Origin of the sequence: Lacibacter sp. (assembly GCF_035299325.1) — a bacterium.
GTDB lineage: Bacteria > Bacteroidota > Bacteroidia > Chitinophagales > Chitinophagaceae > Lacibacter.
The window spans coordinates 57,672-115,342 of sequence record NZ_DATGWT010000026.1 but is presented as its reverse complement, the minus strand read 5'-3'; the positions used below and the strand labels follow the sequence as shown (position 1 = coordinate 115,342).

Here is a 57,671-nt window from a genome sequence, read left to right as displayed (position 1 = left end):
CCTGCCTCCCGATAAATCAAAATTCAGTGTTAAGTTAGAAGGATAAAAAAATTGCTCCCGTCTTATACAAGACGGGATTTTTAAACTCTGTTTATCATGAGGTTATTTCTACGCTCTGCTTTTGTTATAATCAGCTCCCTGTTTTTCATCAGTATTTCAAGCGCACAGGATTCCAGTTTTGTACAATGGGAAGTAAGCAGTAAAAAACTAAGCAGTACTGAATATGAATTAGTGTTCAAGGGTAAAGTAAAGCCCGGTAAATTTTTATACCTGTTTACAAAAGATGCTGAAGGACTCGATTCAATTGCCGTAAAGTTTACAGATAGCGCCATATTGAATAATGGTTCCATGCAGCTACAACAAGGCAGCAGTTCATTTGCTGATCCTGTTTTTGATAATAAGAATGTATTGATCGCAAAACAGGAAGTTACGCTTTCACAAAAAATAAAAATTGATGGTACAGTTCCGGCATTATTAAAAGGAACGCTTGTTTATGCAACAGGTGCTGTGGAAGAATTTTTACCTGCTCAGGAATTTACATTCGATGTAAAACTGGAAGGTGGTGTAGCACAAACAGCACGTATCAAGATCAACTCAATTGATTTGAATAATACCGCCAGTGATTGTGGCGATGAAGGAACAGAAGGTAAAAGTTTGTGGGGCATTTTTCTGTTGGGTTTAGTGGGAGGTTTTATTGCATTGTTAACACCATGTGTGTTTCCGTTAATTCCATTAACTGTATCCTTTTTTACGAAACGTAGCGGAAGCAGGGCAAAAGGTATTCGCAATGCATTGCTGTACGGCTTCTTTATTTTTATCATTTATATTTTATTAAGTCTGCCGTTTCATTTGCTCGATCAAACAGATCCGGAGATACTCAATAATATTTCAACCAACGTTTGGCTCAACATTATCTTCTTCGTCATTTTCGTGGTGTTTGCCATTTCGTTCTTTGGTTATTTTGAAATTACACTGCCCGGCAATTTTGCGAATAGAGCCGATTCAAAAGCAAGTGTTGGAAGTACGCTCGGTATTTTCTTTATGGCATTAACGCTGGCCATTGTTTCGTTTTCCTGTACAGGTCCAATACTTGGTTCATTGTTGGCAGGTGCGTTAACAAAAGATGGTGGTGCCATTCAATTAAGTTTCGGAATGGGTGGCTTTGGTTTAGGACTGGCTTTGCCATTTGCTTTGTTTGCGATGTTCCCTAACTGGTTACAATCATTGCCAAAGAGTGGTGGTTGGCTAAATACGGTGAAGGTTGTGTTGGGCTTTTTAGAACTGGCGATGGCTGTGAAATTCCTGAGCAATGCCGACCTGGTAAAACAATGGCATCTGTTACCACGTGAAGTGTTTATTGGTATTTGGGTGATCATTGGTATTTTATTGGTGATGTATCTGTTGGGACTTATCCGCTTTCCACATGATGATAAGAAGATCAAGATCGGCGGTATCCGCTGGACATTCATTGTACTGTTTGCTGCAGCAACCATCTATTTAATTCCCGGCGTTACCAATACAAAATGGGCCAACCTGAAACTGATCAGTGGGTTTCCTCCGCCATTGTGTTATAGTGTGTATTCGCATCCGGTGAATTGTGAAACTTCTCTTGAACCTTTGCGTGATTATGAAGAAGCATTGGTCTTGGCCAAACAACAGAATAAGCCATTGCTCATTGATTTTACGGGTTGGGCATGTGTAAACTGCCGACGTATGGAAGAGAACGTTTGGACAAATCCTGATGTGCTGGAACTGATGAAGAATAAGTTTGTGGTAGTATCGCTATATGTTGATGAACGTAAAGTTTTGCCTGCTGCACAACAGCAAACCTTCACCACAAAAACAGGTGCAAAGAAAGAAATTGTAACGGTAGGTGATAAGTGGGCAACTTTCCAAAGTGAAAACTTCAATGCGGTTGCTCAGCCACAATATGCAATACTTGGGTTAGATGAAACAGCCCTCACAAAAACAAAAGGCTATACACCAAGTGCGGAAGAGTTTAAGTTGTGGCTAGAGTGTGGGTTGGAAGCGTTTGCTAAAAAAGCAAAATAGATTTCCAAACCGTGAAAGGATTATTGATATGTTGGTTATTTCATCTTAATATCAATGAATTCATTTGCGACGAAACAGTGGTAGCTATGAAAATATACGGCTGGTATTAAAATAAAACCCTCCGCATAACGGAGGGTTTCTGGTTTTGTCAGGTTCTCTTAAAGGAAATGATTTTTACAGAGCGATTTGTTTTTCTGTCATCATCTTACGCATATTGATGAGCCCGTAACGCATACGACCCAAAGCAGTATTGATGCTGCAGTTGGTGAGCGATGCAATTTCTTTAAAGCTCAGGTCTGCATAATGACGCAGAATGATCACTTCACGTTGTTCTTCAGGTAACAGATCCAGCATCCGGCGGATGCGGTCATAACTCTGGTTTTTCATCATCTTTTCTTCAGCATTTTCACTGCTGAAATTCAGTACTTCGAAAATATCGTGATTATCACTTGTCTTAATTGTTGGTGTACGCTTTACCCTCCGGAAATGATCCACGCAAAGATTGTGTGCAATACGCATGGCCCATGGAAGGAATTTTCCTTCTTCGGTATACCGGTTACCCCGTATGGTATCAATTACTTTGATGAACATATCCTGAAAAAGATCTTCGGCCAGGTATTTGTCCTTTACAAGTAAGAATATGGAGGTGTAGAGCTTGTCTTTATGACGCAGCACTAAAGTTTCCATTGCCTCAGCCTCCCCATCTTTAAATAGGTGGACGAGTTGTTGATCGGTAAATTGTTGATACAGATGCATACACTTCTACGGTTGATGGTTTTCAAAAAAAGGGTGTCAGCTACTAATAAGCGATACTGAAATTGTTGTGTAGAAGTTTGATGCTATAGGCGAAGAAATTTGGGTTTCTGATTTGAATATTGAATTTCACAATAAAAATAACAGAAATACTTCAACTTTCCAACATTCAGAATTATTTAACGTATTACCCCGCAGCGTTCTAATAGTATTTTTCCCACACTGTAGTTAAAGGCAGGACAAACGGACTTTAAGTTTTTGTAGAAACATTCCCCGCTTTCCTGCACAACTTTCCTACATCTTTCTTCTTACGATTTGTTTATCAGTTAAATTTGTTTTTCTATGGCAACAGCGGTAAAAAAGAAACAGATCGATCTTTCGGCTCCATTAAAGAAAGATGATATTTATATAAAAGGCGCAAGGGTTCATAACCTGCGTAACGTATCAGTTCATATCCCACGTAACAAGCTAATTGTGGTAACAGGTGTGTCGGGTAGCGGAAAGTCTTCCTTAACTATTGATACACTTTATGCTGAAGGTCAGCGACGTTATGCGGAAAGCTTAAGTGCTTATGCCCGGCAGTTCCTCAACCGGATGAATAAACCTGATGTGGATTACATCAAAGGATTGTGCCCTGCCATTGCCATTGAGCAAAAAGTGATCACCCGCACACCAAGAAGTACGGTGGGGAGCATGACGGAGATCTATGATTATCTCCGCCTGTTGTTTGCAAGGGCAGGTAAAACAATTTCACCTGTTAGTGGCAGAGAAGTAAAGAAAGATGATGTAGCTGATGCGGTGAAGGCCGTTCAGAATTGTAAAGAAGGTGCAAAGATCCTGCTGCTGGTAAAATTTCCCATGCATGCAAAACGAAGCATAAAGGAAGAATTGAACATTCTCCTGCAAAAAGGCTTTACACGGGTATATAAGAAAAATGAAACAGGTAAAGCTAAAACTGAAACAGGCGAAACACTCAGCATTGAAGATTTGCTGGAGCAATCGGAAAAAGATTTGAATGCACAATTTGTAACAATAAAGGCCAAGACTGTTATTTATGTTTTGGTTGATCGTTTGATTGCAAAAGAGTTTGATGAAGATGAAATACACCGTATTGGTGACAGTGCCAATACTGCTTTTTTTGAAGGCGAAGGAGAAGTGTATGTTGAAATAGATGGGAAAGAGTTGTTGCATTTTTCAAACAGGTTTGAATTGGATGGAATTAAGTTTGAAGAACCTGTTCCGAATTTATTCTCCTTTAACAATCCATACGGGGCCTGTCCGGTGTGCGAAGGTTTCAGCCAGGTGTTGGGTATTGATGAAGACCTGGTGATACCTGATAAAAGTTTGAGTGTGTACGAAGGTGCCGTTGCTCCTTGGAAAGGAGAGAAGCTGGGTTGGTGGAGAGAGCAGTTCATTAAAGCCACAGCAAAAACAGGATTCCCTGTTCATAAACCAATTATCGACTTAACAAAGCAACAATACGATCAACTGTGGAAGGGTGTTGGTACGGCATTGGGTATTGATGATTTCTTTAAGGAAGTTGAACAGAATTTATACAAGGTACAATACCGTGTGTTATTGAGTCGCTATCGAGGACGAACACAATGCACTGATTGCGGTGGCTACCGTTTACGCAAAGAAGCATTGTATATTAAAGTAGGGGGAAAGCATATTGGTGAGTTGTGCGAAATGCCAACAAAAGAATTGAAAGTTTGGTTTGATGAATTGAAGTTGAGCGAGTATGATCAAAGCGTTGCAAAGCGAATTCTTATTGAAGTCAAAAATCGCATACAAACCTTATTGCAGGTTGGCCTTGGTTATCTTACATTAAATCGTTTAGCAAACAGTTTAAGTGGTGGCGAAAGTCAACGTATTCAATTGACCCGATCATTAGGAAGTAACCTCACTGATTCGTTGTATATACTTGATGAACCTTCTATTGGATTGCATCCAAGAGATACAGCAAATCTTATTACGGTGTTGAAAGAGTTACGCAACTTAGGTAATACTGTTGTAGTGGTGGAGCATGATGAAATGATGATGCGTGAAGCCGATCATATTATTGATATGGGGCCGTTTGCAAGTCATTTAGGTGGCGAAGTAATTGCTGAAGGCGATTATGATGCTGTCATCAGCAATAAAAAAAGCTTGACAGGCAAATACCTGAGCGGCGCATTGGAAATTCAGGATTTTGGTAAGCCACGCAAATGGAACCGCAGTATTAAAGTGGAAGGTGCAAGGCAACATAATCTAAAAAATATTACTGTCGAATTTCCATTGAATGTTTTGTGTGTGGTAAGTGGCGTGAGTGGTAGTGGTAAAACAACGTTGGTAAAAAATATTCTCTATCCTGCATTGAGTAAACTGAAAGGTGAATTTGGCGACAGACCTGGTATGCACAAACAATTGAGCGGTGACATTGATTCCATTGCACAGATTGAAATGGTTGATCAGAACCCAATTGGTAAAAGTAGCCGAAGCAATCCTGTTACTTACATTAAAGCATATGATGAAATAAGAGACTTGTATTCAAGTCAACCTTTGAGTAAGATCAGGGGTTTTCAACCAAAGCATTTTTCGTTTAACGTTGATGGCGGAAGATGCGATGCCTGTAAAGGGGAAGGCGAACAAGTTGTTGAAATGCAATTCCTGGCCGATGTGCATTTAACCTGCGAAGTATGCGGCGGTAAGCGTTTCAAGGAAGAAGTGCTTGATGTGAAATATAACGACAAAAATATTTACGATGTATTGGAGATGAGTGTAGACGAAGCAATTGATTTCTTCCGTGCAGAAAAAGATCTTGTACGCAAGTTGATGCCGTTAAGTGATGTTGGCTTAGGTTATGTAAAGCTTGGCCAGAGCAGTGATACATTGAGTGGCGGTGAAGCACAACGTGTAAAACTGGCTTCGTTCTTAGGCCGTGGTAACAGTCAGGGAAATATTCTTTTCATCTTTGATGAGCCAACAACCGGTTTGCATTTTCATGATATCAATAAACTACTCAAGAGTTTTCATGCATTGATCGAGAAAGGACATTCTGTTCTGGTGATTGAACACAATACCGATGTGATCAAACGTGCAGATTGGGTAATTGATCTTGGTCCTGAAGCAGGCGATGGTGGCGGCGAAGTAGTGTACACCGGTTTGCCATCAGGAATGAGCAAAGCAAAAAACAGCAGAACAGCAAAGTATATTGCTTAGTAAATAATCACTGTTTGATCTTGTCTTGTTCCTTTTTCATCTGTAAGTACAACCCTGTAGGTTCCTTTTGCTAGGTGACTGATATTCATTTCAAGATTACCCGATGTAGTTTTCTCAAAATGAAATTGCTCAGTGCGGATTGCATTTGAATTGTATAAAGTCACTGTAACAGCCCCGTGCAATTGGGTTGGGTCTACCTGCAAACGCAAGCGTGAAGAAACAGGGTTTGGATAAATCGTAAATCCTTTTGTTGAATGGTCTTCAATCTTTTCAGTATTCGAGTAGAATAGTTCTCCATTATTGCCCTCTGCTTTTACACGATAAAATGAAATGCCGTAGGTTAAAAAGCTATCTGTCTCGTAATAAGTATTCACCTGCTGTTGGGCAATTGCAGCAGGTTGCTTTCTGACTGCTTTCCAGCTGCGGTTGTCTGTACTTTTCTCTAACGTATAAGATGCTATCTGGCTCTCATCACTTACAGTCCAGTTGAATCTTACTTGTTTCTGATTGTTTGTTTTTGCGGTGAAGGATTGAAATTTTACCGGCAGAATACTTAAGGAGAATCCGGCTGGAGATGCTCCGGAATGTGTATCGGAATACGCCGGACCCACAATTGTTCCATCGGTATTGCCTTTGTACTTCGATACTCCATTTATTTTTATTACTTCAGAAGGGCCCGAACCCGAAATGGAACCTCCGATGTAAACAATGATTTTCGCAGCGATGCCTAGCTCTAGTTTACCACCCGAGTTAAAATCAAGTGTTCCATAAATCTTAATAATAATACCGGGCAGAGAGTTGTAGATGTTTGTTTTAACTGAAATTGTTACCCCTGCCGGAATTACCACAGTATCACCATTTTGCGGAACACCTGAAGGTGACCAGTTGCTGGCAACGTTCCATCCCTGACCGCTATTGTTAATGGCTGTTTTAGTTGTTGCATTTGCCCGCAGAAGGCATGCAAAAAACAGGAGAGTTATGAAAATGGGTTTCATAAGGATGTGGATTTGAAAAATCAAAATTAAGGGTAAGCACTTATTCAAACAATAGGGGATACCCTGTTTTTCAAATAAGGGTAATAGTGCTTTTGAATCAGTAGAAATACGATTTTTTACGCTGTAGTTTAAATTATATAAAATAAAAAGCCCAACTGTTTGCAGTTGGGCTTCGCTTATAGTAAGGGGAAAATGATTGGCCTACCGAAGTCGGTCCATGCTTTTAATGAGCTTTTCGTCTTTACGAATACCCAGCCATGCAAGTATGAAAAACAAGGGTATAACAAAACTAATGGCTGACGTTAATGTATAGCTTCCCTGTACAAATTGTTTCGTTTGCTGGAAATACATGGCAAGAACCGCCAATTGTAATAGCAGGCCCAACCATGTTAACCGCATTTGTAGCTTGCGATTTTTAAACAGGAAAATAGTAACCAACCCAGTTATGGCTACAGATACGGTAAGAATCAACAATAAAAAATTACTGCTTGCATTTACTGTTTCAAACAGGTTATTGTCTTTGTTGCCGCTATAAAACGAAAGCTCTATTGATACAAGTGCTGCCACAACTGCAAGCAAAAGCCAAATAGTTTGTATACGTTGAATCATATAAAATATTTTTCGATCGGTTAAATTAACCCAATTCAGGATATAACGGAAATTGTTCCATAAATGCATTTACTTCTTTGCGGATGCCGGCAAGGATTGCTTCGTCATCGGCATTCATCAAACTACGATCAATTACATCAACCACGAAATCCATGTGTTCTTCTTTCATACCACGTGATGTAATAGCAGCCACGCCCGTGCGGATACCGCTTGTTACAAACGCACTTTTATCATCAAACGGAACCATGTTTTTGTTTGTGGTGATCTCAGCTTTTCCCAATACAGCTTCAGCTTTTTTACCACTGATATTTTTATTACGCAGATCGATCAACATTAAATGGTTATCTGTGCCATTTGAGATCAATTGGTATTCTCTTTTTACAAACGATGCAGCCATCGCTTGTGCATTTACCTGCACCTGCTTTGCATATACTGTAAACTCATCGCTTAAAATTTCACCAAAAGCAACTGCTTTTGCAGCGATCACATGTTCCAATGGTCCGCCTTGCTGACCGGGGAATACGGCCATATCAAGCAGGTTACTCATCATGCGCACATTACCTTTCACATCCTTCAATCCAAATGGATTTTCAAAATCCTTGTGCATGAGAATGATACCGCCACGTGGGCCACGTAATGTTTTATGAGTAGTAGAAGTTACAAAGTGACAATGTTCAAACGGAGAACTCAATAAACCTTTCGCAATTAAACCGGCAGGGTGTGCCATATCGCACAGAACAAATGCGCCAACTTCATCGGCTACCTTGCGAATGCGTGCATAATCCCAATCACGGCTGTAAGCACTGGCGCCGCAATAAATTAATTTTGGTTTGAGCGTGCGTGCTTTTTCTTCCAGTGTTTCATAATCAATCAAACCTGTTTCTTTCACCACACCATAAGAATGTGCTTCGTATAATTTACCGCTGTAGTTAACTGGTGAACCATGGGTAAGGTGTCCGCCCATGCTTAGATCGAGTCCCAATGTAATATCGCCGGGTTTCAAAATAGCACTGGTAACCGCTGCGTTTGCCTGTGCACCACTATGCGGTTGCACATTGGCATATTCGCAATTGAAAATTTCTTTTAAACGATCGATGGCTAATTGTTCTGTTTGATCTACAATTTCGCAACCGCCATAGTAGCGGCGGCCAGGGTAACCTTCTGCATATTTATTGGTGAGCACGCTGCCCATTGCCTGCATTACCTGTAAAGAGGTAAAGTTTTCAGAGGCAATAAGTTCGATACCGTGACGCTGACGTTGTAATTCCTGGTTGATGAGATTGAAAATGACTGTGTCCCTTTGCATGAGTGGTTGTACTGTTTATTGATTGAATGCTGCAGAATAAACTGAAAATGCGATGCTGCATAATGCAGTGGCGTACAAGTGAGTGACACAACAGCAGTTGAAAGATGCACGGTTGCCGGCTACCCACCCTGTTTCCTGTTTTAATTTGCGTGGCAAAAATAAGCTTGTAACGGTTGTATATTGTACATACCTGCTACTTTTTATGAACAGAATTTAAAGATGTGCTGTGATCGATTAACTCAAAATGTGCTACTTTAGCCGCTTCGATTTGAGACCAGGCTTACAATAGTTTGCTTTCTCCAATGAGAAAAGCGGGCTTACTTGGCAAATGAGACAATAGAAACGAACAAATGAAAGCAATCATTCCGGTGGCAGGTGCAGGTACTAAACTGCGGCCACATACATATACGCAACCCAAAGCGCTCATACCCATTGCCGGCAAAACCGTTTTGAGCATTATTGTGGAGCAACTACAGGACGCCGGGGTAAACGAATTCATTTTTATTACCGGCTATCTTGGCGAAAAGATCCAGGATTACGTAAAAGAAACTTTTCCAACCATCAGCAGCACATTTGTAAACCAAAGCGAAAGACAGGGGCTTGGTCATGCTATTTTGCTCACAAAAGATGTGGTGCAGAATGATGAAGTGATCATTGTGTTGGGCGATACGATCTGCGAATACAATATTAAAGATGTATTGAGCAACGAACGATCAATGCTGGCGGTGAAGAAAGTGGATGATCCCCGCAACTTTGGTGTGGCAGAAGTTGATGAAGAAGGTAAGATCACGAAAGTGGTTGAAAAGCCGCAGATCCCGAAAAGCAATATGGCACTTGTTGGTATTTACAAGATCAGCAACTCTGCAATGATGTATGATTGCCTGGAAGTAAACTTTCGTGAAGGAGTAAAGAACAGGGATGAATACAGTTTAACTGATGCCTTGCAATGTATGATTGAAAAAGGAGAGCCTTTTCAATCGTTCAAAGTGTTGAACTGGTTCGATTGCGGACATAAAGATTCATTACTTGAATCGAATGCTACCTTGCTGAAGAAATTCGGTACTTCCATTTCACCTGATCATCGTTTTGAAAATGTGATTCTGGTAGAACCGGTGAGCATTGGCAAAAACTGTGAAGTGCGTAATTCGATAATTGGCCCCAATGTTTCTGTTGGCGATAATACAACCATCAATTATTCCATCATCAAAGAATCGATCATTGGTTCTTATGCCGACTTGTTTGATATTGTATTGGAAGAAAGCCTCATTGGCAGCGATACAGAAGTGAAAGGCGAAACAAGAAGCTTAAATATTGGTGATAATACAGAGATTGATCTGGGTTAGGACATTGAGCTGATTAGCTAATTATTTTTTTTCGCCATTTTGTTGGTTTTGATGCTCTGTGAAAAAGCCCTGCAACAATTACATCATTCCCATGAATTTTATAAACTAACAAATAAGGGAATTTGCCAAGCGTTATTCTTTTCAGCTTTTTGGTGATATTGAAGTAGTGATGAGGAGTAGCAGAAAGTTTTTCAATTGCAAGCAAGAACATTCTTGTAAAGTTGTCGGCGAGCGCAGGTGAAATGGATTCGTAATAAAGAAATGCTTCTTCAAAATCATCAAGCACTCTTTCTTCTAACTTTACCTCGTAAAGATTTGATTTTTGCATCCAGTGTTTTTTTGGCCTCTTCCCACGGAATAAGTGTTGCTTTGCCGGTCTCAATCTCCTTTATACGCCTGTTTAATTCTTTCCATTGGCTTTTAGTAAGGTCATCTTCTGACAGGTAATCATCTTCGAGATCAAGATCCTCTTGCAAAGCGTAGTATAACTTTACCTTCTCCTTTTTGGGAAGTTTCAGCACATCATCCAGTATCTTCGTTGGCATACACTAAGTTTCTTTAAAATTACTTTTTATTACTGAAACAGGAAAAGCATGGCTGTAAATTTTTCCAACCACATCACACAACTCTTCAATATCGAAAAGCCCATCATCCAGGCAGGTATGATCTGGGCAAGCGGCTGGCGTTTAGCCAGCGCCGTAAGCAATGCCGGCGGTTTGGGAATTATTGGTAGCGGCAGTATGTATCCTTATGTATTGCGTGAACATATTCAAAAATGCAAAGCAGCAACTGCCAAACCTTTTGCAGTAAATGTGCCCTTGCTTTATCCTGATATTGATCAACTCATCGGCATTATTATAGAAGAAGGCGTGAAGATCGTTTTCACGAGTGCAGGAAATCCTAAAACCTGGACATCAATTTTAAAAGAAAAAGGAATTACAGTTGTGCACGTGGTGAGCAGCAGCAAGTTTGCACTAAAAGCACAGGATGCAGGATGCGATGCAGTGGTAGCGGAAGGTTTTGAAGCAGGCGGACATAACGGTCGTGAAGAAACAACAAGTATGGTATTGATACCTGCGGTGAAGAAAGCTGTGCATATACCGGTAATTGCTGCAGGTGGTATTGCGACCGGCCGGCAAATGCTGGCGGCAATGGTATTAGGAGCAGAAGCAGTGCAGATAGGCAGCCGTTTTGTAGCGAGTGAAGAAGCAAGCAGTCATTTGAATTTTAAACAAGCAGTTATAAATACTAATGAAGGCGATACTGTTCTCACATTGAAACAACTGGCACCTGTTCGACTGATCAAGAATGATTTTTACAAACAAGTTCAGGAAGCTGAGCAAAGAGGTGCATCAAAAGAAGAACTCATTCAATTGCTTGGACGTGCAAGGGCGAAGAGAGGTATGTTTGAAGGTAACCTAAATGAAGGTGAACTTGAGATTGGACAGGTGAGTGCTTTACTTGATGATATTTTACCCGCCGCCACAATTACCGAGAACATCTGGATGGAATTCAATGAAGCCCTAACCAATCCACTTGGTTCAGCTTAATCGATTTTTATCCTGTCGGTTTTTTCCTGCAATTCTTTCATTAGCTTTTCCCGTAGTTCAAGATGTTGCTCCATCAACTCCTGCTGTTGCGGTAAGAACAATTCTTCTTCCTGAAGAAAATCAGGAATCTCCGGGATCTCTGGTATCATTGGCAATGGACCAAATTCAACAATAGCATCAGCGTTTGTGAAATTTGATGACCATGAATGTAACAGTAAGTCTTTTTTCGCCCAGAAAAAACAAGCGCCAAGGAAAAGCACAAGTGCAAATTTTTTGAAAGTGGAATGATGATAAGCCATAAGAAATATTTTTAGCTAAATTACGATTAAATTCGTAGATTTGAAATTGAAGGAAGATTTTCAGAACAATTTAACAGGCCTGATTGTCATAAAATAGATAAAAGAAATGTTATAAGTTCTGTAACTTTAAACTCTTATCATCGTAAAACTATTGTTATGAAGAAACTACTCCTCGCATCGATCCTCATGACAGGCGTTTCAATTAGTGCACAAGCATCTGCAGATAAAGGAAATGAAACTGGCTCTGTACAAGGCGTTGTTATTGATGCCGAAACAAAAAAACCTGTTGCGAATGCTTCGTTTACTGCTTCCATTCGTAAAGCTTCTTTCCAGAAAGAAGTTACAACAGATGCAAACGGTAAGTTTAATTTAAACAACGTACCTGTTGGTGAACATACCATCATAATCGATAAGGTTGGCTATCGTGCAACTAAGAAGGAGGCAATTCTTGTGAAGGAAGGATTGCTGTTGAAAATTGAATTTGAAGTGATACCTGCAGAAGAAGAAATACATCAGCCGTTTATGGCACCCATTACCATTCATTCTTTTTAAGATTAAATAAAAAATCCCCCGATGTTTATCGGGGGATTTTTATGTTCCCTCGGTTCCGATTTTATTAGGCTTTGCGGAAAGCCCATTTAGCCATTTCTTTCAGCGTTACTTTCTTTCCATACAACAGGATACCGGTGCGATAGATTTTTGCACTTAGCCATGTTGTGAATAAAAAGCCGAGTATGAGGGAGCCCATTGATATAGCCAATTGCCACCAGGGAACTCCAAATGGAATGCGTGCCATCATTACAATCGGTGATGTAAATGGAATAATGCTTCCCCAAACTGCTAATGAACCTGAAGGATTCTGAATGGCATTTACCATGATGAAGATGCCCAATACAATTGGCAAAGTAATAGGCAACATCAACGATTGAGCTTCCTGAGGATCTTCATTTACCACACTACCCACTGCAGCAAACAGTGAAGCATAGAATAAGTACCCAAATAAGAAGAAGAAAATAAAACAAGGAATAATTAATGCCCAGTTAGCACTTAATACCGTTGTTTTTGCTTCCAGTATTTTTAATGCCATTGTATTATTCTGCGCCATGGATGGCATCGACTCATTCATCTGTTTTGCCTGCTCTAACACTTCAGGTGAAATAAATAAACTGCTGAGCGATGAAAGCACAAAAACAAGGATGATCCATAGGAATAGCTGTGTTAAACCAACGGCAGCAATACCAATGATCTTTCCAAGCATCAGTTGAAATGGTTTTACACTGCTCACCATTACTTCTGCAATACGGTTTGTTTTCTCTTCCATTACGCCACGCATAACAGCCGTGCCGTAAATAAATAGTACAATATAAATGATGAAGCCGCTTGCATAACCAATGGCCAATGCAAGCATCTTGTTATCTTCTTTTATCTCTTCACCTTTCACCTGGTATGATCGATAGTTGAGTGATGATGCACTTTCGCTTTGCTGTTTAATAGAATCGAGAATGCTGCGTGTTACACCACGCTCCATCAACATCCTGTTCTCATTTATTTTCTGCAGCTGATTCTTGATAGCCTCATCCGTTGCAAGACCTAATTGTTTTTCTGTATACAAACGAACAGAATCAGCTTTTTGCGGAGTTGATGAATATACGACCAACAAACCCTCATAGCCTTTGTCTTGATAATTGCTTTTTGTAACAGCATCAGGATAACCATATGAAGCTGCCGAACCGTCTTTAAAATTATTCTTGTAAATGCCGCTTTGATCATCCACAGCTATTTTACGTTGTTCAGTACTGTTAGCACCAATGAATGCGCCACCGAAGATGAGTGCAAACATCAGTAAAGGAAACAGGAAAGTAGACAGTAAGAAGGTTTTGTTGCGTACCCTTGTAATGTACTCCCGTTTTATAATGATCCAGATCTTATTCATATAATAGTTTATTAAGCAGTAACAGTTTCAAATTGTCTTGCAGTTGGTGTGCCTTCAACCAGCCTGATGAAAATTTCATTCAGCGAAGGAAGTATTTCATGGTAAGCCACGATCACACTTTTCTGGTTAATAAAGTGCAACAGAATATCATTCGCCTGGTAACCTTCATTGATCTTGAGTGTAAGATTATTCCCATTCTGTTTTACAATGCTGAACGATGGATGCTGCAATGTTGCAGGTAACTGATCAAGTTCTGTATTGAAAATATGTTGCTTGAACTGTTGTTTGATTTGCTTTACAGTTCCATCAAGGATCTTTTGACCTTTATTCACCAGCACAATATGATCGCAGATCTCTTCCACCTGTTCCATACGATGTGTACTGAAGATGATAGTTGTTCCTTTTTTTGCAAGATTGAAGATCTCATCTTTTATCAGGTTGCTGTTCACTGGATCCAAACCACTGAACGGTTCATCGAGGATAACCAGTTTTGGTTCGTGAAGAACTGTGGTAACAAATTGTAATTTTTGGCCCATCCCTTTTGAAAGGTCTTCCACTTTTTTATTCCACCAGCTTTCCATTTCAAACTTTTCAAACCATTGTTTCACGTTTGCAAACGCCTCCTGCTTACTCATACCTTTCAGTTGAGCGAGATACATGGCTTGTTCGCCCACTTTCATTTTCTTATACAGACCTCGCTCTTCGGGCATGTAACCAATATTGATCACATCATTTACGGGATCAAATTTTTTACCGTTGAGCAGGATGTTGCCGGCGTCAGGATAAAAAATTCCTGTGATCATGCGGATCAGCGTTGTTTTACCGGCACCGTTTGGTCCGAGCAAACCAAAAATTGATCCTTGACTGATGGTGAAGCTGATATCGTCCACCGCCTTTTGAGAAGAAAAGTATTTCTTCAGGTTTTGAACTTCTAAGATGGTACTCATATTGCAGTATTAGAGTGCAGGTTGCACAATTTGTTACAAGGTAGGGTAGAAAAAATTGCAGAAACTTTTTAATCTGATGATTGGTTAATCTGCAAGGCGATCATATTGGCAATGCGCTCTCCATCCATTGCCGCACTTACAATTCCACCTGCATAACCGGCTCCTTCGCCACAAGGATAAAGTCCTTTGATCTGCGGATGTTGCAGAGTTTCATTATCTCTTGGAATACGAACAGGTGAAGAAGTTCTTGACTCAGTTGCCACCACCACAGCTTCGTTGGTAAAATAGCCACGCATTTTCTGTCCGAAAGCTTTAAAACCAAGCCGAAGATCATCAAACACAAACGGAGGTAGAACCTGACGAAGATCAGTACTATTCAAACCGGGTAAATAAGAACAGTCAGGGAGTGAAGATGATGTTTTCTTATCAAACATGTCAGCCATGCGTTGTGCAGGTGCCACAAACTTGCCTCCACCTGCAACAAATGCTTTTTGTTCGATGGCCTGTTGAAATTTCATCAGCAACAACGGATCATCCTCACTTATTTGGATTTTGTGTTTTGTGTTTTGGGGTTTAAAGTATTCCACAGCATCTTTCACCTCAATTGTTACAACCATACCGCTGTTGGCAAATGCATTATTTCGTTTTGACGGGCTCCATCCATTCACCACCAATTCGCCTGGCGAAGTTGCTGCCGGTGCAATAATGCCACCGGGGCACATACAAAAACTGAACACACCCTTGCCCTGAACCTGTTCAACCAAACTATACGAAGCAGGTGGAAGAAATTCATCACGAACAGAGCATCGGTATTGAATAGAATCGATCAACAATTGTGGATGTTCCACCCGCACTCCCAAAGCAAACGGTTTTGCCTCGATGAGAATGTTGTTTTGATGCAGGAGTTCGAAAATATCCCTTGCACTATGTCCTGTCGCAAGGATCACTGCATCTGCATATATCGTAGAACCATGATTGACCTCAATACCCTTCAATACATCACTTTCAAGTATGAAATTGGTCAGCTTGGTTTCAAAATGAATTTCACCACCACAATTAAGAATAAATTCCCGCATTGCCGTTATAATATGCGGCAGTTTATTGGTGCCGATATGCGGGTGACTTTGGTAAAGAATTTTTTCTTCGGCTCCAAAGCGCACAAAAAGTTGAAGAATGCGGTCAATACTTCCCCGTTTACTGCTGCGGGTATAAAGCTTACCGTCGCTGTAAGTACCTGCGCCACCTTCACCAAAACAATAATTGCTTTCGGGATTTACTTCGCCTTGTTTATTTAAAGCAGCAAGATCTCTTCTTCTGGCTCTTACGTCTTTCCCTCTTTCAATTACAATTGGTTTAATGCCCAGTTCAATTAAACGTAATGCGGCAAATAAACCTGCAGGCCCGGCACCAACAACAATTATATTTTTAGATGCACTGTTTACATTCCTAAAGGAGAAATCAAATTTATCCCTTTGTTGCACCGGCTCATTAATAAAAGCTTTTACAGTAAGATTTACCCAAGCTTGTTTACTTCTTGCATCAATCGATTGCTTGAGAATGTGAAACCCGTTTACGGATGCAGAATGAACATTTGCAGAAACCGCAATTTGTTCTTTTATAGAAGAAATATCAGCAGCCTGCGAAGGCAGTAAACGAAGCGAAATTTGTTGTTGCATGTGTGTCAGGCAGTTAACCTAAAAACAATAATTAAGGCAAAGATAACTGTATTTGTCAGGCATAAAAATTATGCATTTCATCAGTAAAAAACATTTTTTTTGTGCCTTTAAAAACAGTTACCTTTCATTAGTTACTGCAAATACATGAGAAAGTTTACGGCCCATTATAGTTTTATCATCTTATTGATTATTTCTTACTCCTGCAACCCAGTTTACAGGGCATCTTCTGTTCAGTATAAAGATTACCCGGTACAGAGTGAACGCAAAGATGCATCAGTACAAAATTTTCTTCAACCTTATGCTGATAGTGTCAACAACAGCATGAATCTGGTAATCGGTCAATTGGCTGTAGATCTTGACAAGAGACAACCTGAAAGTACACTTGGGAATTTTATGGCCGATGCGATGAAAGCGATGGCTGAAAAATATTATAAAACAACAATTGACGGCGCTTTTATAAATTATGGTGGAATTCGTTTAAATGGTATAAAGGCAGGAGCAATCACAAGAGGTAAGATATTTGAATTGATGCCGTTTGATAATGTTATTATCCTGCAGAAATTAAAAGGAACCGTATTACAGGAATTTCTTGATCATGTTATCGGCAGAGGAGGATGGCCTGTAGCGGGTATCACCATGCAAATGAAGGATAAGAAAGCAGTGAATGTGATGATTGGAGGAAAGCCAATTGATCCAAATATGATCTATACAATAGCGAATTCCGATTATGTAGCAAATGGTGGCGATAATTGTGTAATGCTTAAGGTTATACCACAGATCAATAACGGATCACTTTTAAGAGATGGTTTGATCGAGTATGTTCAATCGTTTACGCAAAAAGGACAACCCATTACTGCCACTATCCAAAACAGAGTTACCAATGCTCAGTAGAAGAAAATTTATACAGCAAACCTCCTTTACCACGGCAGCCTTGTTGGCAGGCAAATTTGCAGGCGCAGAAGAAGTAACAACGCATCGCCTGGTTATTCTTCATACAAACGATGTACACAGCAGGCTCGATCCTTTTCCTATGGATGGCAGCCGCAACCAGGGTCTTGGTGGTGTTGCAGCAAGAGCAAGCCTGATCAACGAGATCAGGGCAAAAGAAGAACATGTGCTGTTGCTTGATGCCGGTGATATTTTTCAGGGCACACCTTATTTTAATTTATACAAAGGCGAACCTGAAATAATTGCTATGCAGAAGATGGGTTATGATGCCTGCACAATGGGTAATCATGACTTTGATGCAGGGCTCGAAAATTTTGCATTGCAACTTCAGCATGCAAAATTTCCTGTTTTGTTATGCAACTATGATTTTACTGCAACGCCCATGGAAAATAAATCACTACCTTATAAAATATTTAAGAAAGGCAAATTGAAAATCGGCGTTACTGGCGTGGGAATTGAAATGAAAGGATTAGTGCCGGATAATTTAGCCGGTAACACCAAGTACCTCGATCCTGTGCAAAAGTTAAATGAAACAGCTGCCATGCTCAAGCGTGAAAAAGATTGCGATATGGTGATCTGTTTGTCGCATTTGGGTTATCAGTACCGTGAAAATGCAAATAAGATCTGTGATATGATTCTTGCAAAAGAAACAGAATATGTTGATCTGATCATTGGTGGTCATACACATACGTTCTTAAGTGAACCTGTGTTAGTAAAAAATAAAAAAGCAGAAGATGTTTTGGTGAACCAGGTAGGCTGGGGAGGCATTCAGTTAGGCAGATTGGATTATGAATTTTTTAAATATAAAAAGAAAAATATGACAGCAGCAAAATCATTGTTGATAGGTAAAAAAACAGGGGAATAAAAAATTTTTTTTTCCACAAAAAGTGTTGATATTCGCCTTCCCCCTTAAGTTTTTTCATAATACTTTCATTATGAAAAATTGCCAAAGAGAATAAACAGGAACATTATTAACTCATTATATAAACTGCTTTTGGAACAATGACGAAAACGGCTGATCAAGTTTGGAAAAGTTGTTTAACCATTATTAAGGATATAGTAGAGTGGCAACATTTCAAAACATGGTTTGAACCAATCAAACCGGTTGAATTAAAGAATAAGATCCTTACCATCCAGGTGCCCAGCCAGTTCTTTTTTGAATACCTGGAAGAGCATTATGTAACGTTACTTGCCAAAACATTGAAACGTGAATTAGGTAAAGATGCTAATCTTGAATATCGGATCATGATGGATAGTGGTAATAATAATAACCAACCCATCACAATGGATGTTCCCGGTCATGGTTATAAAACATATACAAATAACGAAATGGATTTTCCGCTAGTGATAAGTAACCCCGTCAAGAACCCGTTTGTAATACCGGGCTTGAAAAAGGTGCAGATCGATCCGCAGCTGAATCCTAACTATACGTTCGATTCATTTATTGAAGGCGATTGTAACCGTGTTGCACGTCGAGCCGGTAAAACAGTTGCTGATAAACCCGGCGCCACTTCATTTAATCCGTTGGTGATTTATGGTGGTGTAGGTTTGGGTAAAACTCACCTTGCACAAGCTGTAGGTAATGAAGTGAAACGTCAGCACCCAAATAAAGTGGTGTTGTATGTAAGCTCTGAGAAATTCATCAACCAGTTTGTTGATCACAGCCGCAACAATGCCATCAACGATTTCATCCATTTTTATCAATTGGTTGATGTGTTGATCATTGATGATGTGCAGTTCTTCAACCGTGCTGAAAAATCGCAGGATGCTTTCTTTGCAATCTTCAATCATCTTCATCAAAGTGGTAAGCAGTTAATCCTGTCATCAGACAAACCACCAAAAGACCTCGAAGGTGTGCAGGAACGTTTGCTTAGCCGTTTCCGTTGGGGCCTCAGTGCCGATCTTCAGATGCCCGATTACGAAACCCGTATCGAGATACTGGAGAAGAAAATGAAGAATGATGGCTTGGATATGCATAAAGATGTGGTAAAGTATATCGCTTATAACATCAATACCAATATTCGTGAGCTTGAAGGTGCACTTATTTCATTATTGGCACAATCCTCGCTGAATAAAAAGGAGATCGATCTTGATCTTGCTAAAAAAGTGCTGAAAAACTTCGTTAAAACATCCTCAAAAGAAATCACTATCGACGCCATTCAGAAAATGGTGTGCGATTACTTTGATGTGCCCTACGAAAAACTGTTACAAAAAACACGTAAACGTGAAATTGTACAGGCCCGTCAGATCACAATGTACCTGGCAAAGACATTTACAAAGAATTCACTCAAAACTATCGGAGAGCATTTTGGAGGTAGAGACCATACAACGGTTATCCACTCCTGCCAAACTGTAAAAGACCTGATGGATACAGATAGTATGTTTAAAGAAAGCGTACTTGAACTGCAGCAAAAAGTTCAGTTGGCTGCGATGTAATTAAACCCAAAACCAAACCCAACTCATTTGATCCCGGATTTCTTTAAGAATCCGGGATTTCTTTTTGGCACTTTAGCAGAGGACAACTATTTTTGCAACCCCTTAGGGGAGTTCATCCTCGATGAACACGGCGGGAGGTAGTTCAGCCCGGTAGAATACCTGGTTTGGGACCAGGGGGTCGCAGGTTCGAATCCTGTCCTCCCGACTTAAGAAAAAGGCAATCAAGAAATTGATTGCCTTTTTTGTTTACGATTCATTTTGTTTTATCATCACCATCAGCCTTGTTCGTATGCTTGTTTTTCTGGTATTCAGTAGGCGTCATCCCGAATTGCTTTAAAAAGATCCTGCCAAAATTGGTTTGAGAGCCGAAGCCTACCATATCAGACACTTCATAGATTTTGTATTCACCAAATGCAAGAAGTTCGGCTGCTTTTTTTAATCGTGTAATGTTGATCAGTTCGTTTGGCGTAAGATCAGTTACAGACTTGATTTTACGGAACAAACTGGTGCGCCCCATATTCATCAGCTTCGCAAGTTTGTCAACATCCAGAGCATGATCTTCAATATTGGTTTGAATAAGATGATTGAGTTTTTCAAAAAACAATTCATCTGATTTATTATGCGCTACTGACTTAAGATGAGCAAACGGAGTATTTACAAAATAGTCTTTTAGCTTTTTCCGGTTGTTGAGTAAGCTTGCAACATGCGCCTGCAGATACTCCGTTTCAAACGGTTTTTCAATATAGGCATCAGCTCCAAGGCTCAGACCTTCAATTTTTGCCTGCAGTGTATTTTTTGCAGTAAGTAAAATAACCGGTATATGACTGTACTCAAAGTTTGATTTGATCTCTTTACATAATTCAAATCCATCCATCACCGGCATCATTACATCACTGATCACCAGTTGAATCGCTTCAGTTGAAAGTAGTTTTAACGCCTGCAAACCATCAGTTGCTTTCAGCACTTCATAATGTTCATGTAGTTCTTCAGCAATTACTTCCAGTAGCTCTTTGTTATCTTCCACTAAAAGAATTCTTGGTTTCATTGTTATTGATTTGGTGATTGATTGATGAACTATTTACGCTGAAGTTTGTGAAGTGGTTACTTCATTATTGAGCGGTAAAGTGAGCGAAAAACAATTCATATTCTCTGTTTGCGAATCCAGGATAAGCGTGCCTCTGTGCAGCTGTGTAAGCGACAGAGCCAAAGCTAATCCTATTCCAGAACCTGTTTGTGCTTCTGTTTCACTGATACGGTAAAAAGGTTCAAATATTTTTTCTTTTAGTTCAACAGGGATCAAATAGCCATCGTTTTTAACCCTGATGCTGAATGATTGGTCATCCTTATAGAAGGGAAGTAGTTCGATCATCACTTTTTTATCCGCAAATTTTATAGCATTACCAATAAGATTGTTAATGATCTTATTGAACGCATCTACATCAATATTTGCAGATAATGCGTCTTCCGGTATGTTGGCTGAAAAAGAAAGACCGTACTCTTCTGCTAGATCAGAAAAATCGTTACATGCGTCTTCAACCAACTGTGTAACATTTGTATGAACAAATGAAAGATGGAATTTGTCAATTTCGGTTTGCCTGAAATCCAATAATTGATTGGTGAGTTCGATCAACCTGTTGGTATTGCGGTTCATTATTTTCAGGCTGCGTTCCAACTCAGGTAGCGCTTCCGCTTTCCTCGTAATTCTTGAAAGCGGTACCTTAATAAGTGTAAGCGGTGTTTTAATTTCATGTGCCACATTGGTGAAGAAATCAAGTTTTGCATCGAGCAATTCTTTGTTCTTTACCAATCTCATTTCCAACACTTCTTTTTCTTTGGCTACTTCCAGCTTTTCAAATTTCTGTTTGTTCTTTTCTTCCATCCGTTGATGATAATAACGAATGATGAAATAAATAAGTAACATAAGAAGAATGAAATAAGCCATATAGGCGTACGTGCTCAACCACCATGGGGGTAAAATGCGGATGATCAGTTTTTTTTCATTTGGGCTTGCAATGCCATAGCTGTTCATTGCTCTTAATCTGAAATGATAAGTTCCGGCACGCAGTTCTGTAAAATCAACTCTTCGGTTTTTTTTCAGATTCACCCAGTTGTTCGACAATTCTTCCATCTGGTAAGCATACTGTATGGTTTCTGTTGCAGTATAACCAAGTGCTGCAAAATCGATACTGAAGGTTGATTGATCATGTGTAAGTATAATCGTATCGGTATAAGTAATGGATGCTTTCAGCGGAGAACCTTTCTTGCCAATACCCGTCTCTTGATTTGCTATTTCAAAGTGAGTGATATAAACAGGAGGGGAGAACGCTGATTGTCTGAATTCTTTCGGATGAAAACTGATGAGCCCCTTTGTGCTGCCAAAGTACATGCGCCCGTCTTCATCTTTAAAGGCCGAGCTGTAGTTAAATTGATCACTGATCAATCCGTTAGCTGTGGTAAAAACATCTGCTTTCCCGATAGTTGGAACAAAACGTACAAGTCCTTTGGTAGTACTGATCCAAAGTTCACCAGCTGTTGATTCCAGTATGGAAAACATAAAGTTGCTGGGAAATCCGTTGGCTGTTCCATAGCGGGTGAAGTTGTTGGTTTGCTCATTCCATTTGCATAATCCTTCTTCAGTGGTAAACCACAAGTTGTTACGACTGTCTTTAAAAACAGAATTTACACGGTCGCTGCTTAAACTGTTTGGGTCACTTTCGTTGTGAAGAATAGTTCCTCCTTTACCAGTGGCAGGATTGTAAAAATGAATGCCCCTTCCGAATGTTGTTGCCCAGATAGTTCCATTATCATCCTTTACTATTCCGGTATACCAATCCCATTCGGGAAAACCTTCCACCCGTTTCAATCGATCATTTTTCCGATCGTATCTGTAAATGCCAAGTGTTGTTCCTATTAAAATATTCTCGTGATCGATGGCATAGATGCAATAAATAAAATTGCTTGATAAAACGCTTCCTTCACCTACCTGAAAATGTTTGATGACTTTACCCGTGCGGATATCCATTACATCTAGCCCGTGTTCAAATGTGCCGATCCATACTTCGTTGCGTGAAACTTCCAGTCCATGCAAATTGAAAAATGAAAGACTGCCCGGTTTGCCTGTTGCTTCATAATGTGTAAACGTTCCTGTAGTAGGGTTGTACCTGTTGAGTCCTGCATCTTCAGTGCCTATCCAGAAATTGCCATCACTATCTTTTTTTATTTCTCTTACAACATTTCCGCTGAGTGAATTTTCACTCTTTGCCGGGATGAATTTTGTAAAAGCAGTAATCTGCTTTGGAAAATAATTAATGCCGCCAAAATAAGTGCCCACCCAAATACCGCCTTCATTATCGCTGCACATTGTTTCAACGGCATTATCAGAAAGTGAGAAAGGGTTGCTGTAGTTTTTTTCTAACTGTGTGCCTTTACCTGTCTGTAAGTTGTAAACAAAAATTCCGGATGCTGTACCCAGCCAAAATTCATTTGGTGAAACCTGCAGGATCCGTTTTACATAAAAATTAGTTTCACGTTTTAAGGTGAGTGGTAAGTCGATGTATGTTTCTTTTGCAGGATCAATTAATTTAATATCGGCATTGTTCGTGCCTGCCAATAATTGTCCGGTATTGGTTTGCACGATGGTTTCAATGTATTTGTATTTCGTATCGTCGGTATTTTTAAACAGAGGAATGCTGGTAAATGAACGGTTGGCGGCCTGATATTTTTTTAGTTCACCATTTGCAGTGCCCACCCACACATTTCCATCAGATGTTGTGCAAACAGCACTTGCAATAAAGAAAGTTGGATGATCAAAATAATCAAGTGTGTTATTCGCCAATGAATATTTGCAAACAGCAAAACCTGATATAAACCATAGGTTACCCTTCGTATCACCGGTAAGTTTAAAAATGCTGTGTTCTTTCGTTGAGGGTAAAAGCCTGAACTCTTCTGTTTTATCAATGTATTGATACAAACCTTTGTCGGTACCTACATACATTGTTCCCTTTTTATCCTCGTATAGTGATTGAATAAAGTTGTTGCCAATGCTGTTACTGTCTGCGGCATCTTTTCTGAATGTTTTAAACGAATAACCATCGAAGCGGTTTAAACCATCTTTTGTTCCAAACCACATAAAGCCTCTTTTATCCTGCAATGCACAGATAACACTGTTGTGTGAGAGCCCGTTCTCAACCTGGTAACGTCTGAAATAATAGGACTGTCCATGTAAAGAACAATGAAGCATTAAAAGCATGCTTAAAACACATATGGCTCTTGAAAAACGCAATTGTTTGGTTTGTTGAATGTTATAGTTATATCAAGCGAACACCCGGGGTGCCTGTGTGAAAATTGGTACTTTTTGTTGAAATATCGGAATTTTTAGTCGAACTGAATAAATTAATATTTGTCAAATTTACACTTATTAATTCTTAACGACTAAAACGACTTGCTATGACCCCTACTATTCTCTCTTTTATTTCAACCTGATGTTCTGAACTGTCTGTATTATTTCTTTCCCGAAAAGTTTGCAAGGATGACATTTTCTGAAACTGCTCCTTTTCGTTGAACTAATACTTCGTTCAAAACTTCCTGTAACAATCTGTATGCTGCACAAAAAAATGTGAAGCAAATGGGTTATTGTCTAACTGTGTTCATACATATGCTGTGATACACCTGCTTATTAACCAAAACGTACAAGGTTCATTTATTTATTAATTAAACAAGTATTGATTGCTTATGAAAGAATTAGTAACCATTAAAGCCGGCAACAAAGCCATCGCTTTACTAGTAATGTTGCTCTGCCTTTCTGTTACACTCTTTGCGCAGGAAAATGAGATTACTGTAAAAGGTAATATCCGTTCAGATTCTGCGGTGCTGCAAGGTGTAACTGTTCAGTTGAAAGCTGATGCCAAAAGAGCTACACAAACAGATGAGAAAGGAAATTTCTCCATCCGTGTTCCTGCAAAAGGAGTCCTCGTTATTTCAAGTGTTGGTTTTGAAACGCAGGAAATTGCGGTGAATGGTCAAACAACCATTAATGCAGTGTTGAAAAATGCAAGTGGCAGTCTAGGAGATGTTGTCATTATTGGATTTGGCGGTACACAGAAAAAAGCAAGCATGGTAAGTTCCATTACTACTGTAGATGTTAAATCACTAAAAGGGCCAACAGGGAACCTTACCAATACACTTGCCGGTCGCATACCGGGTGTTATTTCCTTTCAACGTAGTGGCGAGCCAGGCTTGGGTACCGATAACTCTGCATTTTACATCAGGGGTCTTTCAACATTCGGTACAGGTAAACAAGATCCACTCATCTTAATTGATGGTGTTGAATCTTCACCTACTGATCTTGCACGTTTACAGCCCGATGATATTTCTGATTTCTCAGTATTGAAAGATGCAGCTGCTGCTTCTGTATATGGCGCTCGTGGTGCAAACGGGGTAGTGTTGGTAAACACACGTTCAGGTAAAGAAGGTGTTGCAAAGTTTTCGTTTCGTGCTGAGAATCGTGTGTCATCCAATACAAAGAATTTCAATATGGCTGATAACATTACTTATATGGAGTTGGCAAACGAAGCTGCACTTACACGTTCGCCACTCGCTGTTCAACCCTATTCGCAAAACAAAATTGAACATACAAAAGCCGGAGACGATCCTTATCTCTATCCCAATAATAACTGGATAGAACAGTTGATCAAAAAATATACGGTTAACCAGAGTTACAACCTCAACGTAAGTGGTGGAACTAACAGAACACGTTACTATGTTGCCGGTACGTATAACCAGGATAACGGCTTGTTGAAACTTGACCCCATCAATAATTTCAACAGTAACATTAAACTCAAAAACTATTCTATCCGTTCAAACATTAATCTCAATCTTTCCGAAAATACAGAATTGATAATTCGCATGTATGGTCAGTTTGATGATTATAACGGACCAATTGGCGGTGGTTCTGCAACATTCAACAATGCACTCTGGTCGAACCAGGTGATGTTTCCTGCTGTATATCCACAATCGAAATTACCATACATCACCCATCCATTATTTGGCTCTGCAAGAACAGTTGATGCAAATGGATTGACTTCTACATTATATGTAAATCCATATGCACAGATGGTACGTGGGTATTCAGTTTATAAAACATCGAACCTTCAACCGCAGGTAGAGTTGAAACAGGATCTTGGTTTTGTGACACCGGGCTTGAGCTTCCGTACAATGGGGTATTTGAGAAGATATTCTTTTTATTCTGTTGACAGAAGTTATAATCCTTTCTATTATTCAGCGATTGTTGACCCAACAACGCAAGACTATAATCTTACTGTGTTAAACGATGGTAGCGCAACTTCTATCGGAACTGTTGGTACAGAATACTTAGGCTATGCAGAAGGTAATAAAGTAGTTGACTCACGTTTTTGGCTTGAAGGATCAGTTACTTACAATCGCACATTTAAGAAGCATACTGTTGGTGGTAATGTAATTGCAGTGATCTCGAACTATGAAACCGGTAATGCAGGTAGTGTTACTGCGTCGTTGCCGCAACGTAACCAAACACTTTCAGGACGTTTTACTTATGGATTTGATAACCGTTATCTTGCTGAGTTCAACTTTGGTTATAACGGTTCTGAACGTTTTGCAAAAAATAATCGTTTTGGTTTCTTCCCGTCAGCAGGTGTTGCTTACCGCATTTCAAACGAGAAGTTTTTTAACCCGCTGAAAAAAGTAATTACTGATCTTAAATTCCGTGCTACGTATGGTTTGGTTGGGAATGATCAGATCGGTAATATCAATGATCGTTTTTTCTACTTGTCAAATGTAAACCTCAACGATGGTGGCTTTGGTGCATCATTTGGTCGCAACGATGGTGCAGGAACTTATGGCCGTAACGGTGTTTCTATCTCAAGATATGCCAATGAAGGAATCACCTGGGAACAATCACGTTCCATGAACCTTGGTATGGATATGAAATTGTTTTATGATCTCACACTAACAGTTGATGTTTACAAACAATGGCGTTCACAGATCTTACAAGCGAAATCTACAGTAGAATCTGCTGCAGGTTTCTCTGCTATTCCTTCCTCTAACTATGGTAAAGCAGAAACACAGGGTATCGACGTTGCTTTGAACTATCAACGTTCGTTGAATAAAAATATGTGGATCAATGTTAGAGGTACGTTTACATATGCAACAAGCAAAGTAAAAGTAACAGATGAAATTGTTTTCCCATCTAACATTGCTTATCTGTCAAGAGCTAATCATTCCATCAGTCAAACATGGGGATTGATTGCTGAGCGCTTATTCATCGATCAGAAAGAGGTAGCCAACTCACCTATACAATATGGTGATATTGGTTTGCTGGCAGGCGATATCAAATACAAAGATGTAAATGGTGATGGAGTGATCAATAACGATGATATGGTACCTATTGGTTTTCCACAACAACCGGAAATCATTTACGGCTTTGGTGCATCATTTGGCTATAAGCGTTTCGACTTTAGTTTTTATTTCCAGGGTGCAGCACGCAGTTCATTCTTTATTAATCCATGGAACATTCAACCGTTTTATTTAAATGGTGGTTATCAAAATAACCTGTTGAAAGTAATTGCAGACAATCATTGGTCTGAAGATAATCAGAATCCATATGCATTCTGGCCACGCCTCAGCACATGGAGAGTGAATTCAAATAATCAAACTTCAACATGGTGGTTACGTAATGGTGCTTTCTTACGCTTAAAGAGTGTAGACATGGGCTATACGTTACCTGATTTTAAAGCGCTGAAATTAAAAGGCACACGTGTTTATTTCTCTGCAACCAATCTCTTTATCCTCAGTGGCTTTAAGCTGTGGGATGTGGAAATGGGTGGTAACGGATTAAACTATCCAATTCAATCTGTTTACAGCATGGGTGTGCAGCTGAACTTTTAATTTAAAACATTCAACAGTTTTTAAACATGAATACAAGAATCAATTATAAAGTTGCAAACAAAAGCCTGCTCTTTGCAGCAGTGCTCTTTGTGTTTACAACTACGTTAAATTCCTGCCGCAAGTATCTCGATGTGGTACCGGATAATATTTCTACCATCGACAATGCATTTAAACTGCGTGTTGAAGCTGAGAAATTTTTGTTTACCTGTTATTCTTACTTGCCAAAGAATGGCGATGGCTGGTATAATGCAGCAATGGCATCTGCTGATGAGATATGGTTGCCGCAGGATGATCAAACACATTGGCATGCAGCGTTCCGTATTGCTCAAGGACAACAAAATGCGGCTGATCCTTATTTTAATGAATGGGCAGGATGGAGAAAAGGTGGCACCGGCAATACACGCTACGATCATCAAAAAATATGGAACGGTATCCGCAACTGTAATATCTTTTTAGAGAACATGGCTGATATGACGAAGGTGCCAGATATTAATCCGGCAGAACGTTCACGCTGGATAGGTGAAGTATTGTTTTTGAAAGCTTACTATCATTATTATATGTTACGCATGTATGGCCCTATTCCGCTCATCAAAGAAAATGTTGCGGTGGAAGCAGATCCTGCAAGTTCTTATGTAAAACGTGCACCGGTTGATGAGTGTGTGGAAACCATTACATCATGGCTTGATAGTTCAATTACATTACTTCCTGAACGTATTCAAAATGAAAATACAGAGTTGGGAAGAATTACACAACCAATTGCATTAGCAGTAAAAGCAAAGTTGTTGGTAATGGCTGCAAGCCCACTGTTTAATGGTAATCCTGATTTTGCAAACTTTAAAGATAAAGATGGTGTGGCTTTGTTCAACCCAACAGTTGACCCTGATAAATGGGAAGCAGCAAGAGATGCAGCAAAAGAAGCGATTGATGCAGCAGAAGCAAATGGGTTTACACTTTACTATTACAAGAATGATATTCATAATCTGAATACGGCAACAAAAACACAGTTGAATATCCGCAATGCTGTAACTGAAAGATGGGGTTCTGAAACTGTGTGGGGCAATGCTCAAATGTATTTCCCGAATGAGGCATTATGTATGCCGCCAATGACAAGAGGAAGCAATACAAACCGCTTTCAATTGCAAGGTGTATGGGCGCCGCCAATTAAAATTGCAAAAATGTTTTACAGTTCAAATGGTGTACCTATTGAAGAAGATAAAACATTCAATTTTGCAAACTATGACCAGTTGCGCACGGCAACAGCTGCTGAGAAATATTACATTGAACCTGGTTTTGTAACTGCACGTTTAAACTTCGACAGGGAACCACGTTTCTATGCCAACTTAGGATTTGATGGTGGTATCTGGTATATGAAAGATGGTAATGCAACAGGTAGTGATAACGGTACTTACTATGTAAAAGCAAAGAATGTTGAAAGCGCAGGCTTCGGTCACTTTACTAACTGGAGTGAAACAGGTTATTTCGTTAAGAAACTGGTTAGTTGGCAATCTACAACAGCAGGTACTGCAGCACCTGTATGGCGTTCGTATCCCTGGCCTGAAGTAAGACTTGCTGATCTTTATCTTCTTTATGCAGAGGCAGAAAATGAAGTAAATCCTGCATCAGCCACAGCAATCTTATACGTTGATAAAATACGTGAACGTGCAGGATTAAAAGGTGTAGTTGAATCATGGACAAATTATTCAAGTACTCCGAATAAATATGCTTCACAGGCAGGCTTGCGCTCGATCATTCATCGTGAACGTACACTTGAATTAATGTTTGAAGGACAACGTTTCTGGGATCTGCGTCGTTGGAAAGAAGCACCTGATGAATTGAACAAAGACATTACCGGCTGGAGTGTGCAGGGTAAAACAGACGGTACCTATTACAAAGAGAAATTTATTTTCAGTCAACGTTTTGTTGCACCACGTGATTATTTCTGGCCGATCGGCAATTATGATACACGTCGTAATCCATACCTGGTAGAAAACCCGGGCTGGTAATCTGATTCTAAAAATTCTGAAAAAATTTACAATGAAACTGATTAAAATAATATTTCCCTCTTTGCTTCTTACAGCATTCATCATTGCATCGTGCAGCAAAGAACTGGAAACACATACACCAATAAGTAACGACCCAACCGTACCGGCTCAAATCACTGATGTGACTGTTGTGAACGGCAGCGGTAAGGCAACCATCTCCTATAAATTGCCGAACGATCCTAATCTTCTTTATGTAAAAGCAGTGTATACCATCACTACCGGAAAGCAATACGAAACAAAGGCATCGTATTACAACAATTCATTGGTGGTGGAAGGTTTTGCAGATACGCTGGAACATGAAGTGAAGTTGTATTCAGTCAGTCGTTCCGAAAAACAGTCGCAGGCTGTAACGGTAAAAATAAAACCGCTTACTGCGCCTATTTGGGATGTATACCGCAGCTTGAAAATTGAAGATGCATTTGGTGGTTATAATCTTACAGGCGTAAATGCATCGAAAGCAAATATCTCTATTATTGTTACAAAGCCGAATGTGTTCAACGAATATGAAATTGATAACAATAAAAGCGTGTACACAAATGTTGACAGTATTCTGTCGAAAATTCGTGGACTTGATACAGGCAATTACCGGTTTGGATTTTTGGTTGCAGACAGATGGGGTAATAAAACCGATACCATGTACCAGGTTGTACATCCGATCTTTGAAACGCAATTAGATCCTTCTAAATTCTCCAGCTTGGTTTTGCCAGGCGATGCGCCGCAGGTAACCAATGGAGCTGCTCTGCAATATGCATGGGATGGCAAACTGGGCTGGCCTTTTACAAGTTTTACCAACCAGGTTCCCGGAGGAAGTGGTCCGCACATGATCACGTTTAATACAGGCGCACTCGCAAAACTCAGCCGTATCTGGATCAGACCTTTCCCTGAGGGAACACGCTATTATTATCTCACAACCATGAAGAGGTTTGAAATATGGGGTTCAGAGAATCCGAATTTAAATGGTGCGTTGGATAATACCTGGAAATTGCTGGGTTCCTATACAGTAAAAAAACCTTCTGGCTTGCCGTATGGTACAGATGATGCCAATGATCAAACTACAGCAGCTGCTGGTTTTAGTTGGGAAATTGATTTGTCTGCACCGAAAGTAAAATACATCCGTATCCGCTGCCTTGAAAATTTTGCAGGTGGTACGGCACAAAGTATTAATGAGTTGAAGGTGTATGGAGATCCTCGATAATAACAGAAGTTAATGTTTGATCAAAGCCACGCTGCAACAAAAAAACAGAAGCAGCTGCGGATAAAACTTAAACAAATGAAAAAAAATACAAGTAAACTTTCGTTGATCATCATGCTGATGTTTGTATTGGCAGCCTGCTCTAAGTGGGATGATTATAAAAAATATACAGAGGCTGGTGAAACAATCTATAGCGGGAAAATAGATTCGGTAAAAACTTATCCCGGTAATCAACGTATAAAAATTACAGGATTGTTGCCTGCTGATCCGAAGATCACAAAAGCCAAAATCAGTTGGAACGATGGAAAGGATTCCATTATTTATGCAATCACAAAAGGCCCCGGCATTGATACCTTTAGCAAAATCGTTGCTATACCGGAGGGGATTTACAATTTCACCATTCAAACATTTGATGCTGTAGGTAACAGTTCAATGAAGGTAAATGCATCCGGTACTGCATATGGACCTAAATATGAAAGTGGTTTGACCAACAGAGCGGTTAACCGTGCTGAGCTAATGACATCAGGAAAAGCAGAATTAGCATGGGATAACCTCGATGCAGCTTCTGGTGCATTAGGTACATGGGTTCGTTACACAAAAGTGGGTGATGCTGTTGATTCGGTTTTTGTTCCACTTACACAAAGTTTAACATCACTGGATAATTTCAAACCGGGAACATCAGTTGTATTGCGTACACAATATCTGCCGAAACCAAATTCTATTGATACATTCAGCAGTGCATCGCAAACTGTAGGTGTAATGTATGATGTAACGGCAATGTATATTTTAAATGCTGGTATCAACTTCGCAAATTCCGATGGCGGAACAGGCAGATGGCAAACACCTGCAGACTGGATCACTACTCCGGATGTACGAAATGGTGGTGGTGATGTTGGTGGTTTAGATAATGGGGGTTGGTTGCCATCGAAAGCACTTTCTCTTGAAGCATGGTGGGGTATGCCGGAAATACCAAATGGTAAGATCTATCAAAGCTTTACTTTACCTGCCGGTAAATACACATTGGTAGTGACAGCAGGCGATTGTTCGGATGGCGGTACAAAATACATTACCGTTGCAGCTGGTACTACATTGCCCGATATTGGTAATGTGCAAACCAGTTCAATTGTATTCAAGAATATTACAAAGTGGGCCGACAATAAACTCAACTTTAATCTTTCAAGTGCTACACAGGTGGCATTAGGCTTACAGGCAGGTATGAAAGCAGAAGGAAATTTTATGAAAGTGTTTAAGGTGCGTTTATACCTTACGCCATAAATCATTTGCTCAGATGTTTGCTAATGAATGATTCATTGCATCAGCACCCATCGGAACAATAAATTTTGTTTAGGGGCATATTTAAAACAAAGGCTCCCTCTGTATCAACAAGGGGCCTTGTTTTTTAAAGAGACTTTTATAAAATGCAGATGAAGGTTGAGTTGGAATTTGAAAACCTCCCTTCACAGTTCAACTAATCAAGTAAAATAATAAAGAAGATGAAGCTCAGGAGATTGATGCAGTTTAGTGCAACAATGTTGGTCATATGTGTAACGAACATTAATGTTTATGCGCAGAAGCAGATACCGGTAACGAGTGATTCTGTTCCGTTCAATCCAATCATTCGTGATAAGTTTACGGCCGATCCGGCAGCGCTGGTGCATAATGATACAGTGTATTTGTATACCGGTCGTGATGAAGCACCAAAAGGACAGGCACGTTATATAATGAATGAATGGCTTTGCTATTCATCAACCGATATGTTGAACTGGAAAGAACATCCATCACCGTTAAATGTAAAAGATTTCTCTTGGGCTAAGGCCGATGCATGGGCATCGCAGGTAATTCATAGCAATGGAAAATTTTATTGGTATGTGGCAGTTGAACATAAGACGATTGGCGGAAAAGCAATTGGTATTGCTGTATCAGATAAACCAACCGGACCATTTACTGATGCATTAGGTAAAGCACTTGTAACAAACGATATGACCAAAGCAACAGGTATATCCTGGGATGATATTGATCCATCAGTGATCATTGATGATGATGGACAAGCCTACTTGTTTTGGGGAAACACCAAATGTTATTACGCCAAGCTGAAAGAAAACATGATTGAATTCGATGGCCCCATTCAGGTTGTAGAAGGCTTGCAGAAATTTACAGAAGCACCATGGGTACACAAACGTAAGGATTGGTATTATCTTTCATATGCTTACCAGTTTCCTGAGAAGATCGCTTATGCCATGAGCAAAAACATAAACGGCCCCTGGCAATACAAAGGCATATTGAATGAAGTGGCAGGTAACAGCAATACCAATCACCAGGCCATTATTGAATTTAAAGGCAAATGGTATTTTATTTATCACACTGGTGTGTTGGCTGATCATGGTGGGTTTCACCGTTCGGTTTGTATTGATCGCTTGTATTACAACAAAGACGGAACAATGAAACGTATTGTGATGACGAGTGAAGGGTTGTTGAAAAAATAATTACTTTCAATCATCCTATTTGTCTGAAGTTAATCTGTCTGATGATAAGTCGATAGTAGGTAAGCGTTTTATTCCTTAAAAAATTTACGGTAGAAGAATGCCATTTCGAATTGTTACTATATTTTTTCTTTTGATAGCAAATACCTTTTTTGTAAAAAGCCAAACCGTAACATTTACCATTGATCTGAAACGTAAAGCTCAAACAATTGAGAACATTGGTGCCTCAGGTGCATGGTATACGGAGGCGATCGGCAAGTATTGGCCAGCAGAGAAGAAAGAACGAATGGCGGAGTTGCTCTTCAGCAAATCGTTTGATTCATCAGGCAATCCGTTGGGCATTGGTCTTTCTGCATGGCGTTTTAATATTGGCGGAGGAACATTTGAACAAGGCGACGGCAGCGGTATCCGCAATACATTTCGAAGGGTGGAAAGTTTTCTTTCGCCTTCCGGAGCCTACGATTGGACGAAACAACAAGGTTATGTGTGGTTTACGAAGAAAGCAGTATCGTATGGCGTAAAAGATCTCATCGCTTTTTCTAATACAGCACCGGTTCAATTCAATAAAAACGGATTGGGATTTAAAACAGCGAAAGATTTTGTTACCAATTTAAGAGACGATAAGTACAGCGACTATGCCGCTTTCTTAGCAACAGTACTCAAGCATTTTGATGAAGAAGGAATTCATTTCAACTACATCAGTCCGGTAAACGAACCGCAGTGGGATTGGTCGGCGAAATTTGGCAGCATGAACCAGGAAGGCTCGCCTTGGCATAATAAAGACATTTACAACATTGCTGTAAAACTCGACAGTGCTTTAACAGCTCAACAACTCAACACAAAAATTCTTGTTACAGAAGCTGGTGATCTTACATACCTGTACAGCCGTTATAATCATGCATCAAAACAACTCCAACAGTTTTATGCACAAGACAGTAAGTTCTATCTAGGCAATCTGTCGCATCTGCACAAAGTAATAGAGGGGCACAGTTACTTTACTGATCATGGCGACAGCATGATCATCAATGTGCGGAAGAGATTGAATGATACTGCAACGAAATACAATGTTCCTTTCTGGCAATCGGAGTACTGTATGCTGGGCGATGGTTACAAAGAAGGATCGAAGGAACGACGATCATCAATGGATTGCGCCTTGTTTCTTGCAAAAATCATTCATCACGATTTTACAGTAGCCAATGCAACTGCCTGGCATTTCTGGAACGCATGGGAGCCGGGTCGTGCTGATGCCGAAACACGCTACAACCTTATTGTCTTAAGAAATATTGCTGATCCACGCAACGCTGATTATATTGTTACAAAAAATTTGTGGGCACTTGGGCATTACAGCAGGTTTGTGCAGCCCGGTATGCAACGCATCATAACAGAGCGGAACGATGGATCAATCCTGATGCAACAGGCGCAGGATGTGATGCTGTCTGCATTTGCAAGCGAAAGTAAATTGACAGTGGTGATCATCAACTATACTAACGCAGCAACAACAATTGGTTTGAATATTCCGGGTGTTAAGAATATAAAGCAGGCAAAACGATATAATACATCTGCTCAAAATGGAGAAGATATGAAACCTTCTTTAATCGAATCGATCAACAAAGTTGATTTGCTGCCACGCTCAATAACAACGTTGGTAATTGATCTTTGACGATCAACAGAAAAGTAAGTTTTATCGCTCCCTACCCAGTTGCTTAACAACTGTCATTACCATTTTTCCTGCCTGTGGGAAAATAATCCATCAAATCAGTAAAACCTTCCATTGAACGCCCCGGCAGGCTGTTATACCTTGAACTTCAGTTTGAACAGGTCATTTTTGCTCTAAAGAACAACCTGTTCTCCGTAAAAACTGATTGCAGCCAGCTATGTTTATACAGAAGTATTTCGAGGAATTTAAACTCAATGATGTTCGCCAAACAAAAGGCAGAACCATCACCGAAGCGGATATTGTGATCCACGCCGGGCAGTCAGGCGATTTCTTTCCCCATCATATGGATGAAGAGTGGTGCAAAAGCCAGCCGTTTAAAAAACGTATTGCGCATGGTACACTCATCTTCACCGTGGCCATTGGTCTTACCGCCGATTTTGTAAACGAAGTAAGCATGACCTATGGTTATGAGCGTCTCCGTTTTATTAAACCGGTGTTTATTAACGACACCATAAAAGTAACAGTAACCATAAAAGAGTTGAAAGATCATAAGAAACCTGAATACGGTTTAGTAACTGAATTGGTGGAATGTTTTAATCAGCAAAACGAATTGGTGATGCTGTGCGAACATATTCTCATGGTTAAAAAATCAAACAGTTAAGCATGCAAAAGATTGTATTGAATGGTATAACGTGGGGGCATAGCCGTGGAATAACTCCTTTGCTTGCAGTTTCACAACGTTATTCTGAATTACATCCCAATGTAGAAATTCGTTGGAAAAAAAGAACACTCCAGGAGTTTGCTGATTTTCCGATTGAAGAACTCACAAAAGAATATGATCTGCTCATCATTGATCATCCATGGGTGGGTTGTGCAGATGCAACTAATTGTGTGTTGCCGTTGAATGAATATTTATCTGCTGATTATTTACGTGATCAGCAAACCAACTCTGTAGGGCTTTCGCATATCAGTTATAACTATAATAATAAGCAATGGGCATTAGCGATTGATGCAGCAACACCTGCAGCCAGCTATCGTAAAGATTTGCTCTGCAACGTGCCGCAAACATGGAATGATGTATTGGATCTGGCGAAAGAAGGAAAAGTTGCCGTTCCTGCTATTCCTATTGATCTGTTGATGAACTTTTATACATTCTGCATTGCAAATGGTGCCGAGCCTTTTCAAAACGAGGAAGAAGTAATTGATGAAGCAACAGGCATTAAAGCTATTGAAACAATGAAGCAGTTGTATAGTGTGGTTGATAAAAAAATGTTCAGCCGGAATCCTATTGCTGTGGCAGAGTTAATGAGCGCAACCAACGATTATCTCTACTGCCCGTTTGCATATGGTTATTCCAACTATGCACGCAAAGGATATGCACAGCATTTATTACACTATACCGATGTGGTTTCTTTCAACGGAAAGAAATTAAGAACAACCATTGGCGGAACAGGAATTTCTGTTTCTGCTTTCAGTAAGCATAAAGAAGTGGCAGTAGATTTTGCAGCGATGGTTGTATCGGGTGAATGTCAAAGTACAATGTATGTGCAACACGGTGGTCAGCCCGGCCATCGCAGTGCATGGACCGATCCAACAGCCAATCATTTAACCAATTATTTTTTTACGCAGGTGTTGCCTGTTATGGACAATGGATATATGCGTCCACGTTACAATGGTTACCTGCATTTCCAGGATCATGCAGGCGATCCGTTACAGGATTGTCTGGAGTTTGATGGTGATCCTTCAAAAGCATTACAGGAAATGAATAAACTATATCAGCAAAGTATTTCAAAACAAACAGCAGTTACAGCATGAGTGCATTGCCATTAAATGGAATTGTGGTGCTGGAGTTCAGCCAATATCTATCCGGCCCGTCGGCGGCTTTGCGTTTGGCCGATCTTGGTGCAAGGGTGATAAAAATTGAACGACCAAAAACAGGTGATGCAGGACGTAAGCTTGCCATTAAAGACCTGTGGGTTGATGACAACTCCTTGTTGTTTCATACCATCAATCGTAACAAAGAAAGTTTTACTGCTGATCTGAAAAATCCTGACGATATTTCTATTATCAAAAAACTCATTGCAAAGAGTGATGTGTTGATCCATAATTTCCGTCCCGATGTAATGGGCAAGAACGGACTTGATTACAACACTGTACAACAGATCAATCCACGATTGATCTATGCAGAAATTTCGGGCTACGGTAAGAAAGGTCCCTGGAAAAACAAACCAGGACAAGATCTGTTGTTACAATCGATAACAGGCCTAGCATATACAACAGGTAATGGTACAAACGGTCCGGTGCCATTTGGTATTTCGATTGCCGATATTCTTGCAGGCTCACAATTGGTGCAGGGGATTTTGGGTGGATTGATCCGTCGTTCAAAAACCGGAAAGGGTGCATTGATCGAAGTGAGTTTGATGGAATCACTACTCGATTTTCAATTTGAATTACTCACTACCTATTTTACAAATAAAGAACAACCGCAACGAAGCAAGGTTGCAAATGGTCAGCCTTTGTTGAGTGCGCCGTATGGAATTTATCAAACAAAAGACAGTTATATCGCATTAGCGATGATCGATATTCATGTGTTGGGCGATACAATTCATTGCGGTGCATTGAAATATTTTTCGAAAGAAGATGCGTTCGCTTTACGTGATGAAATAAAAACAGTGTTGGTTGAACATCTGCAAACTGAAACAACTGCTTACTGGTTGGCTGCATTGCAGGAAGCGGGGCTATGGGCAATGGAAGTATTGAATTGGGATGAGATGACAGACCACCCTGCATACAATGCATTGCAGATGGAACAAACCATTCATGTAGCTGATAAAACAATTGTTACCACGAGATGCCCTATCCGCATCAACGGACAACGATTAACAGCTGATAAACCTGCGCCGCAGTTGGGTGAGCAGAATGAAAAGATAAGGAAAGAGTTGTTAGCCGATAGTTGATAGTAGTTAGTTTATAGTTATGAGTTAAGTGTTATGGGTGACATTTCAATTCACCATTGGCAATTCACAATTGAAAAAATGAAACTTTTAGAAGACATATTAGTGATCGATTTCAGCCAGTTTTTGTCGGGGCCTTCTGCGGCTTTGCGATTGGCAGATATGGGTGCACAGGTGATCAAGATCGAACGACCGGGCAGCGGCGATATTTGTCGTGAGCTGTATGTAAGTGATGTGATGATCGAAGGCGAGTCAACGATTTTTCATGCCATCAACCGCAACAAGCAGAGTTATGCAGCCGATTTAAAGAACCCCAACGATCTCGAAAAAGTAAAACAACTCATTGCAAAGGCCGATGTGGTGATGCATAATTTTCGCCCCGGTGTAATGGAACGAATTGGTTTGGATTATGAAGCAGTAAAACAGATCAAACCTGATGTGGTGTATGCAGAGATCAGTGGTTATGGTGTTGAAGGTCCATGGAAAGATTTACCTGGACAGGATCTGTTGTTACAATCTGTTTCCGGTTTAACCTGGCTCAGCAATAATATTGATGAAAGCCCAACACCGATGGGTGTTGCCGTGGTGGATATCATGGCGGGCACACATATTGCACAGGGAATATTGGCGGCACTTTATCAAAAAGCAGTAACAGGCGAAGGCGCATTGGTACAGGTGAGTATGCTGGAAAGTATTCTGGATTTTCAGTTTGAAGTATTGACCTGTTATTACAACGATGGACGACAATTGCCGGTGCGAGGTGCAGTGAACAGTGCGCATGCATACATTGCGGCACCTTATGGTATTTATAAAACAAATGATGATTACATTGCATTGGCAATGACCAATATTCCAACGCTGGCAACGCTGCTGGAATGTGAGCCGTTGAAAGATTTCATTAACAGCAACGATTGGTTTGCAAAACGTGATGAAATTAAATTGATACTGGCGGGTCATTTAACAACAAGACCATCAGCTGAGTGGCTCAGTATTTTGGAGAATGCTGATATCTGGTGTGCACCGGTAATGGATTACGATGGGTTAGTGAAGCAGGAAGGCTACCGTTCACTCGAAATGGAAGTAACGGTGAAAACAAGTAACGGACTATCGGTAACCACTACACGCTGTCCAATAAAAGTGGATGGTGAAATACTGGGAGCAGGCAAAGGTGCACCATTGTTGGGTGAGCACAATAAGGAAATTGACTATCGATTCGGCATAACAGAACAATTGCAGACCGTTATTAAATGATCATTTGAAAAGAATGAGGCTTGCTGATACACATGTACATATCTGGGATTTTAACCGTGCAGAATATGCATGGTTAGAAGGCAACACATCCATACTCAATCGTACGTATAGTATTGAAGAACTGGAAACCGAACGGTTTGAAATTGGCATTAAGAAAGGTATTCTTGTACAGGCTGCTAATAATTTTGAAGATACAGATTGGATGTTGCATATGGCGGTAAACACAGATTGGATTGCCGGTATTGTTGGATGGTTACCGTTGATCAACCCCGATGCAACATTAAAAGCACTGCAAAAGAAATACGGCAAAGAAAATTATTTCAAAGGAGTTCGTCATTTGATACATGATGAGCGTGATCCGGAGTGGTTGTTGCAACCTGAAGTGATCAATAGTCTGCAGATATTAGCCGATCATAATATTCCTTACGATGTAGTAGGTGTTTTGCCCGAGCATATCGAAACTGCATTACAGGTGGCGTCAAAAGTTCCGGAGTTAAGAATGGTGTTCGATCATTTGAATCAACCGCCCATTGCTACTAAAGAAAAATTCGGCAGATGGGGTGAGTTGATGAAAGAAGCCGCACAGCATAAAAATTTTTATGCAAAAATTTCAGGGCTTGGATTAACTGCACAAAAAAATGATCAATGGACAGCCGATGATATCAAACCTTATGTTGGCTTTGCAATAGAACAGTTTGGAACCGATCGTTGTTTCATGGGCGGCGATTGGCCTGTTTCATTGTTGGCCGGCTCTTACAGCAACACCTGGAAAAACTTCAAAGAAGTCATTCACGATTTGGTTGATGATAAAGCAGCAGATAAAATATTTTATTCCAACGCTGCAAACTTTTATTCCTTTTAACCCATCTGCATAAGAATATGGAAGTAATTAACGGAGTTTTATTTCATGCTGTAGGCGCTTCAAGCGCATCGCTCTGTTATACACCGCAGCGAAAAGTAAAAGGGTGGAGCTGGCAAACTTATTGGCTGGCACAGGCAGCTGTGTGTTGGTTACTATTACCCTTGCTCGTTGCTTATATTACCATTCCGGAAATTGTTACTGTATTAAAAGAAGCACCTGCTTCTGCCATGCAACGTTCGTTCCTGTTGGGCATTGCTTATGGTGTTGGTGGAACTGCATTTGGTATTGCCATCCGTTATGTTGGTTTTTCATTGACCTATGCAATTTCTGTTGGTATCAGTTGTGTGTTAGGTACGTTGTTGCCACCATTGGTTGCCGGAACATTAGGTGACATTCTTTCTGGCACAGGTGCAGGTTATCTCATCAGTGGTGTTACCATGGGGGCCATTGGTATTGCAGTTTGTGGGCTGGCAGGCAGAAGCAAAGAAAAAGATATTGAAAAGCAGTTGAAGACAGAATCTGCTTTCTCCTTAGCGAAAGGATTGCCACTTTGTTTATTGGCGGGTGTGTTATCTGCATTGTATGGCTTCTCCTTAAATCAAGGTCAACCCATTGCAGATGTAGCAGCGAAATATGGGGCAGGAAATTTCCAGGGAAATGTGATCTATATTTTTTCTAATTCAGGTGCATTCATCAGCACCTTGTTATACTGCTTGTATCTGCACCGAAAAGAAAAAACATTTGGCGAGTATAAAACAACAGGCGAGAGTGGATTGGGAATGAATTATCTCATGTCGATCTTAACAGGCATGCTATGGTACGGACAATTTTTCTTTTATGGACTTGGTCATGTACGTATGGGCAAATATGAATTCAGCAGTTGGGCCATTCATATGATCTTGCTGGTGTTGTTAAGTGCAGTTACAGGCTTGATGTTGAAAGAATGGAAAAACAGCAGTGGCAAAACAATTCGTTTATTGGTAGTAGCCATTGTTATATTGATTGTTGCCGTTTTATTATTAACACAAGGAAACAAACTGGGAGCAGTCGAGTAAAAATTGAGAAGTTGAAATGACGAATCATCAAAGAGATATCGCTTCTGCACAATTGCCAATTTATATTATTGGTGCAGGTGGTATTGTGAATACGGCACATTTGCCAGCTTATATGTTAGCAGGTTTTTATGTGCAGGGTATTTGTGATATTGATCAGGACAAAGCGAGAGCAACCGCTGAACGTTTTGGTATAAAAGAAGTATTTGAAAGTCCGGAAGAGTTGTTGAAGCAATTACCATCGAATGCAATCATTGATATTGCTGTTCCTGGTCCGGCATTAATTCCTTTGTTAGAACAAATGCCGGATGGCTCTGCTGTTTTGTTGCAAAAACCAATGGGCGAAGATCTGGATGCTGCAAAGAAAATATTATCGATCTGCAAAGAGAAGAAGTTGAATGCTGCTGTTAATTTTCAATTGCGGTATGCACCGTACATTCTTGAAGTGAAGCAAATGATCAATGATGGTTTGCTTGGTGAGATCAACGATATTGAAGTAAACGTAAATGTTTACACACCCTGGCATTTGTGGGATTTTTTAATGGCATCACCACGAGTGGAGATATTATATCATAGTATTCATTACATTGATCTTGTTCGACATCTACTTGGCAATCCAAAATCTGTGTATGCAAAATCAACCAAGCATCCGAGCATGCCTGCGCTTGCATCGGTACGCAGCAATATCATTATGGATTATGGTGATATGACAAGAGCAAATATTCTCACCAATCATTGTCATAACTACGGCACACCCAAACAACAATCTTATATCAAGTTCGAAGGAACGAAAGGTGCAGTACTCATAAATTTTGGTGCACTCATCAATTATCCTCGTGGCGAAGCAGATAATTTTGAATATGTGTTTTTAGAAGATGGAAAAGAACCGCAATGGCAGGAAAAGAAAATTGAAGGCAGCTGGTTTCCGCATGCCTTTATTGGTAGCATGGAACAGTTGATGCTGGCCGCTGCAGGAAAAATTGAGAAGCCTGATAATGCGGTTGAAGATTGTATTCATACCATGGCATGTACAGAAGCTGCTTATATGAGTTGTGAGAGAGGCGGTATCAAGCCAAATGAATTGATTTAATTTTTAAGAACGAATCGTGATGAAGAAACAAACAGTGATAGCAGTAGTATTCTTATTTTTCAGTCAATATTTAATTGCCCAACAAATAGCATTTCCCGGTGCAGAAGGTTTCGGCAAATATGCAACAGGTGGAAGAGGAGGAAAAGTAGTTGCAGTAACCAATCTCAATGATAGTGGCGAAGGAAGCTTCCGTTGGGCATTGGAACAATTTCCCGGCGAACCGTTAACGGTGATCTTTCGTGTATCAGGTATCATCGAATTACAATCGAAGATCCAAATAAAACGTTCCAACTTAACTATTGCCGGACAAACAGCTCCCGGCGATGGCATCTGTTTAAAAAATCATTCACTCATTTTAAATGGTGCTTCTTCAAAAGGAAATCATGGTAATATCATTATCCGTTATATCCGTTCACGCCCCGGGGGTACATTAAAAACAGGATTGTATGGATTTGATATGGAGAACTGTCACGATGTAATTATTGATCATTGCAGTTTCAGTTGGGCCAATGAAGAATGTGCAGCGATGTACGATACAAAAAATACAACGGTGCAATGGTGCATTGTAAGCGAAGGTTTGTACGAAGCAGGTCATCAGAAAGGACATCGTTCATACGGCGGTGTGTGGGGTGGACAATACGCAAGCTATCATCATAATTTATTGGCGCATCTCAACAGCCGTGCAGTACGTTTCAACGGGGCAAGAGCGCATGATACGGTTGCTTTGATTGATTACCGTAACAATGTTATTTACAACTGGGGTAATGCCAATGCAGCTTATGGCGGCGAAGTAAATATTGCAGGTGGCGTTTCCCAAGTGAACATTGTGAACAATTATTACAAGCCCGGTCCTGCAACTTCATCCGAATTAAAACTTGTAAATACTTCCTATCAAAAAGAGAACAGCAAAGGAACAGGACAATGGTTTGTGGATGGCAATATCATGGAAGGCGATAAAGCATTGACCAAAAATAATAAAAACGGTGTTGACCTGCAGGCACAAAGTTATCCTTCAGGCGCAATTGCTGATAAAGCGTTTCCTGTAAGCATTGCATTACCTGTAGAAACAGCAAAAGAATCATACGAGAAGGTGTTGAAATATGCAGGCGCTATTTTTCCAAAACGTGATGCAACGGATGAACGTGTGGTGAACGAAACAAGAACAGGCACAGCAACCGGCAAGGGAGTATTTGGTAAGCCGGGAATTATTGATAGTCCGCTTGCAGTTGGTGGTTGGGCCAAATATAAATCTGCTCCTGCACCTGTTGATACAGACAATGATGGAATGCCTGATGCATGGGAAACTAAAAAGGGATTGAATCCAAACGATGCAAGCGACCGCAACAAAGTGGACGCAAGCGGTTATACCGTGCTGGAAATTTATTTAAACGAATTAGTGGAAGTGAAATAATATGAAGCAGATTTTCTTTGTAATATCATTAGTAATCTGTTCAGTTGTATCAGCACAGGTTAAAATTAAAAGTAAGGCTCCTTCAGCAAGGACAATTTTTGCAATTGAAAAATTACGAAATGTAATTAGAGAACTTAAGCTGGATAAAAATAAACATTCCATTCTGCTTACGTTAGAGCCTAATGAAAAAAAGGAAGGTTTTACAATTGAAACAAAAAATAGCAATACCTATATTACTGGAAATGATGCAACAGGCGTTTTGTATGGTTGTCTGGCGTTTGCAGATCATTTAAAAGCAACAAAGAAATTTCCTGTTACGTATTCGTTCAGTGATGCACCTGAAATGGTGTTACGTGGTGCATGCATCGGTGTACAGAAACCTTATTACCTCCCCGGCAGAAATGTGTATGAATATCCTTACACACCCGAAACCTTTCCCTGGTTCTACGATAAAAAATTATGGATACAGTACCTCGATTCGATGGTGGCCAATCGCATGAACTCACTGTACCTCTGGAATGGTCATCCGTTTGCATCATTGGTGAAGCTGAAAGATTATCCGTATGCGGTGGAAGTAGACGAGGCAACATTTAAAAAGAATGAAGAGATCTATCGCTTCTTAACAACAGAAGCCGACAAGCGTGGCATCTGGGTGATCCAGATGTTTTACAATATCATCGTCTCAAAACCATTCGCCGAACATCACAAGATCAAAACACAGGAACGTGAACGACCGATCATTCCGTTGATTGCTGATTATACAAGAAAATCTATTGCTGCATTTGTAGAAAAATATCCCAACGTTGGTTTAATGGTTTGTTTGGGTGAAGCAATGGAAGGAGTAGGTAAGGATGATATTGAATGGTTCACGCAAACCATTATTCCGGGTGTGAAAGATGGATTGAAAGCATTGAACAAAACAGAAGAGCCGCCGATTGTGTTGCGTGCACATGATACCGACGCACCGGCAGTGATGCGTGCATCACTACCATTCTATAAAAATTTATACACCGAAGCAAAGTTCAACGGTGAAGCATTGACCTATGCACGGCCCAGAGGAAGCTGGGCTGAATTACATCAGACATTAAGCAAACTCGGCAGTGTGCAGATTGAAAACGTACACATTCTTGCCAACCTCGAACCCTTCCGTTATGGTTCCCCCGATTTTATACAGCAGAGTGTAATTGGTATGCACGAAGTAATGGGTGGTAATGGTTTGCATTTATATCCGCAGGCGTCCTATTGGGATTGGCCTTACAGTGCAGACAGTGTAAAGGGCAAGCGTTTGTTACAAATTGAACGTGATTGGATCTGGTACAGTGCATGGAGCCGTTATGCATGGAAAGCAAAACGCAACCGTGAAGAAGAGATCGTTTACTGGAGTAAACAATTCGCAGCAAAATTCGGGTGCAGCGAAGCAGATGGAAGAAGAATCTTAACAGCGTATGAAGAAAGCGGAGAGATTGCTCCGAAACTCTTACGTCGTTTTGGAATAACAGATGGAAACAGGCAAACATTGACGTTAGGTATGCTGATGACACAACTCATCAATCCATTCCGTTATGGTTTGTTTACGTTGTTGTATGATGCAGAAGCTCCCGAAGGAGAAATGATTTTAGATTATGCAGATAAACAACAGAAAGGGATCAAGCATATTGGTGAAACACCACCACAGGTTGCAAAAGAAGTTGTTATACATGGTAACAATGCTGTAACCGCTATTATGGAAGTATCAAGAAGAGTGACGAAGAATAAAGATGAGTTCAGTCGTATTGTGAATGATATGTATTGTTACAAAGCAATGGCCGATCATTTCAGCAACAAAGTAAATGCTGCAGTGCAATTGCTGAAATACAAATACAGCGGCAATGTATCTGATCTTGAATTGGCGGTACCCATGCTGGAGAAAAGTGTAACGGATTATAAAGAATTGGCTGCTTTAACGGCGGGTTCTTATCTCTATGCCAACAGTATGCAGACTTCACAACGGAAAATACCCATGCGGGGAGTTGACGCCACTTTTAAACATTGGACGGAAATGGTGCCCGTATTTGAAACGGAATTAAAAACATTCAAGTATAAAATTGATTCGCTGAAGAGGAATTCAAACGCAAAAGCACAGGAACGAAAACCGTTTCAACAGGTGGATGCAAAGTTGAATCATGTGCCTGTTGTTTTGAATGAAGGCGCCGTGATCTTTCGTGATACTACCTTCCGCATTAAACAACTGGCTCCTGAGTTGAAAGGATTGAATGCTGTACAACTTTCTTTTCGACAGCAATTACATCAGCCAACGGAGATCAATTTTTATACAGATAAACCAGTGAAAGTATTAGTGGGTTATTTCAAAACACAACGTGCTGCCTTCACCACCGATACAGTGTTTGCAAAAGCGCCTGAACTTGAAACCAATGCCAGTGCCGATGATTACGGACAGGCAGAAATAAAAATTTCGAACGCCATTGCCATTGAAGGGATGCCTCCGGTGAATGTTCACAGCTATTCTTTTAAAGCAGGATCACACACATTAAAATTGCCAAAAGGAGTTTGCCTGATGCTGGGCTTTGTTGATGGGGCACAGATCATTCCGGTATACGATGCCATGCTGATGACTGATGCGAAGAATAAAAATATTGATTGGTTGTTTGAATAGTTGCTCACAGATTACACGGATGTGCACAAATTCGTTATGTGATAATCCATCAAATCTGTGAGAAAACATGATGATTAGAATTGTTGTAATAGAAGTGAGTGACACAACACAGGCATAATAGAAATTTAAATGATGACTTACAAAAAAATACTTTTCGTTTTTGCATTACTCTTTACGTGTAATGTATTTGTATATGCACAGGATTTAAAACTGTGGTACAAACAACCTGCGGTTAAATGGACAGAGGCATTACCGGTTGGTAACGGTCGAATTGGCGCCATGTTGTTTGGCGGTATTGAAAATGATCGTATCCAGTTTAATGAAGAAACACTGTGGACAGGTGAGCCAAGAGCTTATAGCAGGCCGGGGGCATTTAAATATTTAGACAGCATTCGTCAACTTTTGTTTGCTGGGAAACAGAAAGAAGCAGAAGCGTTGGCAGAGAAAGAGTTCATGGGTTTGAAAAGTTATGATGGTGAACGTAGCGGTTGGATTTCGAAAGCAACGACCGAAAAAAAATATGCTGCAGCAAATTTCGACGATAGCCAGTGGAAAACAATGACCGTTCCGCATTGGGATGGTTGGGAAACAGTGGGCCATGAAGGACTGGATGGTGCAGTGTGGTTGCGAAAAAGTTTTGTGTTGCCGGATGATTGGAAAGAAGAAGACATGGTTTTTGATTTCAATCGTATTCGTGATTGGGATTATACTTATGTGAATGGACAGTTGGTAGGCACGCAACAAAACACCGAGGGAAGAAAGTATACTGTTTCAAAAAATATTCTGCATAGAGGAAAAAATACCATTGCCATTTTAGTACTTAACTTTTCTGACAAGGGTGGCATTTATGGTTATAAGGATACGGTAAAGCATATTGGTGTTTACCCGGTAAATAATGAAGAAGCAAAAATTTCATTGAATGGTCAATGGAACTATTTTGTAGAGAATGATAATCCGCCACCAGTAGGTGTGTACCAGGCATCGTACCAGCCATTTGGTGATCTCAATTTAAAATTCAGCAATGCAAGCAGTGCAACCAATTACAGAAGAGAACTGGATATTGCCAATGCAATTGCTACCACGTTGTATAGATCAAAAGGTATAAATTATACAAGAGAATATTTTGTGAGTCAGCCAAACCAGGTAATTGTTATTCATCTCACCGCATCTCAAAAAGCAAGCATCAGTTTTATAGCTGAGTTAAGCAGTCCGCATAAAAACTATACAGTTACAAAAGTCAAGAATGATCTTGTGCTGTCGGTGAAAGTAAGAACAGGTGCATTGCGTGGCGAAACTTATTTGCGTGTTGTTGCAAAAGCAGGAACGGTTAAGATTGAGAATGGACAACTGACCGTTGCAAATGCTGATGAAGCAACCATTTATCTTACTGCAGGAACAAACTATAAGAACTACAATGACATTACGGCTGATCCGAAACTGCCATGCTTGAATGCATTGGCATCTGTTACAGGGAAAACCTATCAACAGATCAAAGCTGCACATATAGCGGAATATAAAAAATGGTTCAATAAATTCTCGATTGTGATCGGCGCTAGTAAAAAGGCTTCGTTGCCAACCGATGAACGTTTAAGCAATTTTGCAAATGGAGATGATCCATCGTTTGCTGCATTATACACACAATACGGAAGATATTTATTGATCTCATCTTCACGTCCGGGTACAAGACCAGCGAATCTGCAAGGTATCTGGAACGATCTTACGAATCCGCCATGGGGAAGTAAGTACACGACGAATATTAATGCAGAAATGAATTACTGGCCTGCTGAGTTGCTGAACTTGTCGCCCATGCATGAACCCTTGTTTGATATGATCGGTGAGTTGGCAGTTACTGGTAAGCAAACAGCGAAGGATCATTACAATGCACCGGGTTGGGTGTTGCATCACAACACTGATCTGTGGAGAGGTACAGCGCCGATCAATGCGGCGAATCATGGTATATGGCAAACAGGTGGTGCATGGTTATGTCAGCATTTGTGGGAACGTTATCTATTTACACAGGATAAAAACTTTTTGAAGAACAAAGCTTATCCGATCATGAAAGAAGCAGCATTGTTCTTTAACACTGTTCTCGTAAAAGATCCGGTAACAGGATATTTAATCAGCACACCATCTAACTCACCGGAACAGGGTGGGTTGGTGGCTGGTCCAACAATGGATCACCAGATCATCCGTGAATTACTGCAACATGTAATTGAAGCAAGTGAAATTTTAAATGTAGATGCAGCGTTGCGTGCAACATTAAAAGAAAAATACAAACAGATAGCACCGAACATGATCGGTAAACATGGCCAGTTGCAGGAATGGATGCAGGATAAAGATGATCCAAACAACAAGCATCGTCATATTTCGCATTTGTGGGGCATGTATCCCGGTAGTGAAATTAATTACGATGAATCACCTGCGATGATGAATGCTGCAAAACAATCCTTGCTTTTTCGTGGTGATGAAGCAACTGGATGGAGTTTGGGTTGGAAGATCAACTGCTGGGCACGTTTCAAAGATGGCGAACATGCATTCACAATGGTGAAGATGTTGCTAAGTCCGGTGAAAGGTGGCGCAGGCAGTTACCCGAATTTGTTTGATGCACATCCGCCATTCCAGATCGATGGAAATTTTGGTGGTGCTGCCGGTATTGGTGAAATGCTGGTGCAAAGTCATACAAAGTATGTTGACCTGTTGCCTGCATTACCTGCTGCATTTGCTGATGGTGAAGTAAAAGGTATTTGTGTGCGAGGCGGTTTTGTAATGGATATGAAATGGAGTGCAGGTAAGTTGATGAAACTGGCTGTGCGATCAAAAACAGGAAATGATTTGCTTCTTCGCTATAATGGAAAGATCATTAACGTAAAAACAAAAGCAAATACAGTTTATAATTTTGATGGAGCGCTTAAGCAATTATAGAAGGTTAATCTATGCGGTGTTGTTGATGGTCATGTCTTTGAGTTCTTTTTCTCAGCGACAGGATATTTCGCTCAACAATAACTGGCTTACCATTGCTACATCAAATGATCAAGTACTTCCTGTAAATACTTATCAAGCAACAATTACCAACAATTGGAAGAAAGTAAACATTCCTCATAACTGGGATCAATACGAAGGTTACAGAAGATTGTTGCATGGTAACCGTCATGGCGATTCATGGTATCGCAAAACATTTATAACAAAACAAACAACAACAGGCAAACGTTTCTTTTTGTTTTTTGAAGGCGTAGGATCGTACGCTACCGTTTATCTCAACAATAAGAAAGTGGGTGAGCACATTGGTGGGAGAACAACGTTTACATTGGATGTAACCGATGTGATTAAAACAGATGGAACAGTAAATCAACTGGCAGTAAGGGCTTATCATCCATCAAATATTCAAAACCTGCCCTGGGTTTGCGGTGGCTGCAGTGATGAACGTGGTTTCTCCGAAGGTTCGCAGCCGATGGGTATTTTTCGACCTGTGCATTTAATCGTTACGAATGATGTACGCATTGAACCGTTTGGTATGCATGCCTGGGCTGATATTTCAGCAGATAAGATTCAGTTAAATATTACTACTACTCTTAAAAACTATTCCCAGAAAAAACGAATTGTTGTTGTTGAACACAGATTGATAGACGCAAGTGGTAAAGAAGTAAGCAAAATAGCAGAGCAAGTTTTAAGAGTGGAGAGGGAAGCTGTTGTTGAACAAAAATCAGACATCATAAATCCGACATCAGCCATCAACCTTTGGTCTGTCGATAATCCTTACCTCTACAAAATCGTTTCAGTCATTAAAGAAAATAATGTTGTTCTTGATCAAGTTGTAACAGAATTTGGTTTTCGCACCATCAACTGGAAAAACCCAACCAATCAATTTTTCTTAAACGGCAAACCTGTTTTTATCAACGGTATTGCGGAATATGAACATTTGCTGGGGCAAAGTCATGCATTCAGTATGGAGCAAATTGTTTCCCGTTTCAAATGGATACAGTCAGCAGGCTTTAATGCTTTTCGTGATGGTCATCAACCGCATCATTTATTATACGGACAGTTGTGCGATGAGAAAGGAATTTTATGGTGGACACAATTGAGTGCACATGTCTGGTATGATTCGCCTGAATTCAGAACGAACTTCAAACAACTGTTGAAAGAATGGGTAATCGAACGACGCAATAGTCCGTCGATTGTATTGTGGGGATTACAGAATGAAAGTAAACTGCCGGAAGATTTTGCCAAAGAATGTACTGAGTTGATTCGTTCACTTGATCCAACTGCATCAACGCAGCGTTTGGTAACAACCTGTAACGGTGGCGCAGGAACTGATTGGAATGTGCCGCAAAACTGGACGGGTACATATGGTGGTAATCCTGCAACGTATGGTGATGATGTAAAGAAACAAGTGTTGATTGGTGAATACGGTGCATGGCGTACGATTGACTTGCACACCGAAGGTGGTTTTGTACAGAACGGAGTATTAAGTGAAGATCGCATGGTGCAGTTGATGGAACAGAAAGTGCATTTGGCAGAATCGGTGAAAGACAGCAGTGCAGGACAATTCTTCTGGTTGCTCACATCGCATGATAATCCCGGTCGTGTACAGGGTGGTGAAGGTTTGCGTGAGCTCGACCGCATTGGTCCTGTGAATTATAAAGGATTGCTTACACCGTGGGAAGAACCAACGGATGCTTATTATATGTTCCGCAGCAATTATGCGGATAAGAACAAAGAACCGATGGTTTATATTGTTTCGCATACCTGGCCGAACCGGTGGATGAAGTCCGGCATCAAGGATAGTATTTATGTATACAGCAATTGTGATGAAGTGGAATTGTTCAATGATATCAATGGTTCATCATTAGGCAAACGAAAGAAGAATGGCATTGGTACACATTTTCAGTGGGACAATGTCAACATTCAATACAATGTGTTGTACGCTGTTGGTTATGTAAAGGGTAAAGCAGTTGCAAGAGATACGATTGTGTTGCACCATTTGCCGCAGTCGCCCAACTTTCAACAGCTCTATGCAAATACAAAAGCGTTGACTAAGCCATTAGTAGGGTATAACTATATCTATCGCATCAATTGTGGTGGAGCTGAGTATAAAGATGAAAATGGGAACGCATGGCTTGCTGATAAAGGTTTCGCTACATCATGGACGAAAGAATTTCCGGAGGTGCCGATCAATTTTGCAAGTCAACGCAGAAGCTTTTCGCCGATAAAGCATACAAAAGACTGGAAGCTGTTTCAAACTTTCCGTTATGGGAAAGATAAACTCATGTATGAGTTTCCATTGCCTGATGGCGAGTATTTAGTAGAACTGTATTTTACTGAACCATGGTTAGGAATCGGGGACGGCATTAATGCAAAAGCTATGCGTTTGTTTGATGTAGCGATCAGTGGGAAAACTATCATTGATGATTTAGATATTTGGAGTGAAGCAGGTACGAGCACAGCGCTGAAGAAAACTGTGAAAGCAAAGATCAGCGGTGGAAAGATGATCATCTCATTTCCGGAAAGTAAATCGGGGCAGGCAGTTATTTCAGCAATTGCCATTGCTTCAGCAAAGATGGGTATTAAACACGCAGCAGCGTCTTCGCTTATCAGCAATCTTTCCTGCAGCAATTGCAAAGAGCAAAGCTGGTTGGATATCGGTGATAAAGTTTATGCAGATGCGAATATTCGTTTCAACTCACTGCCATCAAACTTATTTGGAGCAGATTGGATTCAATTCAAAGATCGTTCTTCTTCTGGGCTACTAAAATTTAAAGTGTTAGATACTGTGGATTTGTTTTTTGCTGCGAAGAAAAGCGAAGGCCCTATTCCAAACGGAGAGTTTACAAAGACAGAAATTATTACCGATGAAAATTCTGGTGAAGTCTACAACATATATCGAAGCCGTTTATTTAAGGGTAGTGAGGTTCGATTGTTTGGTAATCCATTAATATTTATTCTCCCCGTAAACAAAATGCAACCTGCTTATGACTTAAAATCTATTACTCCGTATCGTACAAATGTTGCAGTCGTTGGCGAAGGAGTAACAAAAGATTCTGTCAACGGAAGATGGTGTACCGTCATTCAATCAAATACTGAAGCAACCATTCAATGGCCGGTACAAACGGGTGTAGGCGATATTTATTCCATCACTGTAAAATATTATTACCCCAAAGAGCAAACCTTAAAAGCGAAATTGCAGTTGTTTGACGCAGGTGGCAACAGGATGATGGAAGAGGCTGTTCAGTTTACATTTACACGGGTAGGCAAATGGAACCAGTTTACGGTGAATACGGGTTCGCAGATCAATGCAGGAAATTATGTGGTGAAACTGGTAGCGGAAAACGGGACTGAACTGGCCATTTCAGGTATTGAAATACAATAGATGAACGATGAAGAAAACGATTCTCATTAATGCTTGTTTTTTACTTTGTACAATTTTTGTGCACGCTCAGCAATTAGCTGTTACCCATCTTCGTTGCGAAAGCCGCAACAATCCATTAGGGGTTGATGTAACGCAACCCAAACTCAGCTGGCAGTTGCAATCAACTCAGCAAAATGTATTACAAACTGCTTACCGTATTCTGGTTGCCGATGAAGAAGCGCTATTGAAAAAGAATATAGGTAATGTTTGGGATTCAAAGCAAATCAAATCTTCAGCTTCAATACAAGTTGCTTATTCCGGCAAGGAATTGCTATCCGCTAAAAAATATTACTGGAAAGTACAGGTGTGGGATAATAAGGGAAATACATCAACATGGAGCGTAGCAGCATATTGGCAAATGGGTTTACTGCAAACAAAAGACTGGAGCAATGCGAAATGGATCGGTTATGACGAGATCAACGATACTGCTATTATTGCTCCGCATGTGCATCTGAGTGGAAAAAAAGCATGGGGACCACGCAAAGATATTCTGCCTGTGCTGCGTAAAGAATTTGCAGTTGTAAAAAAGATCAAACAGGCAACAGTGTTCATCTGCGGTCTTGGTCATTTTGAAGTAAGTATCAACGGCAAAAAGATTGGTGATCATTTTCTTGCACCAGGCTGGACCAACTACAGCAAACATGCACAATATGTAACTTTTGATGTAACAAAGAATATACAACAGGGAAAGAATGCAATTGGTGTAATGCTCGGCAATGGTTTTTATTATATTCCTTCGGAACGTTACCGCAAGATGACGGGTGCTTATGGTTATCCCAAGCTCATTGCAAAAACATTGATCGAGTTTATGGATGGAACTACACAGCAGATCATCAGTGATGAAAGCTGGAAGACTGATCAGTCGCCCATTATTTATTCAAGCATCTTCGGTGGTGAAGATTATGATGCGAATCTTTTTCAGCAAGGATGGAACGAACCGGGTTTTCATGATGCGAAGTGGAAACAGGCAATCGTTACCCAAGGTCCGGCTTTGCTTGAATCGCAAATGAATGAGCCCGTGAAAGTGATGCAGCAATTACCTACACAAACAAAACGGGAATTAAAATCGGGTGTTACGTTGTATGATCTTGGACAAAATTTTTCCGGTGTTCCTTCGATTACAGTAAAAGGAAACAAAGGCGATACCGTGAAATTGATCTGTGGCGAATTGATTAATGCAGATGGTACTGCCAATCAAAAAGCAACCGGCAGTCCGTCTTTCTTTACATACATTTTAAAGGGGGATGGTGAGGAAAGCTGGCATCCTTTGTTTACATATACTGGTTTTCGTTATGTGGAAGTGCATTGCAAAGCGAAAGAAACGAATCAATCACTTCCGCAAGTAATCAAACTGGAAGGATTGCATATCCGCAATGCTGCTGCAACGGTTGGTTCATTCAGTTGTTCAAACGACCTGTTTAACCGCACACATACATTAATCGACTGGGCTATTAAAAGCAATATGGTGAGTGTGTTCACCGATTGTCCGCACCGGGAGAAACTTGGCTGGCTCGAAGAAACACATTTGGTGGGCACTTCTGTTCATTACAAGTATGATGTAGCCGCATTGAATAAGAAAGTGATCAACGACATGAAGAATGCGCAATATGCCAATGGAAAAATTCCGGAGATCGCTCCAGAGTTTACTGTGTTTACGCCGCCGTTTGATGAATCGCCGGAGTGGGGAAGTGCAGCCATTATTTATTCCTGGTATAATTATCAATGGTATGGCGATAAAGAAACCTTGCTGCAGTCGTACGACATGATGAAGGCGTATGTGCTGTATTTAAAAGGCAAAGCGAAAAATAATATTCTGTCGCATGGGTTGGGCGATTGGTTTGATATTGGTCCGAACAAATCAGGCTTTGCACAAATGACGAAGATGGGTATAACAGCAACGGCCACATTTTATTATGATCTCAACATCATGATCAAAATTGCAACGATGCTGAAGAAGAATGAAGATGTGAAATTTTATGAGCAATTGGCAGCAGATGTAAAAACAGCTTTCAATCAAACATTTTTTGATCCCATCAAACAGCAATACGATTCTTCCAGTCAAACTGCCAATGCCATGGCCTTGTACATGGGTTTGGTGGAAGAAAAAAATCGGCAGGCTGTTGTGGATGCGTTAATCCGTGAAATAAGAAGCAGGAACAATGCATTAACCGCCGGCGATATCGGTTACCGTTACGTATTACAAGCGTTGCAGCAGGCTGGTCGCAGTGATGTGATCTTTGATATGAATTACCGGGATGATGTGCCAGGCTACGGCTATCAGCTCAAACATGGAGCAACTGCACTTACCGAAAGCTGGCAGGCGTATGAATCAGTATCAAACAATCATTTTATGCTGGGGCATTTGATGGAATGGTTTTATGCCGGGCTCGCAGGTATTCAGCAAGCAGAAAGTTCTATCGCATACAAAGAAATTGTGATCAAACCTGAAGTAGTGGGTGATGTGACCAATGTCAAAGCAAGTTTTCAATCGCCGTATGGTTTGATTAAAAGTGAATGGGTAAAAACAACTTCATCATTTAACTTGCGGGTGGAAATACCTGCCAACAGTACTGCCGTTGTTTATCTTCCTGCAAAGAATGGTCAAATAGTTTTACAGAATGGAAAGAAAACAACGGTTGTTTATGAGAAAGGAAAAGCAGTGATGAAAGTTGGTTCAGGCAAATATGAGTTTAGTGTAGTAAGTAATTAGAACAGCCTGTTATGCCAATAGAAAAACCCCGTAGGGGTTAAATGTTAATAGAAAATAATCAATAGAGGAATCAGCTCCGTAGGAGCGACCTGTTTAAAAAGGATTTATATGAAAGCATTAGTGTGTCAGCAGCCGGGTTCATTTGAATACGTCGAAAAAGATCGGCCCGCAATTCAACCCGGCCGAGCAATATTAAAAGTAAAACGCATTGGCATCTGCGGAACCGATCTGCATGCTTTTGAAGGTACACAACCTTACTTTGCTTATCCACGCATACTCGGTCATGAGCTGGGTTGCGAAATTGTACAAGTAGATGCAGATGCAGGATTTGACGTAGGAGAGCGTGTTACACTCATCCCGTATTTTCATTGCGGCGAATGTATTGCCTGTCGCAACGGTTTACCCAACTGTTGTGCAGCCATCAATGTATTTGGTGTGCATGTGGATGGTGGTATGATGGAATATATTTCGGTGCCCACTTCCGCATTGCTGCATGGCGGTGATATGAGTTTTGATGAACTCGCACTCGTTGAACCATTGGCGATTGGTGCACATGGCATTCGCAGGGCAGGTGTTCGTGCAGGAGAGTTTGTAATAGTGATCGGCGCAGGACCGATCGGTTTGGGTATTATGGAATTTGGCCGCATTGCAGGTGGACAGGTGATTGCCATGGATGTGAATGATACACGTTTGAACTTCTGTAAAGACAAATTGAACGTAAAGCATACCATCAATCCATTGAACGAAGATGTACTACAACGTTTAAAAGAAATCACCAACGGCGATATGCCAACGGTGGTAATTGATGCAACCGGTAATCAAAAGGCCATCAACAGTGCATTCCTGTATATGGCACATGGAGCTCGTTATGTGTTGGTAGGGTTGCAGAAGGGAGAATTGATTGTGAGTCATCCTGAATTTCATAAACGGGAGGCAACACTCATGAGTAGCCGTAACGCTACGCAGGAAGATTTTGATCATGTAATGATGTGCATGCGCAACAAGTTGGTTGATCCTGCAACCTACATTACACATCGTGTACAGTTTCATGAGGTAAAAGACAATTTTAAAAGCTGGCTCGATCCGAAGAATGGAGTCATCAAAGCCATGATTGAGCTGTAACTTTGCAGCCTTTATTCATTCAGCACAACAACGATTATGCAATACAGAACATTAGGTAAAACAGGTTTCAATATTTCTGCTATCAGTCTTGGTACATGGCAGGTAGGCGGTAAATGGGGCAGTGCGTTTGATGAAAAGAATGCAGATGCCATTCTAAATACTGCCGTTGATAACGGCGTCAACTTTATTGATACTGCCGATGTATACAGCGATGGTGAAAGTGAAAAAGCCATTGGCCGTTTTCTCAAAACAAGAAAAGAAAAATTAATTGTCGCAACAAAATGCGGTCGCCAAATTCAGCCGCATGTAAACGAAGGCTACACGCCTGCGGTATTGCGGAAATATGTAGAAGACAGTTTGAAACGTTTGCAAATTGAAACACTCGATCTGATTCAGTTGCATTGTCCGCCCACGCCTGTATATTATCGTCCGGAAATCTTTGGCTTGTTTGATGACCTGAAAAAAGAAGGCAAGATTCAGCACTTGGGTGTGAGTGTGGAGAAAGTGGAAGAAGCATTAAAGGCGATTGAGTTTGATAATGTAACAACGGTGCAGATCATCTTCAACATGTTTCGTCAGCGACCTGCCGAATTATTTTTTGAACAGGCAAAAAAGAAAAATATTGGTGTGATTGTTCGTGTGCCGTTGGCAAGTGGATTGTTAACCGGCAACTATTCCGCACAAACTGTTTTTGAAAGTGGCGATCACCGCCAGTTTAACCGCAATGGTGAAGCGTTTGATAAGGGTGAAACATTCTCCGGTATCGATTATTCAACAGGTTTGCAGGCCGTGGAAGAATTAAAGCAAATTGTTCCTGCAGATAA

At 40.4% G+C, this 57,671-nt stretch carries 41 protein-coding genes and 1 tRNA gene (2 of these 42 cut by a window edge); 30 read left to right on the top strand and 12 right to left on the bottom strand.

Going from position 1 to position 57,671, the window contains the following annotated elements:
- Both VK159_RS15650 and VK159_RS15645 read left to right on the top strand, forming a co-directional pair.
- On the top strand, nt 1–46 hold the end of the coding sequence (locus VK159_RS15650; protein WP_324231098.1) for a protein-disulfide reductase DsbD domain-containing protein. Its footprint begins 413 nt before the window's first position; the window shows 46 of its 459 coding nt (coding positions 414–459); the start codon falls outside the window, past its left edge; its stop codon occupies nt 44–46.
- Nucleotides 47–96: 50 nt separating this feature from the next.
- On the top strand, nt 97–2,052 hold the full coding sequence (locus tag VK159_RS15645; protein WP_324231097.1) for a protein-disulfide reductase DsbD family protein: 1,956 nt from the start codon (nt 97–99) through the stop codon (nt 2,050–2,052).
- 174 nt (nt 2,053–2,226) lie between these two features.
- Here the strand turns inward: VK159_RS15645 and VK159_RS15640 are convergent, their stop codons facing one another.
- A complete protein-coding gene (locus VK159_RS15640) occupies nt 2,227–2,808 on the bottom strand; it encodes an RNA polymerase sigma factor (RefSeq protein WP_324231096.1) in 582 nt (193 codons plus the stop codon).
- A 339-nt stretch (nt 2,809–3,147) separates the two neighbouring features.
- Between VK159_RS15640 and uvrA the strand changes: the two genes are divergently transcribed.
- Complete coding sequence (gene uvrA, locus VK159_RS15635; protein WP_324231095.1) at nt 3,148–6,006, top strand: excinuclease ABC subunit UvrA; 2,859 nt, start codon at nt 3,148–3,150, stop codon at nt 6,004–6,006.
- On the opposite strand, the gene VK159_RS15630 is transcribed toward uvrA, so the two are convergent.
- From VK159_RS15630 to glyA, 3 genes are all read right to left on the bottom strand, one after another.
- A complete protein-coding gene (locus VK159_RS15630) occupies nt 6,003–7,001 on the bottom strand; it encodes a T9SS type A sorting domain-containing protein (RefSeq protein ID WP_324231094.1) in 999 nt (332 codons plus the stop codon). The two genes, uvrA and VK159_RS15630, sit on opposite strands and share 4 nt — an antisense overlap.
- 201 nt (nt 7,002–7,202) lie before the next feature.
- Nucleotides 7,203–7,610, bottom strand: coding sequence for a DUF4293 family protein (locus VK159_RS15625; protein ID WP_324231093.1), 408 nt, complete (start codon nt 7,608–7,610; stop codon nt 7,203–7,205).
- A gap of 25 nt (nt 7,611–7,635) precedes the next feature.
- Nucleotides 7,636–8,916, bottom strand: a complete 1,281-nt coding sequence (gene glyA, locus VK159_RS15620; RefSeq protein WP_324231092.1) for a serine hydroxymethyltransferase — start codon at nt 8,914–8,916, stop codon at nt 7,636–7,638.
- A 350-nt stretch (nt 8,917–9,266) separates the two neighbouring features.
- Here glyA and VK159_RS15615 point away from each other — a divergent pair, with 350 nt between their 5' ends.
- A complete protein-coding gene (locus VK159_RS15615) occupies nt 9,267–10,259 on the top strand; it encodes a sugar phosphate nucleotidyltransferase (protein WP_324231091.1) in 993 nt (330 codons plus the stop codon).
- A gap of 13 nt (nt 10,260–10,272) precedes the next feature.
- Here the strand turns inward: VK159_RS15615 and VK159_RS15610 are convergent, their stop codons facing one another.
- Nucleotides 10,273–10,587, bottom strand: a complete 315-nt coding sequence (locus tag VK159_RS15610) for a type II toxin-antitoxin system RelE/ParE family toxin (RefSeq protein WP_324231090.1) — start codon at nt 10,585–10,587, stop codon at nt 10,273–10,275.
- Nucleotides 10,538–10,804 (bottom strand): addiction module protein, encoded by a 267-nt coding sequence (locus tag VK159_RS15605; RefSeq protein WP_324231089.1) that lies wholly within the window; start codon nt 10,802–10,804, stop codon nt 10,538–10,540. Before VK159_RS15605 ends, VK159_RS15610 begins: the two co-directional genes overlap by 50 nt.
- Before the next feature lie 48 nt (nt 10,805–10,852).
- Here VK159_RS15605 and VK159_RS15600 point away from each other — a divergent pair, with 48 nt between their 5' ends.
- A complete protein-coding gene (locus VK159_RS15600; RefSeq protein ID WP_324231088.1) occupies nt 10,853–11,809 on the top strand; it encodes an NAD(P)H-dependent flavin oxidoreductase in 957 nt (318 codons plus the stop codon).
- Here the strand turns inward: VK159_RS15600 and VK159_RS15595 are convergent.
- Complete coding sequence (locus tag VK159_RS15595; protein ID WP_324231087.1) at nt 11,806–12,108, bottom strand: hypothetical protein; 303 nt, start codon at nt 12,106–12,108, stop codon at nt 11,806–11,808. The two genes, VK159_RS15600 and VK159_RS15595, sit on opposite strands and share 4 nt — an antisense overlap.
- Before the next feature lie 156 nt (nt 12,109–12,264).
- Between VK159_RS15595 and VK159_RS15590 the strand changes: the two genes are divergently transcribed.
- Nucleotides 12,265–12,660: a carboxypeptidase-like regulatory domain-containing protein gene (locus VK159_RS15590; protein ID WP_324231086.1), complete on the top strand. Its 396-nt coding sequence runs from the start codon at nt 12,265–12,267 to the stop codon at nt 12,658–12,660.
- Nucleotides 12,661–12,724: 64 nt separating this feature from the next.
- On the opposite strand, the gene VK159_RS15585 is transcribed toward VK159_RS15590, so the two are convergent.
- The 3 genes from VK159_RS15585 to VK159_RS15575 form a co-directional block, all read right to left on the bottom strand.
- Nucleotides 12,725–14,041: an ABC transporter permease gene (locus VK159_RS15585; protein ID WP_324231085.1), complete on the bottom strand. Its 1,317-nt coding sequence runs from the start codon at nt 14,039–14,041 to the stop codon at nt 12,725–12,727.
- 11 nt (nt 14,042–14,052) lie between these two features.
- Nucleotides 14,053–14,988, bottom strand: coding sequence for an ABC transporter ATP-binding protein (locus VK159_RS15580; RefSeq protein ID WP_324231084.1), 936 nt, complete (start codon nt 14,986–14,988; stop codon nt 14,053–14,055).
- 68 nt (nt 14,989–15,056) lie between these two features.
- On the bottom strand, nt 15,057–16,664 hold the full coding sequence (locus VK159_RS15575; RefSeq protein ID WP_324231083.1) for an NAD(P)/FAD-dependent oxidoreductase: 1,608 nt from the start codon (nt 16,662–16,664) through the stop codon (nt 15,057–15,059).
- 144 nt (nt 16,665–16,808) lie between these two features.
- On the opposite strand from VK159_RS15575, the gene VK159_RS15570 reads away from it, so the two are divergent.
- The 4 genes from VK159_RS15570 (at nt 16,809) to VK159_RS15555 (ending at nt 20,253) form a co-directional block, all read left to right on the top strand.
- Nucleotides 16,809–17,555, top strand: a complete 747-nt coding sequence (locus VK159_RS15570) for a 5'-nucleotidase C-terminal domain-containing protein (protein ID WP_324231082.1) — start codon at nt 16,809–16,811, stop codon at nt 17,553–17,555.
- Nucleotides 17,545–18,477: a metallophosphatase gene (locus VK159_RS15565; protein ID WP_324231081.1), complete on the top strand. Its 933-nt coding sequence runs from the start codon at nt 17,545–17,547 to the stop codon at nt 18,475–18,477. Before VK159_RS15570 ends, VK159_RS15565 begins: the two co-directional genes overlap by 11 nt.
- Nucleotides 18,478–18,614: 137 nt before the next feature.
- Nucleotides 18,615–20,048 carry a chromosomal replication initiator protein DnaA gene (gene dnaA, locus VK159_RS15560; RefSeq protein WP_324231080.1) on the top strand — a complete coding sequence of 478 codons (1,434 nt, stop codon included), beginning with the start codon at nt 18,615–18,617 and terminating at the stop codon, nt 20,046–20,048.
- 131 nt (nt 20,049–20,179) lie between these two features.
- Nucleotides 20,180–20,253: transfer RNA gene (locus VK159_RS15555), tRNA-Pro, on the top strand.
- A 48-nt stretch (nt 20,254–20,301) separates the two neighbouring features.
- Here VK159_RS15555 and VK159_RS15550 read toward each other — a convergent pair.
- Together VK159_RS15550 and VK159_RS15545 are read right to left on the bottom strand one after the other, a co-directional pair.
- Nucleotides 20,302–21,093: a response regulator transcription factor gene (locus tag VK159_RS15550; protein WP_324231079.1), complete on the bottom strand. Its 792-nt coding sequence runs from the start codon at nt 21,091–21,093 to the stop codon at nt 20,302–20,304.
- Between the two features lie 33 nt (nt 21,094–21,126).
- Nucleotides 21,127–24,288 (bottom strand): ligand-binding sensor domain-containing protein, encoded by a 3,162-nt coding sequence (locus VK159_RS15545; RefSeq protein ID WP_324231078.1) that lies wholly within the window; start codon nt 24,286–24,288, stop codon nt 21,127–21,129.
- A 491-nt stretch (nt 24,289–24,779) separates the two neighbouring features.
- Between VK159_RS15545 and VK159_RS15540 the strand changes: the two genes are divergently transcribed.
- The 20 genes from VK159_RS15540 to VK159_RS15445 form a co-directional block, all read left to right on the top strand.
- On the top strand, nt 24,780–27,968 hold the full coding sequence (locus VK159_RS15540) for a TonB-dependent receptor (protein WP_324231077.1): 3,189 nt from the start codon (nt 24,780–24,782) through the stop codon (nt 27,966–27,968).
- 26 nt (nt 27,969–27,994) lie between these two features.
- On the top strand, nt 27,995–29,971 hold the full coding sequence (locus VK159_RS15535; RefSeq protein WP_324231076.1) for a RagB/SusD family nutrient uptake outer membrane protein: 1,977 nt from the start codon (nt 27,995–27,997) through the stop codon (nt 29,969–29,971).
- Between the two features lie 31 nt (nt 29,972–30,002).
- A complete protein-coding gene (locus tag VK159_RS15530) occupies nt 30,003–31,205 on the top strand; it encodes a DUF4959 domain-containing protein (protein WP_324231075.1) in 1,203 nt (400 codons plus the stop codon).
- Nucleotides 31,206–31,280: 75 nt separating this feature from the next.
- A complete protein-coding gene (locus tag VK159_RS15525; RefSeq protein ID WP_324231074.1) occupies nt 31,281–32,477 on the top strand; it encodes a DUF4998 domain-containing protein in 1,197 nt (398 codons plus the stop codon).
- A 218-nt stretch (nt 32,478–32,695) separates the two neighbouring features.
- A complete protein-coding gene (locus VK159_RS15520) occupies nt 32,696–33,685 on the top strand; it encodes a glycoside hydrolase family 43 protein (RefSeq protein WP_324231073.1) in 990 nt (329 codons plus the stop codon).
- A 130-nt stretch (nt 33,686–33,815) separates the two neighbouring features.
- Complete coding sequence (locus VK159_RS15515; protein WP_324231072.1) at nt 33,816–35,342, top strand: glycoside hydrolase; 1,527 nt, start codon at nt 33,816–33,818, stop codon at nt 35,340–35,342.
- A gap of 214 nt (nt 35,343–35,556) precedes the next feature.
- Nucleotides 35,557–36,000: a MaoC family dehydratase gene (locus tag VK159_RS15510; RefSeq protein WP_324231071.1), complete on the top strand. Its 444-nt coding sequence runs from the start codon at nt 35,557–35,559 to the stop codon at nt 35,998–36,000.
- 2 nt (nt 36,001–36,002) lie between these two features.
- Nucleotides 36,003–37,154 carry an extracellular solute-binding protein gene (locus VK159_RS15505; protein WP_324231070.1) on the top strand — a complete coding sequence of 384 codons (1,152 nt, stop codon included), beginning with the start codon at nt 36,003–36,005 and terminating at the stop codon, nt 37,152–37,154.
- Nucleotides 37,151–38,296 carry a CaiB/BaiF CoA-transferase family protein gene (locus VK159_RS15500; protein WP_324231069.1) on the top strand — a complete coding sequence of 382 codons (1,146 nt, stop codon included), beginning with the start codon at nt 37,151–37,153 and terminating at the stop codon, nt 38,294–38,296. The genes VK159_RS15505 and VK159_RS15500 overlap by 4 nt, the downstream gene beginning before the upstream one ends.
- Nucleotides 38,297–38,374: 78 nt before the next feature.
- Entirely contained in the window at nt 38,375–39,544 is a 1,170-nt protein-coding gene (locus tag VK159_RS15495; RefSeq protein WP_324231068.1) for a CoA transferase, read from the top strand.
- 13 nt (nt 39,545–39,557) lie between these two features.
- On the top strand, nt 39,558–40,406 hold the full coding sequence (locus VK159_RS15490) for an amidohydrolase family protein (RefSeq protein ID WP_324231165.1): 849 nt from the start codon (nt 39,558–39,560) through the stop codon (nt 40,404–40,406).
- Nucleotides 40,407–40,423: 17 nt separating this feature from the next.
- Complete coding sequence (locus VK159_RS15485; protein ID WP_324231067.1) at nt 40,424–41,461, top strand: L-rhamnose/proton symporter RhaT; 1,038 nt, start codon at nt 40,424–40,426, stop codon at nt 41,459–41,461.
- A 16-nt stretch (nt 41,462–41,477) separates the two neighbouring features.
- Complete coding sequence (locus VK159_RS15480; protein WP_324231066.1) at nt 41,478–42,548, top strand: Gfo/Idh/MocA family oxidoreductase; 1,071 nt, start codon at nt 41,478–41,480, stop codon at nt 42,546–42,548.
- 19 nt (nt 42,549–42,567) lie between these two features.
- Complete coding sequence (locus VK159_RS15475) at nt 42,568–43,959, top strand: pectate lyase (protein WP_324231065.1); 1,392 nt, start codon at nt 42,568–42,570, stop codon at nt 43,957–43,959.
- A gap of 1 nt (nt 43,960) precedes the next feature.
- Nucleotides 43,961–46,612, top strand: coding sequence for an alpha-d-galacturonidase (locus tag VK159_RS15470; protein WP_324231064.1), 2,652 nt, complete (start codon nt 43,961–43,963; stop codon nt 46,610–46,612).
- 132 nt (nt 46,613–46,744) lie between these two features.
- Entirely contained in the window at nt 46,745–49,534 is a 2,790-nt protein-coding gene (locus tag VK159_RS15465) for a glycosyl hydrolase family 95 catalytic domain-containing protein (protein ID WP_324231063.1), read from the top strand.
- Nucleotides 49,535–49,559: 25 nt separating this feature from the next.
- Nucleotides 49,560–52,976 carry a malectin domain-containing carbohydrate-binding protein gene (locus tag VK159_RS15460; protein ID WP_324231062.1) on the top strand — a complete coding sequence of 1,139 codons (3,417 nt, stop codon included), beginning with the start codon at nt 49,560–49,562 and terminating at the stop codon, nt 52,974–52,976.
- Between the two features lie 7 nt (nt 52,977–52,983).
- Nucleotides 52,984–55,725 (top strand): family 78 glycoside hydrolase catalytic domain, encoded by a 2,742-nt coding sequence (locus VK159_RS15455; protein WP_324231061.1) that lies wholly within the window; start codon nt 52,984–52,986, stop codon nt 55,723–55,725.
- 108 nt (nt 55,726–55,833) lie between these two features.
- Nucleotides 55,834–56,847 carry a zinc-binding alcohol dehydrogenase family protein gene (locus tag VK159_RS15450; protein ID WP_324231060.1) on the top strand — a complete coding sequence of 338 codons (1,014 nt, stop codon included), beginning with the start codon at nt 55,834–55,836 and terminating at the stop codon, nt 56,845–56,847.
- Nucleotides 56,848–56,883: 36 nt separating this feature from the next.
- On the top strand, nt 56,884–57,671 hold the 5' portion of the coding sequence (locus tag VK159_RS15445) for an aldo/keto reductase (RefSeq protein ID WP_324231059.1). 199 nt of this gene lie beyond the right edge of the window; 788 of the gene's 987 nt are visible here — the first part of the coding sequence; its start codon is at nt 56,884–56,886; its stop codon lies off the right edge, out of view.

Excerpts from the sequence above, each read along its gene's own strand:
- VK159_RS15550 (WP_324231079.1), bottom strand. The coding sequence starts at position 21,093 with ATGAAACCAAGAATTCTTTTAGTGGAAGATAACAAAGAGCTACTGGAA.
- VK159_RS15575 (WP_324231083.1), bottom strand. The coding sequence starts at position 16,664 with ATGCAACAACAAATTTCGCTTCGTTTACTGCCTTCGCAGGCTGCTGAT.
- VK159_RS15505 (WP_324231070.1), top strand. The coding sequence starts at position 36,003 with ATGCAAAAGATTGTATTGAATGGTATAACGTGGGGGCATAGCCGTGGA.
- VK159_RS15625 (WP_324231093.1), bottom strand. The coding sequence starts at position 7,610 with ATGATTCAACGTATACAAACTATTTGGCTTTTGCTTGCAGTTGTGGCA.
- VK159_RS15580 (WP_324231084.1), bottom strand. The coding sequence starts at position 14,988 with ATGAGTACCATCTTAGAAGTTCAAAACCTGAAGAAATACTTTTCTTCT.
- VK159_RS15455 (WP_324231061.1), top strand. The coding sequence starts at position 52,984 with ATGAAGAAAACGATTCTCATTAATGCTTGTTTTTTACTTTGTACAATT.
- glyA (WP_324231092.1), bottom strand. The coding sequence starts at position 8,916 with ATGCAAAGGGACACAGTCATTTTCAATCTCATCAACCAGGAATTACAA.
- VK159_RS15565 (WP_324231081.1), top strand. The coding sequence starts at position 17,545 with ATGCTCAGTAGAAGAAAATTTATACAGCAAACCTCCTTTACCACGGCA.
- VK159_RS15480 (WP_324231066.1), top strand. The coding sequence starts at position 41,478 with ATGACGAATCATCAAAGAGATATCGCTTCTGCACAATTGCCAATTTAT.
- VK159_RS15495 (WP_324231068.1), top strand. The coding sequence starts at position 38,375 with ATGAAACTTTTAGAAGACATATTAGTGATCGATTTCAGCCAGTTTTTG.
- VK159_RS15590 (WP_324231086.1), top strand. The coding sequence starts at position 12,265 with ATGAAGAAACTACTCCTCGCATCGATCCTCATGACAGGCGTTTCAATT.
- VK159_RS15545 (WP_324231078.1), bottom strand. The coding sequence starts at position 24,288 with ATGCTTCATTGTTCTTTACATGGACAGTCCTATTATTTCAGACGTTAC.
- VK159_RS15605 (WP_324231089.1), bottom strand. The coding sequence starts at position 10,804 with ATGCCAACGAAGATACTGGATGATGTGCTGAAACTTCCCAAAAAGGAG.
- uvrA (WP_324231095.1), top strand. The coding sequence starts at position 3,148 with ATGGCAACAGCGGTAAAAAAGAAACAGATCGATCTTTCGGCTCCATTA.
- VK159_RS15525 (WP_324231074.1), top strand. The coding sequence starts at position 31,281 with ATGAAAAAAAATACAAGTAAACTTTCGTTGATCATCATGCTGATGTTT.
- VK159_RS15570 (WP_324231082.1), top strand. The coding sequence starts at position 16,809 with ATGAGAAAGTTTACGGCCCATTATAGTTTTATCATCTTATTGATTATT.
- VK159_RS15610 (WP_324231090.1), bottom strand. The coding sequence starts at position 10,587 with ATGCAAAAATCAAATCTTTACGAGGTAAAGTTAGAAGAAAGAGTGCTT.
- VK159_RS15485 (WP_324231067.1), top strand. The coding sequence starts at position 40,424 with ATGGAAGTAATTAACGGAGTTTTATTTCATGCTGTAGGCGCTTCAAGC.
- VK159_RS15530 (WP_324231075.1), top strand. The coding sequence starts at position 30,003 with ATGAAACTGATTAAAATAATATTTCCCTCTTTGCTTCTTACAGCATTC.
- VK159_RS15510 (WP_324231071.1), top strand. The coding sequence starts at position 35,557 with ATGTTTATACAGAAGTATTTCGAGGAATTTAAACTCAATGATGTTCGC.
- VK159_RS15490 (WP_324231165.1), top strand. The coding sequence starts at position 39,558 with ATGAGGCTTGCTGATACACATGTACATATCTGGGATTTTAACCGTGCA.
- VK159_RS15600 (WP_324231088.1), top strand. The coding sequence starts at position 10,853 with ATGGCTGTAAATTTTTCCAACCACATCACACAACTCTTCAATATCGAA.
- VK159_RS15595 (WP_324231087.1), bottom strand. The coding sequence starts at position 12,108 with ATGGCTTATCATCATTCCACTTTCAAAAAATTTGCACTTGTGCTTTTC.
- VK159_RS15520 (WP_324231073.1), top strand. The coding sequence starts at position 32,696 with ATGAAGCTCAGGAGATTGATGCAGTTTAGTGCAACAATGTTGGTCATA.
- VK159_RS15615 (WP_324231091.1), top strand. The coding sequence starts at position 9,267 with ATGAAAGCAATCATTCCGGTGGCAGGTGCAGGTACTAAACTGCGGCCA.
- VK159_RS15500 (WP_324231069.1), top strand. The coding sequence starts at position 37,151 with ATGAGTGCATTGCCATTAAATGGAATTGTGGTGCTGGAGTTCAGCCAA.
- VK159_RS15535 (WP_324231076.1), top strand. The coding sequence starts at position 27,995 with ATGAATACAAGAATCAATTATAAAGTTGCAAACAAAAGCCTGCTCTTT.
- VK159_RS15450 (WP_324231060.1), top strand. The coding sequence starts at position 55,834 with ATGAAAGCATTAGTGTGTCAGCAGCCGGGTTCATTTGAATACGTCGAA.
- VK159_RS15645 (WP_324231097.1), top strand. The coding sequence starts at position 97 with ATGAGGTTATTTCTACGCTCTGCTTTTGTTATAATCAGCTCCCTGTTT.
- VK159_RS15640 (WP_324231096.1), bottom strand. The coding sequence starts at position 2,808 with ATGCATCTGTATCAACAATTTACCGATCAACAACTCGTCCACCTATTT.
- dnaA (WP_324231080.1), top strand. The coding sequence starts at position 18,615 with ATGACGAAAACGGCTGATCAAGTTTGGAAAAGTTGTTTAACCATTATT.
- VK159_RS15585 (WP_324231085.1), bottom strand. The coding sequence starts at position 14,041 with ATGAATAAGATCTGGATCATTATAAAACGGGAGTACATTACAAGGGTA.
- VK159_RS15630 (WP_324231094.1), bottom strand. The coding sequence starts at position 7,001 with ATGAAACCCATTTTCATAACTCTCCTGTTTTTTGCATGCCTTCTGCGG.
- VK159_RS15540 (WP_324231077.1), top strand. The coding sequence starts at position 24,780 with ATGAAAGAATTAGTAACCATTAAAGCCGGCAACAAAGCCATCGCTTTA.
- VK159_RS15465 (WP_324231063.1), top strand. The coding sequence starts at position 46,745 with ATGACTTACAAAAAAATACTTTTCGTTTTTGCATTACTCTTTACGTGT.
- VK159_RS15470 (WP_324231064.1), top strand. The coding sequence starts at position 43,961 with ATGAAGCAGATTTTCTTTGTAATATCATTAGTAATCTGTTCAGTTGTA.
- VK159_RS15460 (WP_324231062.1), top strand. The coding sequence starts at position 49,560 with ATGGTCATGTCTTTGAGTTCTTTTTCTCAGCGACAGGATATTTCGCTC.
- VK159_RS15475 (WP_324231065.1), top strand. The coding sequence starts at position 42,568 with ATGAAGAAACAAACAGTGATAGCAGTAGTATTCTTATTTTTCAGTCAA.